The sequence below is a fragment of the Pseudomonas paeninsulae genome (assembly GCF_035621475.1).
GTDB classification, from domain to species: domain Bacteria; phylum Pseudomonadota; class Gammaproteobacteria; order Pseudomonadales; family Pseudomonadaceae; genus Aquipseudomonas; species Aquipseudomonas paeninsulae.
This window is the reverse complement of the sequence record NZ_CP141799.1, coordinates 912,432-970,102: the sequence shown is the minus strand read 5'-3', so window position 1 is coordinate 970,102 and position 57,671 is coordinate 912,432. Positions and strand designations below refer to the sequence as shown.

Sequence of the window (57,671 nt, the reverse complement as noted above, 5' to 3'; positions counted from 1 at the left end):
GCCCTACGCCTGCCCGACGGCCGTGCCTTGCCGGACCTGCTCGCCGCCTGCCCCTTCGAAGGCCTGGAACGCCTGCCCGAGTAGGCTGCGCCGTGCGCAGCCTTGGCCGGTTTCGGCGCGCGGATAAACACTGACGCAATTCGGGGTAGTGACGACCCCGGATTGCGTTGCGCGGGTCCGGACCAGGGGATAGCACAGAGACATCGACTTACCCAACGCAGGCCGATGCCTGCGACCCCGCACTGGATCACCCCCACAGCAAACCCCCAGGCGGGCATATCGGCGGTAACGCCAGTAACAGATCGGTAACACCTGCAATTGACTTCGCGCCCCCCCATCAGGACTATAGGCGTCCCGTTGCCCCGCACCGGTGCAAACCGAGGCCAATGCAGGCCACTTTGAAGCAGCCTGACTGCTTGCTGAACGCCTGAGTGAGGACGATTGTTATGCCTGACATTACCCTGACCACCCTGCAAAGCCTCAAGCAGAGCGGCGCGAAAATCGCCATGCTGACCTGTTATGACGCCACCTTCGCCCAGGCTGCCTGCCAGGCAGGGGTCGAGGTGCTGCTGGTCGGCGACTCCCTCGGTATGGTGTTGCAAGGTCACGACAGCACCTTACCGGTCGATGTCGCCGACATGGCCTACCACACCGCCAGCGTGAAACGCGGCAACCAGGGCGCCCTGATCCTCGTCGACCTGCCCTTCATGGCCTACGCCACCACCGAGCAGGCGCTGCACAACTGCGCAACACTGATGCAAGCCGGCGCGCACATGGTCAAGCTCGAGGGCGCGGCCTGGCTGGCCGAGCCGATCCGCCTACTCGCAGAGCGCGGCGTGCCGGTCTGCGCGCACCTGGGCCTTACCCCGCAAGCGGTGAATATCCTCGGTGGTTATAAAGTCCAGGGCCGCCAGGAAGCCCAGGCGCGCCAGATGCGCGCCGACGCCATGGCCCTGGAACAAGCCGGCGCGGCCATGCTGCTGCTCGAATGCGTACCCAGCGAGTTGGCTGCGGAAATCAGCCAGGCAGTGAAGATCCCGGTCATCGGCATCGGTGCCGGCGGCGCCACCGACGGCCAAGTGCTAGTCCTGCACGACATGCTTGGTCTGTCCTTGAGCGGTCGCATGCCTAAATTCGTGAAGAACTTCATGGCCGGGCAGAGCAACATCCAGGACGCCCTCAGCGCCTACGTCAAAGCAGTCAAGGACTGCAGTTTCCCAGCTACCGAACACGGATTCTCTGCATGACCACGGTTAAGACCATCCGCGAACTGCGTGCTGCGGTTGCCTTGGCTCGCGCCGAAGGCAAACAGATCGGTTTCGTCCCGACCATGGGCAACTTGCACGCCGGGCATATTGCCCTGATCGAGAAAGCCGTCCAGCGTGCCGATTTCGTGGTCGCCAGCATCTTCGTCAATCCGTTGCAATTCGGCCCCAGCGAAGACCTGAGCAGCTATCCGCGGACCTTGGCCGCCGACCAGGAAAAACTCCTCAATGCCGGCTGTCACCTGCTGTTCAATCCGGAAGTGGACGAGATGTACCCCAACTGCATGGCCAGCCAGACCCGGGTCAGCGTGCAAGGTGTCTCCGAGGGGCTGTGCGGCGCCAGTCGCCCCGGCCATTTCGACGGCGTCTCCACCGTAGTGACCAAACTGTTCAACCTGGTGCAACCTGACCTGGCAATTTTCGGGCAGAAGGACTTCCAGCAACTGGCGGTGATTCGCGCCCTGGTGCGCGACCTGAATATGCCGGTGCAGATTATCGGCGAACCGACCACCCGGGCCGAAGATGGCCTGGCGCTATCCTCGCGCAATGGCTACCTGAACGCCGAACAACGCGCCGCCGCGCCAACCCTGTATCGCAGCCTGCAACAGATCGCCAATGCACTTGGCGCCGGTGAGCACAACTTCACCAGCCTGGTCGCAGCGGCACGCCAGCAACAGTTGGCCGCCGGTTTGCGCCCGGACTACCTGGAAATTCGCGAAGCGAACAGCCTGCGCCCGGCAACCGCCACGGATCGCCAGCTGGTGATTCTGAGCGCAGCCTTTCTCGGCAGCACCCGCCTGATCGATAACCTGACGCTCGACCTCGACCCCACGGTTTGATCGACGCCCGCGTGAGCCTGCGCCGGAGTTGATGACGCAGACGCGTGCGTTAGCATGCAGCCTGACTCACCAACGGCGAGCCTCCGCGCTAGTGCGATTGCGCTGCCGCTTGCCTTATCCAGGCTCACGCCAGTTACACTGAGGCCCGGTCTTGCCGGGCTTTTCGGCTTTTTTGTTGGCCATGCCCCAGTCACCTATTACCTGGACTGCTGCGGCACGCCGCCCCGCCGCCCCTACAGGCGGCGTATTTTGACTATTAAGCTACGGCAACCGCCAATAGGGACATAGCCTTTTCGTTACCCTGGCGGCGCTTCACCCAAGATTGCTCAAGCACAAGGAAGCCACCGCACATGGCGTACTACCAGCACCCCCTCGATGTCACCGCCCTGCCCACCTGGAAGGCCCTCCAGCAACACCGAGCCAGCTTGCAGAGCTTCAGCATGCGCGAGGCGTTCAACATGGACGCGCAGCGTTTCGAGCACCTCTCACTGAGTAGCTGCGGCCTGTTTCTCGACTACTCGAAAAACCTGATCACCCTTGAAACCCGAGACCTGTTGGTCAGCCTGGCCAAGGAATGCGGGCTGGAGCAGGCCATTCGGGCGCAATTCGACGGTGAACCGATCAACGCCTCGGAAGCACGTCCGGCCTTGCACACCGCGCTGCGCCGACCGATCGGCGACAAGGTGCTGGTCGATGGCGCCGACGTGATGCCCGAGGTGCAGCGTGTACTGCACCAGATGACCGAATTGGTCGGACGGGTGCACGATGGGCTGTGGCGTGGCTACAGTGAGAAGCCGATCACCGACGTGGTCAACATCGGCATCGGCGGCTCCTTCCTCGGCCCGCAACTGGTCTCCGAGGCCCTACTGCCATTCGCCCAGCGCGGTGTGCGCTGCCACTACCTGGCCAATATCGACGGCAGCTCGTTCCACGAACTGGCCGCCAAACTGCGCGCCGAAACCACCCTGTTCATCGTCTCGTCGAAATCCTTCAGCACCCTGGAAACTCTGAAAAACGCCCAGGCCGCACGCAGCTGGTACCTGGCCCAGGGGGGCTCAGAGGCCGAGCTGTATCGGCACTTTATTGCAGTGTCGAGCAACACCCAGGCAGCGGTGGCCTTCGGCATCCACGAAGAGAACGTGTTCCCGATGTGGGACTGGGTCGGCGGGCGTTATTCGCTGTGGTCGGCCATCGGCCTGCCCATCGCCATGTCGATCGGCATGTCCAACTTCAAGGAACTGCTGTCCGGTGCCTACAGCATGGATCAGCACTTCCTGACCGCCCCCTTCGAAAGCAACATGCCGGTGCTGCTGGCCCTGCTGGGCATCTGGTACGGCAACTTCTGGGGCGCGCAGAGCCAGGCGATCCTGCCGTACGACCATTACCTGCGCAATATCACCAAACACCTGCAGCAACTGGACATGGAATCCAACGGCAAGAGCGTGCTGCAGGACGGCCAACCGGTACCTTGCGCCACCGGCCCGGTAATCTGGGGCGGGGTCGGCTGCAACGGCCAGCATGCCTATCACCAGTTGCTGCACCAGGGCACCCAATTGATTCCGGCGGACTTCATCGTCCCAGTGGTCAGCTACAACCCGGTTGCCGACCACCACCAGTGGCTGTACGCCAACTGCCTGTCGCAGAGCCAGGCGCTGATGCTCGGCAAGACCCGCGAAGAAGCCGAGAGCGAACTGCGCGGCCAGGGCCTGAGCGAAGCCGAAGTGCAGCGCCTGGCGCCACACAAGGTCATCCCCGGTAACCGGCCGAGCAACACCCTGGTGCTCGAACGCATCAGCCCGCGCCGCCTCGGCGCCCTGGTGGCGATGTATGAGCACAAGGTGTTCGCCCAGAGTGCGATCTGGGGCATCAACGCCTTCGATCAGTGGGGTGTCGAACTGGGCAAGGAGCTGGGCAAGAGCGTCTATTCACGCCTGGTCGGTAGCGAGGAAAAGCCAGCCGAGGATGCCTCGACCCAGGGTCTGATCGAGTTCTTCCGCGGCCGCCACCGCGGCTGAAGCACCGCCTCCCCACAACCCGGCCCTGGCCGGGTTGTGGCTTTCTACGGGTCGGTTTAGCCAGCAGCCAGCACAGCGCAGGCCGCCGGCCCCGGATTCGCAGTCAAGGCCATGCGCTGCACTTGAACCCGACGACAGCTCGGGTGCTAACCTTAGGCCATCGAGGCCAGACAACAATAAGGACCAGCCATGTTCGAGATCACCCGCCACCCCGTCAGCAAGGCCGTGCGAGCGCGCGCGCACCTCAACGACGACGACTACCAGCGCCTGTATCGGCACTCCATCGAGCAACCGGAAACCTTCTGGGCCGAACAGGCCAAAGCCTTTCTCGACTGGTCGAAGCCCTGGGACAAGGTCTATAGCGGCGACCTGAAAAAGGGCCAGGCCAGCTGGTTCAAGGGCGGGCAACTGAACGTCAGCTACAACTGCATCGACCGGCACCTGGAGCAGCGCGGCGAGCAGATCGCCCTGATTTGGGAAGGCGACAACCCCGCCGAATCCGCCAACATCACCTATAACAAGCTGCACCACCACGTCTGCCGCCTGGCCAATGTGCTGAAGAGCCGCGGCGTGGGAAAAGGTGATCGGGTGTGCATCTATATGCCGATGATCCCGGAGGCGACCTACGCCATGCTCGCCTGCACGCGCATCGGTGCGGTGCATTCGGTGGTGTTCGGCGGCTTCTCCCCGGATGCTCTGCGCGACCGCATCCTCGACGCCGATTGCCACACGGTGATCACCGCCGACGAGGGTGTGCGCGGCGGCAAGTACGTGCCGCTCAAGGCCAACGTCGACAAGGCGCTGCAGAGCTGCCCGGACGTCGCCACGGTGGTGGTGGTCGAGCGCACCCAGGGCCCGATCGACTGGGTGCAGGACCGCGACATCTGGTACCACGAGGCGCTGCAGGCCGCCAGCAGCGACTGCCCAGCGGAACCGATGGACGCCGAAGACCCGCTGTTCATCCTCTACACGTCCGGTAGCACCGGCAAACCCAAGGGCGTGCTACACAGCACCGGCGGCTACCTGTTGATGGCCGCCATGACCCACAAGTACGTGTTCGACTACCACGAAGGCGATATCTACTGGTGTACCGCCGATGTCGGCTGGGTCACCGGCCACAGTTACATCGTCTACGGCCCGCTGGCCAACGGCGCCACCAGCCTGGTGTTCGAGGGGGTGCCCAACTACCCGGACGCCTCACGCTTCTGGCAGGTGATCGACAAGCATCAGGTGAACATTTTTTACACCGCGCCGACCGCCCTGCGCGCGCTGATGCGCGAAGGTGAAGAGCCGGTGAAGAAAACCTCGCGTTCGAGTCTGCGCCTACTCGGCAGTGTCGGTGAGCCGATCAACCCGGAGGCCTGGGAGTGGTACTTCAATGTGGTCGGCGACAGGCGCTGCCCGATCGTCGACACCTGGTGGCAGACCGAAACCGGCGCCATCCTGATCACCCCGCTGCCCGGCGCCACCGACCTCAAGCCCGGCTCGGCGACCCGTCCGTTCTTCGGTGTGCAACCGGCGCTGCTGGACGAGCAGGGCAAGGAGATCGACGGTCCGGGCAGCGGCGTGCTGGCGATCAAGGCCAGCTGGCCGAGCCAGATCCGCAGCATCTACGGCGATCATCAGCGCATGGTCGACACCTACTTCAAACCCTACCCCGGCTACTACTTCACCGGCGACGGCGCACGCCGCGACGAGGACGGCTACTACTGGATCACCGGCCGGGTCGACGACGTGATCAACGTCTCCGGTCATCGCATCGGCACCGCCGAGGTGGAAAGCGCCCTGGTCCTGCACGATGCGGTCGCCGAGGCGGCGGTGGTCGGCTACCCGCACGACATCAAGGGCCAGGGCATCTACGCCTTCGTCACGCCGATGAGCGGCGTAGAGCCCAGCGATGATCTGAAAAAACAGCTGCTCGACATGGTCGGCAAAGAAATTGGCAGCTTCGCCAAGCCCGAAATGATCCAGTGGGCACCCGGCCTGCCAAAAACCCGCTCGGGCAAGATCATGCGCCGCATTCTGCGCAAGATCGCCTGCAACGAACTGGACACCCTCGGCGACACCTCGACCCTGGCCGACCCCAGCGTGGTGGACAGCCTGATCGAGCAGCGCCTGAACCGCTAAAACCTATGGCGGTCCAGCGGCGGCCGCTCAGGGCCGGAGCGAACAGTCCGCCGCCGTGGCGTTTTCTGCTGCCTCGGCTGGCATACTGCTTGGCGAATACGCCCTACCCTGTAACCTCGCGGGAGGAGCCGGCAAGCTGGCTCCTCCATGTCCCTGCAACCCGAGCATTAGCTGTTGATGGAATTCCTCCGCCGCCACATCGAAACCCAGGTATTCAGCCTCAGCGGCATCGCCTTGGGTCAGATTGACTTTGAACACCCCAAGGGCGACCCCGGCCTGTTCGGCCCCGACTCGGTGAGCTGGCAGGTGCATGGCGACTTCACCAGCATGCTGGTCGGCGGCATCAGCGCCCTGCTCCTGCAGGCGCTGCACCCACTGGCGCTGGCCGGGGTCTGGGATCACTCGAATTTTCGCAGCGACCTGCTCGGCCGCCTGCGCCGCACTGGCCAGTTCATCTCCGGCACCACCTTCGGCGCCCGCGCCGATGCCGACTGGCTAATCGACAAGGTCACACGCATCCACCTGCAGGTAACCGGCACGGCGCCGGATGGCCGCCCCTATGCGGCCAGCGACCCCGCCCTGCTGACCTGGGTGCACGTGGCCGAGGTGCACAGCTTTCTCCAGGCGCACCTGCGCTACCGCAATCCCCGACTGAGCGAGGCCGACCAGGATCGCTACTACGCCGAGATCGCCCTGATCGCCGAGCGCCTCGGCGCCAGCCAGGTGCCGCGCTCGCGCAACGAAGTCAGCGCCTACCTGGCAGCCATCCGCCCGCAGTTGCGCTGCGAACAACGCTCCCAAGAGATTCTGCGCATCCTGCTCAACGCTCCGGCGCCCAGCGCCCTCGCCGTCCCAGTGGGCAAACTGCTGACCCAGGCCGGCATCGACCTGCTGCCGGCCTGGGCGCAGAACATCCTCGAACAACCCATCGGCCCAGTGCGCAGCCGAGTGATTCACGCCGGCGTACACAGCCTGGCCCCCGTGTTGCGCTGGGCCGTGCGCAACGGTGCCATCCACCGCGCGCGCAAACGCCTGGGCCTGCCGCCCGCTTGATGCGGCGCCAGGCCGGTGTCTATCACGCCTGCGCCTGACCGGCCGGTTCCCCCACTGGCCCAAAACCAAGCCCCTGTGCAACCATAGCGCCCTTGCTGCAACTCACCGCCCCCACGTTCTTGAGGAACCCCATCATGCAAGAAGTCGTCATCGTCGCCGCCACCCGCACCGCCGTCGGCAGCTTCCAGGGTTCGCTGGCGGGCATCGCCGCCCCCGAACTGGGCGCTGCGGTGATCCGCCGCTTGCTGGAACAAACCGGCCTGAATGGCGCCGAGGTCGACGAAGTGATCCTCGGCCAGGTGCTCACCGCAGGCAGCGGACAAAACCCGGCACGCCAGGCGGCGATCCTCGCCGGTTTGCCCCATGCGGTACCGGCGCTGACCCTGAACAAGGTCTGCGGTTCGGGCCTGAAAGCCCTGCACCTGGGCGCCCAGGCGATTCGCTGCGGCGATGCCGAGGTGATCATCGCCGGCGGCATGGAGAACATGAGCCTGGCCCCCTACGTCATGCCCGGCGCACGTACCGGTCTGCGCATGGGCCACGCCCAGCTGGTCGACAGCATGATCACAGACGGCCTGTGGGACGCCTTCAACGACTACCACATGGGCATCACCGCCGAGAACCTGGTGGATAAGTACGCCATCAGCCGCGAGGAGCAGGATGCCTTCGCCGCCGAGTCGCAGCGCAAGGCCTGCGCCGCCATCGAGGCCGGCCGCTTCACGGATGAAATTACCCCGATTCTGATTCCCCAGCGCAAAGGCGAGCCGCTCAGCTTCGCCACCGACGAACAGCCGCGCGCCAGCAGCACCGCCGAATCATTGGCCAAGCTCAAGCCGGCGTTCAAGAAAGACGGCAGCGTCACCGCCGGCAATGCCTCCAGCCTCAACGACGGCGCCGCCGCGGTGCTGCTGATGAGCGCAGGCAAAGCCCAGGCCCTCGGTCTGCCGGTGCTGGCGCGCATCGCCGGCTACGCCAACGCCGGCGTCGATCCGGCAATCATGGGCATCGGCCCGGTCTCCGCCACCCAGCGCTGCTTGGCCAAGGCCGGTTGGAGCCTGGAGCAGCTGGACCTGATCGAGGCCAACGAAGCCTTCGCCGCCCAGGCCCTGGCCGTTGGCAAGGAATTGCAGTGGGATGCGAGCAAGGTCAACGTCAACGGTGGTGCCATCGCCATCGGCCACCCGATCGGTGGTTCCGGCTGCCGGATTTTGGTGACCCTGCTGCACGAGATGATCAAGCGCGATGCCCACAAGGGCCTGGCCACTCTGTGTATCGGTGGCGGTCAGGGCGTGGCTTTGGCGATTGAACGCGGATAAATAACGCTCCCCGTGCAGGGCGGGTGCAACCCGCAGCCATCGGCGGGTTGCACCCGCCCTACTGGCTGGCATAGCAGGCTCCAGCGCTTTTCTTGATAAACTGCGCGCCCCCATTTCCGAGTCGCAGCGTATGCCTACTCTCGAACAGGCGCTGCGCGCCGCACTAGCCCATCGCCAGCCATTGCTCGCTGAACTGCACCAGCAAGGCACCGACTGTTATCGGCTGTTCCACGGCAGCCAGGAAGGCGCCAGCGGTCTGACCATCGACCGCTACGGCCCGCAGTTATTGGTGCAAAGCTTTCATCAGAGCCTCAGTCATGACGAGCTGCTGCAACTGGCTGAGCAGTGCAAGCAGGCCCTCGATACGCCGCTATTGCTGGTCTACAACGACCGCTGCCAGGGCAATTCGCGGATCGATCGCAGCGACCCGGTCTACCAGGCCCAACCGGCGGCCCTGGAAGACCAGATCGGTCACGAGTGGGGCCTCAACTATCGTGTGCGCGGTCGCCATGCCGGACAAGATCCGCTGCTGTTTCTCGACCTGCGCAACACCCGTGGCTGGATCAAGGCGCACAGTGCCGGAAAATCCGTGCTCAACCTGTTCGCCTATACCTGCGGCGTCGGCCTCAGCGCGGCGGCTGGCGGCGCCCGTGAAGTGATCAACCTGGATTTTGCCGAAGGCAACCTGGCGGTCGGTCGCGAAAACGCCGCGCTCAATCCAGAACTGGCGCCCATGCAATTTATCCAGTCCGACTATTTTCCGGCGATTCGCCAATTGGCCGGACTGCCAATCAGCGCGCGGCGCGGGCATAAGCTGCCCGATTACCCACGCCTGCAGCCGCGCCAGTTCGACCGGGTCTTGCTCGACCCGCCAGCCTGGGCCAAGAGTGCCTTCGGCACCGTCGACCTGCTGCGCGACTACCAAAGCCTGCTCAAACCGGCGATTCTCGCCACCGCCGAGGACGGCATGCTGATCTGCTGCAACAACTTGGCAAAGGTCGCCCTCAGCGACTGGCGCACGCACGTGCTGCGCTGCGCGGAAAAGCTGGGCCGCCCGGTACGCGACTGTCAGGTGCTGGCGCCAGCACCGGACTTTCCTTCACTTGACGGCCAACCACCGCTGAAAACCCTGATCCTGCAGTTCTAAGCCAACCCGAGCCCGCACAGAAAACACCGCCCGCCTTACCTCTGGAACTACCCACGCGTGCCATACTCCAAAGCATTTCTCGTCGGGATTGATGGCGTTTTTATGCTTAAAGGAATAAAGCGCGCCGCTGGCGCCCTGCTGATTGCCATTGCACTCTATAGCCTGCTGGGCTTTCTGATCCTGCCCGGCATCGGTCTGCGTATCGCCAACCAGCAATTTGCGCAATACGCCAACGCGCCCGCCACGCTGGAACGCGTGCAACTCAACCCCTTCAGCCTGGAAGCCAGTCTCTGGGGTTTGCGCATTGGCGAACCCGGCCAGGAACAAGTGGCCTTCGAGCGCCTCTATGCCAACCTGCAACTCGATAGCCTGTGGCGTGGCGTTCTGCACCTGAGTACTGTCGAGCTGGATAAGCCACATACCCAGGTGCAGTTCGCCAAGGACGGAACACTCAACCTGACCCAGCTGTTCAAGCTACCAGCCAGTGCCGAGCCGGCCACCGAGGAGCCGCCAAGCGAGCCATTCCCGCTACGCATCGCCCACATCAAACTGGCCGGCGGCAACCTGCACTTCCTGGATCTGCGGCCGAGCGAGCCCATCGAGTTGCTCTACGACGACCTTAGCGTCGAGCTGTACAACCTCAGCACCCTGCCCGACGACAATGCCGAAATGACCCTGGTCGCCACCGGGCAAAATGGGGGTCGAATCGACTGGAACGGACAGATCAGTCTGGTACCGCTCAGCTCCAGTGGCAGCCTGAAAATCAGCGATGGCAAGATCAAAGCCCTCTGGCCCTATGTACGCGATGCCGTGCCCCTGGTACTAGAGGAAGGGGGTATCGACCTGGCCACCGACTACACGCTGAGCCTGGCCGATAACACGCAACTGCTGCTGCACAACATCCAGGTCAAGATCGCCCCGTTCGCCATCAAAGCGCCGGACGGCCGCCATTTGGTCAAACTGGCTAACCTGGAAATCAGCGACAGCAGCCTGGATCTGGTCAAACAACGGGTGGTGGTCGGCAAGTTACGCAGCCAGCAACTGGAAACCTGGGCCGCCCGTGAAGCCGACGGCCAACTGGACTGGCAGAAACTGTTCGCCAGCGCGGGGCCCGACACCGCACAGCAGAACCGTACGCCGCAGAAAAACACAGCCGCGGCGCCAGGGAAACCCTGGCAAGTGCTGCTGCGCGATGTGCAACTGCGTAACTACCAAGTGCACCTGGTCGACCGCATGCCAGAGCAGGATGTTGCACTCGAACTGGGCCCGCTCGACCTCGACCTGCAGAACTTCGACAGCCTGGGTACCTCGCCCTTCACGCTCAAACTGGATACCGGCCTGGGCAAACAGGGCAAGTTGCAAGCCGAAGGTCAGGCACAACTGAACCCGACCACCGCTAGCCTGCAAGTCGCTACTCGTGCGATCGACCTGCGCGTGGCCCAGGCCTACCTCAGCCCCTTTGTGCGAATCGAGCTACGCAGCGGCCTGCTCGATAGCGACCTAGATCTCGCCCTGAGCGCTACCGAACCGCTGGCCTTTAGCGTCACAGGAAAGGCCCAGATCAACCAGTTGCATACCCTCGACACCCTCAAGGAGCGCGACTTCGTGCGCTGGCAGCAGCTCGACCTACTCGGCCTGAACTACCAGCACGGCGACAGCCTGAATATCGACAAAGTGCAGCTCAGCCAGCCCTATGCACGCTTTATCATCAATGAAGACCTGACTACCAACGCCAGCGAACTGGTAATCGCCCCAGCGGCCAGCCCCGCAGAATCCGCTGCCCCTGCTGCCAAGTCCGAGCCGGCCAGCAAACCGCTGAATATCCATATCGGCGAAGTCACCCTCGCCGACGGTTCGGTCAATTTCGCAGACTTCAGCCTGACCCCAAATTTTGCCACCGCCATCCAGCAGCTCAACGGCAGCATCGGTACCCTCGACAGCCGCACGCAAGCGCCGGCCAACGTCGATATCGTCGGCAAGATCGACCGCTACGCACCGGTCAGCATCAAGGGCAGCCTTAACCCCTTCGACCCGCTGGACAGTCTGGACATCATCACTCAGTTCAAACAGGTCGAACTAACCACTCTGACGCCCTATTCTGGAAAATTCGCCGGTTATCGCATCCGCAAGGGACGACTCAATCTGGACCTGCATTACCGCATCAGCAAGGGCAAGCTGAATGCCGAGAACAGCGTGGTGGTCGAACAATTGCAGCTGGGTGAAAAAGTCGATAGCCCCAGCGCGGTCGACTTGCCGATTCGCCTAGCGGTCGCCCTGCTCAAGGATAGCGACGGCAAGATTGCCCTTAGCCTGCCGGTGCAGGGCGATCTCAACAACCCCCAATTCAGCGTGATGCCAATTGTCTGGAAAACCCTGCGCAATCTGATCCTGCGCGCGGCTCAAGCGCCGTTCAAGTTTATTGGTGGCTTGGTCAGCGGCGGCTCTAAGATGGACTTGAGCACGGTGCACTTCAACCCGGGCAGCAGCGAACTCGACAGCAGCGCCCAATCCGCCTTGGACCTACTCGCCAGAGCCCTGAAGGAGCGCCCGGCGTTGAGCTTGGAGGTCGAAGGCACCAGCGCACAAAGCAGCGACGGCCTGCCGCTGGCCGAGCAGCGCCTAGAGCGCGAATACCAGAATACTTATTACAAGATTCTCCAGCGCCGCGGCGACTCAGTCCCGGTCGATGCCAGCCAACTACAGGTCGCGGACGACGAAAAAGGCCCGCTGCTCGAAGCCATCTACCGCCGCCGCCTGAAACAGCAGCCACCCGCTGCATGGAACGAATTGGACAAGCAACAGCGGGTCGTCAATTTACGCAATGCCGTCCTCCAGTTCTGGAGCAAAAGCCAATTACTGCAACGCCAGCTGGCCCAGACCCGCGCCTCCAACATCAAGGATTATCTGGTCGAGCGTGGCGGCCTGACTGACGAACGCATCTATCTGCTGGATGTCGGCTTCGGCCAGGCGCAAGCGGACGGCCGAGTAGCGACGTCGCTGAGCCTCGATAGCCGATGAGACGGAGTCCACAATGAGACTGTTTAGCCCCATTTTCCTAGCCTTGGCGCTCAGTTGCTGCGCCGCTACGGCCCGGGCCGATACCCTGCGCTGCGGCAGCCAACTGGTCAGCGTCGGTGATCGCTCCTTTGAAGTGGAGCAGAAATGCGGTGAGCCGGCCTTCCGTGATCTGGTTGGCTACACCCTCGGGTCATACGAACGGCGCGAGTTCAAGATCGAGGAATGGGTCTACGGACCCCGCAACGGCATGCTCACCATCCTGACCTTCGAGGGCAACCGCCTGACCCGCATCGAACGCCGACGCGGCCACTGACAAACACCTGCCCGCGCGGTAGCCTGAGGCATATTCTTGTCGAACTGGTTAACCCCGTGAAAGTGCTCCTCACTGCCCTGCTCATTCTGTTGGCCGGTAGCGTCCAGGCCTCGACCTTGCGCTGCGGCAGCGCCTTGATCAGCACCGACGACGCCAGCAGCGAAGTGCTCGGCAAATGCGGCGAACCGAAGAGCCGTGACTTTATCGGCTACCGCGAAGTGATCGACATCTACGGTTTTCGTCGCGAAGTGTCGGTGGAAGAATGGACCTACGGCCCGCGCAATGGCATGTACCATTTCCTGCGATTCGAGGGTAACCGCCTGCGCACTATCGACAGCAAGCGCGGCAACTGAGGCAGACCAACCTCGTCGGCGATGCCATCCACATCTGCAGGCCTGAGAGCCGCCGCGGTCAATCCCATAACTGCTGCGCATCTGGGCCGCGATACCACCTGTGCGATAGAGGACACATCGTCTCGATTGCCCAGTCCTGACAAGAAGCCAAGCCTGACAACGGTATTGAGCACAGACCAGATTAAACACAAAAGCCCCGCAAGGCTTTGGTCTAGCGATTGCGCTTACAGCTTGCTGCTGAAGTCGCGCAACTCATCCTGGGCCTTTTCCTTGGTCCAGCCGTAACGCTCTTGCAGCTTGCCGGCCAGGTATTCGCTATGGCCCTCTAGCACATCCAGATCATCGTCGGTCAGATTGCCCCAACGCTCCTTGATACGACCATTGATTTGCTTCCACTTACCTTTGATTACATCGGCATTCATGCGGTTGTCCCGTTCGTTGGCGAGGCCCGGCTCGACTGGCATGAGCCGGGCGATTTCCCACATGATTTAGTCGGCAGATTTCAGGCCGTCGGCAGACACTGCAGTAACACCTTTGATTTCCTTGGTTTTAGCAATCGCCAGGTCACGCTCGGCATCACTGGCAACCACCCCGGAAAGGGAAACCACCCCCTTGTTGGTTTCAACTTTTATATCCAGACCGCTGAGGCTGTCATCGGCAAGGAAGGTCGACTTCACCTTGCTGGTAATCCAGGTATCGGAAACAGCCTCTTCAGCCTTGTCCATGGTGGCGCTTGCAGCCAGCATGATCGGCTGCGCGGCAGTGCGGCTATCGGCGAAGGCGGTACCTGCAAGCGACAGGCTCAAAACCGTAGCGGTGATAGCGGCAAAAGCGAACGTATTGATTGGCTTTTTCATGGGTATTGACTCCTGTACGTTGCAAACAATCTGCAAGCCATTCCAAGCTGCAGTCTCCCCTGTACGGTTGCAAGCCATGCGCCAACTCTAAAACCCAGTTATAGTTTTATTTATCAAGCACTTAACGAAAAAATAAAAAACCTGAACCATGCAGGCTGCATGCTCAGGCCAATATTCTCGGGCAAATTGCACGACACTAAACTCAAACACACCCGCTCGACCTACCTGCAAAGCCGCCGACTTAGAGGGCCTTCGCCTCCAAGTGAGTGCCCCCTGCCGGGCGCACAAAAAAACAGCGCCCGAAGGCAAGCCGCTCACTTAAGGTGTTGATGCCGAGTAGTTAAGCCCAACTAGCACCGGATCTAGTGGCTTGCACGGTTGGATGGTTAACTCAAATTCGCCGGTTTGAGTCTTATCTGTGGGAGGCCCGACCTCGGTGTGCCCTGCACCGCGCCAGCACAACCTGGCAGCCCAGCGGGCTGCATTCGCGGGGCCTTCTTCTACACGGTTATGGACCGGCTTGAGCCCATGGCTAAACGGATTAACCGATCAGGCCACTAGAAACAAAAAACCCCCGGAGAAATTATCTTCCGAGGGTTTTTCATTTCCGGCCCAGGCGGGGCAAGTCTTTCAGCTCAGTTCATCAACACGGTTACTGAACGGCTTGACCTAAGGGGCGTTCTTTTAACGCGTAAAGCTCGCGGGTAATTAAGCGCCCGATGCTTCAGCGGCTGCCACATCTTTGATCGACAGCTTGATGCGGCCGCGGTTGTCCACGTCCAGTACCAATACCTTCACTTCCTGACCTTCTTTAAGAATGTCGGTGACCTTCTCGACGCGCTGATCGCTCAGCATCGAGATGTGCACCAGACCGTCCTTGCCCGGCAGGATGTTGACGAAGGCGCCGAAGTCGACGATGCGCTCGACCTTGCCGACGTAGATCTTGCCGATCTCGGCTTCCGCGGTGATGCCGAGAACGCGCTGACGCGCAGCCTCTGCCGCTTCCTTGGTTTCGCCGAAGATCTTGATGGTGCCGTCGTCTTCGATGTCGATCGAGGCCTTGGTCTCCTCGCAGATGGCACGGATGGTCGCGCCACCCTTGCCGATCACGTCGCGGATTTTGTCGGTGTCGATTTTCATCGCGATCATGGTCGGCGCATTAGCCGACAGTTCGTTACGCGAGCTGGCGAGGATCTGGTTCATCTGGCCGAGAATGTTCAGGCGCGCTTCCAGGGCTTGGCCCAGGGCGATTTCCATGATTTCTTCGGTGATGCCCTTGATCTTGATGTCCATCTGCAGCGCGGTCACACCCTTGGCGGTACCGGCTACTTTGAAGTCCATGTCGCCCAGGTGATCTTCGTCGCCGAGGATGTCAGTCAGAATGGCGAACTTCTCGCCGTCCTTGACCAGGCCCATGGCGATACCGGCAACCGGTGCCTTCATCGGCACACCGGCATCCATCAGCGCCAGGGAAGCACCGCAGACCGAAGCCATGGAGCTGGAACCGTTTGACTCGGTGATTTCCGATACCACACGAATGGTATACGGAAACTCGTCGGCACTCGGCAGCATCGCCGAGATGCTGCGGCGGGCCAGGCGGCCGTGGCCGATTTCGCGACGACCGGTAAAGCCGACACGACCGCACTCGCCGACCGAATAGGGCGGGAAGTTGTAGTGCAGCATGAAGGGGTCTTTGCGCTCGCCTTCGAGGGTGTCGAGCAGCTGTGCATCACGCGCAGTACCCAGGGTAGCGACGACCAGGGCCTGGGTTTCGCCACGGGTGAACAATGCCGAACCATGGGTCTTCGGCAGTACGCCGACTTCGATGGCCAGCGGACGTACGGTGCGGGTATCGCGGCCGTCGATACGCGGCTGACCATTGACGATGTTCTCGCGCACGGTGCGGTATTCGACTTCACCGAAGGCTGCTTTCACCTCGGTGGCAGTCGGTTGACCTTCTTCGCCAGACAGCTTGGCGACGATCTGCTCACGCAGCTCGCCCAGACGAGCATAACGCTCGTGCTTGACGGTGATGGCGTAGGCTTTGGAGATTTCCGCACCGAACTCGCTGCGAATGGCAGCCAGCAGCTGGGTGTTTTCCGGCTTAGGCTGCCAATCCCAGGTCGGTTTGGCGGCTTCGGCAGCCAGCTCTTTAATTGCCTGGATCGCGCACTGGAAGCCTTCCTGGGCGAACAGCACGGCGCCCAGCATCTGGTCTTCGGTCAGCTCTTTGGCTTCCGACTCGACCATCAGCACGGCATCAGCGGTACCGGCCACGACCATGTCCAGGCTGGAAGCTTTCTGCTGCTCATAAGTCGGGTTCAACAGGTAGCCGGAGTCCGGGTGGAAGGCTACGCGTGCAGCACCGATAGGGCCATCGAACGGGATGCCGGAGATCGCCAGGGCCGCCGAGGTACCGATCATTGCAGCGATGTCCGGATCGGTCTTCTTGCTAGTGGAAACCACGGTGCAGAGAACCTGCACTTCGTTCTGGAAACCTTCCGGGAACAGCGGACGGATCGGCCGATCGATCAGGCGCGAGGTCAGGGTCTCTTTCTCGGACGGACGGGCTTCACGCTTGAAGAAGCCGCCGGGGATCTTGCCGGCAGCGTAGGTTTTTTCCTGGTAGTGCACAGCCAGGGGAAAAAAGCCCTTGCTTGGGTCGGCAGTCTTGGCGCCGACCACCGTCACCAATACGCTGACGTCGTCGTCAACGCTGACCAGTACTGCACCAGTGGCTTGACGGGCGATACGGCCAGTCTCGAGGGTAACGGTCGATTGACCGAACTGAAATTTCTTGATTACCGGGTTCACGGTGTTTTCCTTCTCTTTTTTGCCTTTGGGGAAAGCGGTTTCTTGCAGAATTCGTGGGCAGTTGCAGGAGTCGAACCCGACACTGTCCTAACAGGCGGTTAAATGCGTACGACTGAAACGCAAAAGCTGGAAGCAGGGACGCACCCCACTTCCAGCTTCGGCAGTCAGCTACGCATAAGCATTGCTTAGCGACGCAGACCCAGGCGACCGATCAAGGCGCTGTAACGACCAAGATCCTTACCCTTCAGGTAATCCAGCAGCTTGCGACGCTGGTTAACCATACGGATCAGGCCACGACGCGAGTGGTGGTCTTTACCGTTGATTTTGAAGTGACCTTGCAGCTTGTTGATGTTGAAGGTCAACAGTGCAACTTGCACTTCCGGGCTACCGGTGTCGCCTTCAGCTTGCTTGTAGTCGTTAACGATCTGGGCTTTATCTTCAACGCTGAGTGCCATGTGGGCGTCCTCTCAGTTAGGCAACCGCCGAAACAGTTGCAATAGGCCGGGAATCGCTTCCCGTGATTTTAAAGTGAGGAATGACCGTGCCTATTAACAGCCACCCTCGATACGCTGGCGAGAACCGAAGCTCTCCACCAACGCCACGGTCATACCGACCGAATCAAACGACGCGGCGCAATGCGCCCGTCTTCGCTCACTTCACCGATCCCGATGAAGCAACCATTGTGATCTTGCACCCGTACCATGCCGAACTTCGGCGCTTCCGGTGCGCGTACCGGCTGCCCTTGCAGCCAGTAGAACGAACTGTGCTCGGAAAACTGCAACAACGGCCAATGCAGCAGGCCACTGTCCACCGGCAGCAGAAACTGATCGACAGCCTCATGACCACCCTCGGCATGGGCCTGTTCCAGCGCCTCCAGGCTCACCGTTTGGTCCAGCCCGAAAGGGCCCGCCTTGGTACGCCTTAGCTGCGCAACATGGGCGCCGCAACCGAGCAAGTGGCCGATATCCTCGACCAGAGTGCGTATATAGGTGCCTTTCGTGCAGTCGACCGCCAGGCACGCTTGCTCCGCCTCGCAGCTCAGTAATTCCAAGCGCGCAATAGTAACAGAACGCGGCTCGCGCTCCACTACCTCACCGGCACGGGCGAGCTTGTACAGCGGCTGGCCATCACGCTTGAGCGCCGAATACATCGGCGGTATCTGGCTGATTTCACCGCGAAAACGCGGCAACAAGGCCTCGATATCGGCACGACCAACGGTCACCGGGCGACGCTCCAGCACTTCGCCTTCGGCATCGGCGGTGGTGGTGGTGACGCCCAGTTGCATCAGGGTCTCATAGCCTTTATCGGCGTCCAGCAAATACTGCGAGAACTTGGTCGCCTCGCCGAAGCACAACGGCAACACGCCAGTAGCCAAGGGATCGAGACTCCCGGTATGCCCGGCTTTTTCGGCGTTGAGCAACCAGCGGACTTTTTGCAGCGCAGCGTTGGAACTGAAGCCGCGCGGCTTATCCAGCAAGATGATGCCATTGACCGGACGACGAATACGTTTCACCTGAGCCACGCGCTTACTCCTTGGCCTCGGTTGTTTCGTCGCCATGCGAATTGTCTTCACTGACAGCGCGCTCGATCAACGCGGACAATTGCGCACCCCGCACCACACTTTCATCGTAGTGGAAGCGCAAGTTGGGCACGCTGCGCAGCTTCATCGCCTTACCCAACTGCATGCGCAGGAAACCGCTGGCGTCGTTGAGGACCTTGACACTTTGCGCCACGCGATCGACGCCTTCCTCTGGCTCAGCGCCCATCACGGTGACGAAAACCTTGGCATGACTGGCGTCGCGGCTGACTTCCACCGCGGTAATGGTCACCAGCCCGCCCAGGCGCGGATCTTTGATTTCCAGACGAATCAATTGCGCCAGCTCACGCTGCATCTGGTCGCCGATGCGTTGGGCACGGCTATATTCTTTGGCCATTTCTACTACCTTCCACTCGCCACGACGTCCTGAAAAACGCCGGACCTAAAAGCGGCAAACGCCCGGCCGCGCAAAAACGGGGCCGGGCGCTGCATATTGCAACTCGCTGCTACATGCCTGTTACAGGCTGCGAGCCACTTGGACTTTTTCGTACACTTCGATCTTGTCGCCAGGCTTGACGTCGTTGTAGCTCTTCACGCCAATACCGCACTCCATGCCGGCACGCACCTCGGACATGTCGTCCTTGAAGCGGCGCAGGGATTCCAGTTCGCCTTCGAAGATAACCACGTCTTCGCGCAGGACGCGGATCGGACGGTTACGGTGCACGATACCCTCGAGCACCATGCAACCGGCGATCGCGCCAAATTTCGGCGAACGGAACACGTCACGCACTTCGGCGATACCCAGGATATTCTCGCGAACATCGCTGCCGAGCATACCGGTCAGAGCTTTCTTGACGTCTTCGATGATGTCGTAGATCACGTTGTAGTAACGCATATCCAGACCTTCCTGCTCGACGATCTTGCGCGCGCCAGCATCGGCCCGCACGTTGAAGCCGAACAGTACAGCATTGGAGGCCAGCGCCAGGTTGGCATCGGATTCGGTGATACCACCGACGCCGCCACCGACCACACGCACTTGCACTTCATCGTTACCCAGGCCGCCGAGCGAGCCTTGCAAGGCTTCCAGCGAACCACGGACGTCGGATTTGAGGACGATATTGAGCGTCTTCTTCTCTTCCTGGCCCATGTTCTCGAAGATGTTCTCGAGCTTGCCGGCGTGAGCACGGGCCAGCTTGACTTCGCGGAACTTGCCTTGACGGAACATGGCCACTTCACGGGCCTTCTTCTCGTCGGTCAGCACGCTCATCTCGTCGCCCGCTTCCGGAGTGCCATCCAGACCGAGGATCTCGACCGGAATCGACGGACCTGCTTCCTTGATGGCCTTGCCGTTTTCATCGAGCATGGCGCGAATACGGCCGTAGTTCGAGCCGACCAGAATCATGTCGCCCTGGCGCAGCGTACCGTCCTGAACCAACACGGTGGCAACCGGGCCACGACCCTTGTCGAGACGCGACTCAACCACGACGCCACGACCAGGAGCGGACGGGGTCGCTTTAAGCTCGAGTACTTCGGCTTGCAGCAGGACCGCTTCCAGCAAATCGTCAACACCAGTACCGACTTTCGCCGATACCGAAACGAACGGCGTATCACCGCCCCACTCTTCGGACGTAACACCGTGAACGGACAGCTCGCTTCTGATGCGATCGAGATCGGCACCCGGCTTGTCGATCTTGTTCACGGCAACGACCAGCGGCACACCGGCGGCCTTGGCATGCTGAACCGCTTCAATGGTTTGCGGCATCACACCATCGTCCGCCGCTACAACCAGGATCACGATATCGGTCGCCTGGGCACCACGGGCACGCATGGCGGTAAACGCCGCGTGGCCCGGAGTATCAAGGAAGGTGACCATGCCGCGATCGGTTTCGACGTGGTAAGCGCCGATATGCTGAGTGATGCCGCCGGCTTCGCCTGCAGCCACTTTGGCGCGACGGATATAGTCGAGCAGCGAGGTCTTACCGTGGTCAACGTGACCCATTACGGTCACAACCGGCGCACGGGAGAAGGTCTCGCCTTCAAACTTCAGCGACTCGGCCAGCTGATCTTCCAGGGCGTTGTCGCTGACCAGTTTGACCTTATGGCCCAACTCTTCGGCGATCAACTGGGCAGTTTCCTGATCCAGTACCTGGTTGATGGTCACCGGAGTGCCCAGCTTGAACATGAACTTGATGACTTCAGCCGCTTTAACCGACATCTGCTGAGCCAACTCACCGACGGTGATGGTTTCGCCAATGGCGACATCACGTACGACCGGACCAGTCGGGCTGTGGAAGCCATGCTGATTGCGCTTCTTCAGCTTGGACTTGCCACGCCCACCACGACGATGGCTGTCGCTTTCTTCGTCGACGCTGCGCGGCGCCACACGGGGTGCCGGAGCCTTTTCCTTGACCGCAGGACGATGCTGGGTGGTCTTGCGATCACCACGACGATCGGCATCTTCATTACGCGGTTTGTCGGGACGGCGCGGTTCGTCTTTCTTGCGCTCTTCAACCACTGCAGCGACCACCGGCAACTCGACCGGCGCAACCGCTACAGCTGCAGTCGTCTCGTCAGCTTTGGCGCCAGGTACTTGAGCCTGCGCGCCATCCGCGGCGCGACGCTTGGCTTCTTCTTCTACCTTCACCCGTGCCGCTTCGGCGACCGCACGCTGTTCAGCCAGCTCACGCTGCTTCTCGGCCTCGATCTCTTCAGGGCTGCGCTTGACGAAGGTTTTCTTCTTGCGCACTTCAACGCTGATGGTCTTGCTACCTGCCACCCGAAGGGTGCTGGTGGTTTTACGCTGCAAGGTAATCTTGCGCGGCTCTTCAACCTTCACGCCGTGGCTGCTTTTGAGATGGGCAAGCAAAGCCTGCTTCTCGTTATCGGTAACAACTTGCTCGGCACTGCTGTGCGGCAAACCCGCCTCACGCATCTGCTGCAGCAGGCGCTCTACCGGTGTGTCGACCACTTGGGCCAGTTCTTTCACCGTGACTTGCGTCATGCACTTCTCTCCTCAGGCCGTAAAACTTACTCGAACCAATGGGCTCGGGCGGCCATGATCAGCTTGCCGGCACGCTCTGCGTCGATGCCGTCGATGTCGAGCAGGTCGTCAATCGACTGCTCGGCCAGGTCTTCGCGGGTAACCACACCGCGTACTGCCAGTTCTTGCGCCAAGCCTTTGTCCATACCCTCAAGTGAGAGCAGGTCTTCGGCCGGGTGGGCGTCTGCCAGTTTTTCTTCTGTGGCGATGGCCTTGGTCAACAGGCGATCTTTTGCCCGTGACCGTAGCTCGCTGACGATTTCTTCATCAAAACCATCGATGCTGAGCATCTCTTCCATCGGCACATAAGCGATTTCTTCCAGGCTGGTGAAGCCTTCTTCGACCAACACCTGGGCCAGCTCTTCGTCGACTTCCAGCTCGTCGATGAAGTGCTGCAGGATGTCGCCGGTTTCTGCTTGCTGCTTCGCCTGGATGTCCGCTTCGGTCATCACGTTCAGCGTCCAGCCAGTCAGTTGACTGGCCAAACGAACGTTCTGACCACCACGGCCAATAGCCTGCGCCAGGTTGTCTTCGCCGACGGCGATGTCCATGGCATGGGCATCCTCATCGACAATGATTGCAGCAACTTCCGCTGGCGACATGGCGTTGATCACAAACTGCGCGGGATTGTCATCCCACAGCACGATATCCACACGTTCGCCGGCCAACTCGCCGGATACTGCTTGCACGCGCGACCCACGCATGCCGATACAGGCACCTTGCGGGTCGATACGCTTGTCTTTGGAGCGCACGGCCAATTTGGCACGCGAACCAGGATCGCGCGCAGCAGCCATGACTTCGATCAGCTCTTCGGCGATCTCCGGCACTTCGATGCGGAACAATTCGATCAGCATTTCCGGCGCGGTACGCGAGAGGATCAACTGCGGACCGCGGTTCTCGGTGCGAATTTCCCTGAGCAAGGCACGAACCCGGGCACCGACGCGGAAAGTTTCCCGCGAGATGATGTCCTCGCGCGCCAGCAGCGCCTCGGCATTGTTACCCAGATCGATGATCACATTATCGCGAGTCACCTTCTTCACAGTGCCGGAGATGATTTCGCCCAAACGCCCACGGTAGGCTTCAACCACCTGGGCACGCTCGGCTTCGCGAACTTTCTGCACGATGACTTGCTTGGCGGTTTGCGCAGCAATACGACCGAACTCGATGGAGTCGATCTTTTCATCGAGCACATCACCGACTGCCGCATTGGCTTCAATCGCCCGCGGCATATCAACGGTAACTTGATGCGCAGGGTCATCGAAATCGGCTTCTTCAACCACTGTCCAGCAACGGAAAGTTTCATAGTTGCCAGTTTGGCGATTGATCGCCACACGCAACTCGACTTCGTCTTCAAAACGCTTTTTGGTGGCAGTGGCCAGGGCCAATTCCAGCGCCTCGAATATAACGCTAGCCGGTACGCCCTTTTCGTTGGACACCGACTCAACAACCAGCAGTACTTCTTTGCTCATCGTACGCCTCGCCTTTCGCAATCCATTGGATCCGCGGGATCCGCGTCTCAATCAAACCTGGGGATAATATTGGCCTTGTCGATCATGTCGATCGGCAACAGGAACTCATGGTCATCCACCTGCACCACCACGTCCTGTTCCTCCACGCCACGGAGGAGACCTTGAAAGTTACGGCGCCCCTCGAAAGGCGAACGCAGCTTGATTTTCACCTGCTCGCCGGCATGGCTGGCGAACTGTTGCAACGTGAACAGCGGCCGATCCATACCGGGCGAAGACACCTCCAGGGTGTATTCCGCGCTGATCGGATCCTCAACATCGAGGACACCACTGATCTGCCGACTGACCTTCTCGCAATCTTCGATAAGAACGCCATCGGCATGATCGATATAAATTCGCAGCAAAGAATGCCGCCCTTGCGACAGGAACTCGAGACCCCAGCATTCATAGCCGAGTGCTTCGACTACCGGGGCCACCAAGGCCTGCAACTGTTCTAGCTTGCTCGACACCTGAGCCCCTCGCGCATGCTGTGCAAATGAAAAATGGGCGAAACGCCCATCCCTTTAACCGACCTCTAAAGACCGGCAAATCTGTCTCCCAGCTAGCAAAAAGCCCCTGAAAAGGGGCTTTGCTGCTGGTCGCGGGAGGACTCTGGCTGAACCAACGACCTTCGGATTATGAGTCCGACGAGCCACCAGACCGCCCCATCCCACGTCAAAGCTGGGGCCGAAGTATACGACCGAACCCTCGCAAGGGTCAACCAGCGCTTCAGCAACAAGAAAGCCCGCATGCTGCGGGCTTTCTTGTAAATTGGTACCGAGGAGGGGACTCGAACCCCTACAGCCTATGGCCACTACCACCTCAAGGTAGCGTGTCTACCAATTCCACCACCTCGGCAAAATCACATATTACGCATTGCTTGTTACTGCTCTGAAGCCTGAGGTACGTCAGCCGCTTCAACAGCCGGCTTTTGCTCTTCGAGCACGGGCACATCTTCTACAGCTGGCTTGACCTGCTGCACTTCCAACACCGCTGGATCAGGCAAACCAACCTGAGTCAGCGCATCAGCCTTTTCTTTAGCAAAGAACGCTAAGCCCAAGCTAGTTAAGAAAAAAGCGGTGGCGAGTATAGCAGTAACGCGACTCAAAAAGGTAGAGGTACCTTGGCCACCGAAAACGGTACCTGAGGCACCAGAACCAAAAGACGCACCTGCATCCGCACCCTTGCCCTGCTGCAATAAAACCAGCGCAACCACACCGATCGCACCCAGCAGATGAATAACTACTACGCCTGTTTCCAGCATTATGTCAGCTTCCTGCGGCGCGACAAATCGCACCGAACTCATCCGCATTCAGAGAGGCCCCACCAACAAGCCCCCCATCGATATCTGGCATACCGAACAACTCGGCTGCATTGGCGGCCTTCACGCTGCCGCCATATAGAATTCTTACCGCACACGCCACTTCAGCACTCTGCGCGGCCAACTGCGCGCGGATAGCGGCATGTACCTGCTGCGCCTGCTCGGGTGACGCCGTCAGACCCGAACCAATAGCCCAGACCGGCTCATAGGCAACGACTGCCCGAGCAAAAGCCTCAATACCCAGGGCTTCGACAACGCTGGCCAACTGCGCACCAACAACATCGAGGGTCTTGCCCGCCTCTCGCTGCGCAAGGGTCTCACCCACGCACAACAACGGCGTCAAACCACAAGACTGCGCAGCAGCAAATTTGCGCGCCACCTCGGCATCGGTCTCACCAAGCAGCAAACGCCGCTCCGAATGACCAACCAACACCAGGGCACAGCCGACATCCTGCAACTGGCTGGCCGCGACCTCACCCGTAAGAGCGCCTTGTTCAGGATCGACCGCACAATCTTGCGCACCGACCGTAACACCCGTACCCACCAGACCACCGAAAACCTCAGCGACATGCAAAGAGCACGGAAAGACAGCCATCTCGACGTCAGCAGGTAACACCTGCTGACGCAAACCGTTGATCAGCTCTGCGACGCTGGCGCGGGTACCGTGCATTTTCCAGTTACCAGCTACCAAGGGGCGACGCATGCTTTACCTCATCGATCAAAGAGGGCGCAGATGTTACCCAACGGCACCGGGACTGGCAAGCGATCAAACACAGACCTCAGCAACAACCTTAGCCAATTCATCGGCATAGCCGCGCACCAGGGCCTCATCGTCGCCCTCGACCATCACCCGCAGCAACGGCTCGGTACCGGATTTGCGCAGCAGAACGCGACCGCGGCCCGCCATTTGCTCGGTCACCCGCGCACTGGCATCCCGCACAGCAGGGTGCTCGAGCGGGTCGACCCCACCGGAATAACGCACGTTGATCAGCACTTGCGGACACTTGCGCAAACCCTGCCGCGCCTCTGCCAAGCTCTGCCCGCGACGCCTTAGCGCCAGCAGCACCTGTAGCGCAGCGATGATCGCATCCCCCGTCGTGGTGTGCTGAAAACACACCAGGTGCCCCGAGTTCTCCCCACCCATCTGCCAGTTGCGCGCCAGCAGCTCGGCAACCACGTAGCGATCGCCGACCTTGGCCCGCACGAAGGGAATCCCCAGGTCGGCCAGCGCCAGCTCCAGGCCAAGATTGCTCATCAGGGTGCCGACCACACCGCCTTGCAACTTGCCGCGCTCCTGCAGATCACGCGCAATGATGAACAACAGCTCATCGCCATCAACCAAAGCGCCCGTGTGATCGACCATCAGCACACGATCCGCGTCGCCATCGAAGGCGATGCCCAGATCGGCCTGCTGCGCCACCACCGCGGCCTGCAAGGCTTCGACGTGGGTCGAACCGCAGTCATCATTGATATTCAGGCCGTCAGGCTGGGCCGAGAGCACTAAAACCTCGGCACCGAGTTCGCGAAACACGCTAGGCGCCACTTTGTAGGCCGCACCATTGGCGCAATCGATCACGATTTTCAGCCCGGCGAAATCGGTACTGCTCGGCACACTGCTCTTACAGAACTCGATATAGCGCCCCGCTGCATCGTTGATCCGCGACACCTTGCCCAACTGCCCGGACTCGACCACGGTCATCGGCGCATCGAGCAACTCCTCGATCATCAGCTCGATCTCGTCAGGCAGTTTGGTGCCCTGCCCCGAGAAAAACTTGATGCCGTTATCGTGATGCGGATTGTGCGAGGCACTGATGACGATACCGGCCTCGGCATGAAAGGTACGAGTCAGGTAGGCGATTGCCGGTGTCGGCATCGGCCCCAGCAACATGACATCGGCACCCGCCGCGGACAAGCCGGCCTCCAGCGCCGACTCGAACATGTAACCGGAAATCCGCGTGTCCTTGCCGATCAGAATTCGGCACTTACCTTGCTTGCGAAATGCCATGCCGGCGGCCCAGCCGAGCTTGAGCATAAAATCCGGGGTGATGGGAAACTCGCCGACACGCCCACGAATACCGTCGGTACCAAAATATTTTCTAGCCATGACCACGATTCCTTGATTACTTATTCAGCTGCTTCGACTGCAGCCAGCATACGCACCACATCGACGGTTTCCGCCACATCATGAACCCGCAGGATGTGCGCCCCCTTGGTTACCGCCAAGGCCGCCAGGGCAAGACTGCCGTATAGACGCCCACCAACCTCATGACCGAGCACCCGGCCGATCATGCTCTTGCGTGAAACGCCGACCAGCAGCGGCCGACCCAACTCATGCAGCGACTGCAAATCCTTGAACAAGCTGAGATTGTGCTCCTGAGTCTTGGCGAAGCCAAAGCCCGGATCGAGAATCAGCCGTTCGCGCGCAATCCCCGCCGCCGCACAGGCCGCCATGCGCTCGAGCAGAAAGTCGCGCACCTCGACCAGTACATCGGAATATTGAGGACTCTGCTGCATGGTGGTCGGCTCGCCGCGCATATGCATCAGGCACACCGGCAAACCGCTATCGGCGGCGGCATCCAGCGCCCCATCACGCTGCAACGAACGTACATCATTGAGCAAGCCAGCCCCGAGACGTGCAGTTTCACGCATCACCGCGGGCGTCGAGGTATCCACCGAGATGATCACATCCAGCTCGGCAGCAATGGCCTCGACAATTGGCGCAACGCGCTCCAGCTCTTCAACCGGCGACACCGCTCGCGCCCCGGGACGCGTGGACTCGCCACCGACATCGATCAGGCTGGCGCCAGCCCGCACCATCGCTTCGGCATGGCGCAAGGCCGCGTCGCGCTGGCCGAAACGACCGCCATCGGAAAAGGAATCGGGAGTGACATTGAGGATACCCATCACCTGTGGACGGGTTAAATCAAGAAACCGGCTGCCACAAGGCAGCCGGTTCAGATGGCACACTTCAGACATCGTGATCCTTAATGCTCGGCAGCAGGGCCACCGATAGGCTTCTCTGGACGATCCGTTTCGTCGGGACTGGCCGCTGGCGTACCGGCATCACCACCACCGCTCCAGTCGCGCGGCTCACGTGGAACACGGCCATTCATGATTTCTTCGATCTGCTCGGCATCGATGGTTTCGTACTTCATCAAGGCCTCAGCCATGGCATCGAGCTTGTCGCGATTCTCTTCCAGCAGACGCTTGGCAGTGCCGTAGCACTGATCGATGATGCTGCGCACTTCCTGATCGATCACCTTGGCCGTCTCGGCCGAGACATTGGTGTGCTGACTGCCCATGCTACGGCCCAGGAAGACTTCACCTTCCTCTTCGGCATACATCAGCGGACCGAGCTTCTCGGACAAGCCCCACTTGGTCACCATGTTGCGCGCCAGCTGGGTGGCACGCATGATGTCGTTCGATGCGCCAGTGGTCACGCCATCGAAGCCCAGGGTCATTTCTTCGGCAATACGACCACCGAACAGCGAGCAGATCTGACTGGTCAGGGCGCGCTTGCTCAGGCTGTAGCGATCCTCTTCCGGCAGGAACATGGTCACGCCCAAGGCACGACCGCGCGGGATGATCGACACCTTGTAGACCGGGTCATGCTCGGGCACCAGGCGCCCGACAATGGCATGGCCGGCTTCATGGAACGCCGTATTGAGCTTTTCCTTGTCCGACATGACCATGGATTTGCGCTCGGCGCCCATCATGATCTTGTCCTTGGCTAGCTCGAACTCTTTCATCTCAACCACGCGCTTGCCGGAACGTGCGGCAAACAACGAGGCCTCATTGACCAGGTTAGCTAGGTCGGCACCGGAGAACCCCGGAGTCCCACGAGCAATCATCGCAGGCTCGACATTTTCGCCCATAGGCACTTTGCGCATGTGCACTTTGAGAATCTGCTCGCGGCCACGAATATCCGGCAGACTGACCACCACCTGGCGATCGAAGCGACCGGGACGCAACAGCGCAGGATCGAGCACATCAGGACGGTTAGTGGCGGCAATGACGATGACACCATCGTTCGCCTCGAAGCCGTCCATCTCCACCAGCAACTGGTTGAGGGTCTGCTCACGCTCGTCATGACCGCCGCCCATACCGGCGCCACGATGGCGACCGACGGCATCGATTTCGTCGATAAAGATGATGCATGGCGCATGTTTCTTCGCTTGCTCGAACATATCGCGCACGCGGGACGCACCCACCCCGACGAACATCTCGACGAAATCCGAGCCGGAAATGGTGAAGAACGGCACTTTCGCTTCACCGGCAACCGCCTTGGCCAGCAAGGTCTTGCCGGTACCGGGCGAACCGACCATCAGTACGCCACGCGGAATACGCCCGCCGAGGCGCTGGAATTTGCCCGGATCACGCAGGAACTCGACCAATTCGCTGACTTCTTCCTTGGCCTCGTCGCAACCGGCGACGTCAGCGAAGGTGGTCTTGACCTGATCTTCCGAGAGCAGGCGCGCCTTGCTCTTGCCGAAGCTCATGGGCCCGCCCTTGCCGCCCGCACCGCCCTGCATTTGGCGCATGAAGAACATGAACACCGCAATGATCACCAAAATCGGAAAGCTGGCCACCAGCAACTGAGTCCAGATGCTTTGCTGCTCAGGTTGCTTACCGATTACCTGCACATTGTTGTCGATCAGATCTTTGATCAGGCCATTGTCCTGAATTGCCGGACGTACGGTCTCAAAAGAGGAACCATCGCCACGCACGCCGCTGATAATGAAACCATCAACAGTGACCCGCTGAACCGCGCCATCTTGAACCTGCTGGATAAACTCCGAGTAATTGAGCTTAGTGGACTCGTTCGGACTGGAGAAATTGTTCATCACCGTCACAAGGACTGCCGCGATGATCAGCCACAGGATCAGATTCTTTGCCATGTCGTTCAATTAGCTACCCTCTGAAGCAGGCCCCGTGCCGAAGCGCACTTCGCATGACGACCAGTTATGTACCGATCTAACTTACTACACTACGCCCGCACCTGGCAGGCGCCGTCTGTAACCCTTTATTTTAGGCGCCCATTAGGTCGCAGCACCCATATGACATAGGACTGGCACGCCAGCCCTTGGTTGCATCCATCTAGCCGCCACGAAAGCCACGTCCGAGCATGTATTGCTCACGCGAGCGATCACGCGAAGACAAGGGCTTGCGCATTTGTACCTTGTCGAACATTTCGCGCACCTGCTTATGGTAATGGTCGAAACCTTCGCCCTGGAAAATCTTGATCAGGAAATCCCCACCCGGACGCAGTACCCGCCCTGCCAAGTCCAGCGCCAATTCGCACAGGTACATGGCACGTGCCTGATCGGCAGTCCTTACTCCACTCATATTGGGGGCCATATCGGAAATCACAAGGTCTACCGGATTACCGCCAATCGCGTCGAGGATCTGCGCGAACACCGCATCGTCCGTGAAATCGCCCTGAATGAAGGTGACATCAGGGATGCTGTCCATTTCTAGAATATCGGAGGCGATCAGGGTTCCCTTGTCGCCAATCAGCCGACTGGTGACCTGCGACCAGCCTCCTGGCGCAGCCCCCAGATCAACCACCGTGATACCCGGGCGCAGGATACGATCCTTTTCCTGAATCTCCAGCAGCTTATAGCTGGCGCGCGAGCGATAGCCATCCTTTTGCGCCATTTTGACGTAAGGGTCATCGAAATGTTCTTTCAGCCAACGCTGGCTGGTCTTGGAACGGGCCACGCAATACCTCGAATTGTGCAGAGCATGAATATCTGGGCGGCGACCAAGGCGCTCGGGTAAACTGATCGCCGTTTTTTACCAGATTAAATGCAGGAATCAGATTATGCCGCTCACTCAAGAGCAGAAGAAACAATTCAAATCTATCGGCCACCACCTGAAGCCCGTATTGATCGTGGCTGACAATGGCTTGACCGAAGGCGTGCTGGCCGAACTGGAGCGTGCCCTGAGTGACCATGAACTGATTAAAGTGCAATTGCGCGTCGTCGAGCGCGAAAGCCGCCTTACCGCCATTAACCAGCTGTGCAAAGCCGGCCATGCCGACCTGGTGCAGGTCATCGGCAAGATGGCGCTGATCTACCGCAAGAACCCCAAGGTCAATAAAAACCTCTCCAACGTCCATCGCCATCACGGCTGATAGCCTCAAGCTGCACGCTTCTTGCCTTACTTGAAGCCTGCAGCTTATCGCTTGCCGCTGCCGGGCACCGACTGCAGCACCAGCAGCAAACCGCAAAACGCCATCACCAGATAGCTGAACATCAGCCAGAGCCCGCCACCAGACCAGAAATGGCGCACGCCAAAGTAACTGACTGCCATCACCAGCACCGTCAATAGCAATTGCCCGCGAATATCGCGCCACAGGCTGGCCAAACGCTCGGCACGGATCAGCACCAGAATCTGCAACCCCGCACAAAACCCCGCCAGACCCACCAATAGCGGACGAACGACGTTGGCGATTTCCTCGACCAGCAACGGCGCCAAGCCCAGCTTGGCGATCGCCGGCAACAGCAAAAAATGCAACAACCACAGACCGCCGACCCAGAGGGTCTGGGCCAGCAGCCAGCTTATCGCCCCAGCATTGAACGTGCCGGACCTAGATATGGCGAACCTCGACAATCTCGTACTCAACGATGCCATTGGGGGTCTTGACCACCACCACATCGCCTTCTTCCTTGCCGACCAGCGCGCGTGCGATAGGCGAACCCACCGACAGCTTGCCGAGCCGGATATCGGCCTCGTCTGCACCAACGATCTGATAGGTCACGCTTTCGTCGGTTTCGACGTTGGCGATCTCCACGGTGGTGCCGAATATCACTTTGCCGGTGTGCGCAATGCTGGTGACATCAATGACCACGGCGTTCTGCATGCGGCCTTCGATATCACGAATACGCGCCTCGACCATGCCCTGCTGCTCGCGGGCGGCATGGTATTCGGCGTTTTCCTTGAGGTCACCCAGCTCACGCGCGGTGCCGATGTCCTGACTGAGCTTGGGCCGCATCACCTTGGTCAGGTGAGCCAGCTCCTCTTCCAAGGCGCGTGCGCCCTGGACGGTCATTGGGTATTTAGTCATGCCTTGATTCCTGCATGGAGATCTTGCAAACGACGCACAGTCCTCTCGGGACCGAACTTGAGCGCCTCACAAATCGCCTCACCGGCGGCCAATGTGGTGGTGCAGCAGATTCGATGCTGCAGCGCATTACGCCGAATGGAATAGGAGTCAGCGATCGACTGACGACCTTCGGTGGTGTTGATGATCAACGTGACTTCGTCATTCTTGATCATGTCGACCACATGGGGACGCCCCTCGGTTACCTTGTTCACCCGGCGTACCGGCAAGCCAGCCGCCTCGATCACCTTGGCGGTCCCCGACGTGGCAACCACGTCAAACCCCAGCTCGACCAGGCTACGCGCCAACTCTGCCACCAGCGGCTTGTCGTCATCGCGCACGCTGATAAAGGCGCAGCCACTATTGGGCAGGATTTCACTGGCGCCCAACTGGGCCTTGGCAAATGCCTCACCGAAGGTATCGCCGACGCCCATCACTTCACCGGTCGACTTCATTTCCGGGCCGAGGATAGGGTCGACACCAGGAAACTTGGAGAAGGGGAATACTGCTTCCTTGACGCTGTAGAAGTTCGGAATGATTTCGTCGGTGAAGCCGACTTCCGCCAGGGTCTTGCCGGCCATCACCCGAGCACCCAACATCGCCAGGGAGATGCCGATGCACTTGGAGACGAACGGCACGGTCCGCGAGGCGCGCGGATTGACTTCGATTACGAAGATATCCTCGCCCTGCACCGCCATCTGCACGTTCATCAGGCCGATCACGCCGAGCTCCAGGGCCATTTTCTTGACCTGGTCGCGGATTTCGTCCTGGATATGCGCCGGCAGCGAATACGGCGGCAACGAACAAGCCGAGTCACCGGAGTGCACGCCTGCCTGCTCGATATGCTGCATGATCGCGCCGATCACCACGGTTTCACCGTCGCTAATGGCATCGATATCGACTTCGATGGCGCAGTTGAGGAAGTGATCGAGCAGCACCGGGCTGTCATTCGACACTTTCACCGCTTCGCGCATGTAGCGCTTGAGCTCTTCTTCCTGGTAGACGATTTCCATCGCCCGGCCGCCCAGCACATAGGACGGACGCACCACCAGCGGATAACCAATGACCTTGGACGCTGCCAGGGCCTCGTCTTCACTGCGCGCCGTGGCATTGGCCGGCTGACGCAAGCCCAGACGCTGAACCATCTGCTGGAAACGCTCACGGTCTTCGGCGCGATCAATGGCCTCAGGGCTGGTGCCGATAATCGGCACGCCAGCTTCTTCCAGTGCGCGACAGATTTTCAGCGGGGTCTGCCCGCCGTACTGCACGATCACGCCTTTTGGCTGCTCGACACGGACGATTTCCAGCACGTCCTCCAGGGTGACCGGCTCGAAATACAGGCGGTCGGAAGTGTCGTAGTCGGTGGAGACGGTTTCCGGGTTGCAGTTGACCATGATGGTCTCGTAACCGTCTTCACGCAGCGCCAATGCGGCATGCACGCAGCAGTAGTCGAACTCGATGCCCTGGCCGATACGGTTCGGTCCGCCACCGAGAATCATGATTTTGTCGCGGCTCGACGGCGCCGCCTCGCACTCTTCCTCGTAGGTCGAATACATGTAGGCGGTGTCGCTGGCGAACTCGGCGGCGCAGGTGTCGACGCGCTTATACACCGGCAGTACTTTCAGCTTGTGGCGGTGGCTGCGCAGGCTCTTTTCGGAGACGCCGAGCAGCTTGGCCAGACGGATGTCGGAGAAACCCTTGCGCTTGAGCTTGTACATCAGGTCGCGATCGATGCTGGCCAGCCCCAGGGTCTTGATCTTTTCCTCGTCCTTGACCAGGTCCTCGATCTGCACCAGGAACCACTCGTCGATGCGGGTCAGCTCGAACACTTCGGCAACGGTCTTGCCGGCACGGAAGGCGTCAGCCAGATACCAGATGCGGTCGGCACCCGGCACGGTCAGCTCGCGCTTGAGGGTACTTTCTGCATCCGGGTCGTTCGGATCGAGCATCGGATCGAAGCCGGAAACCCCGACTTCCAGGCCGCGCAAGGCTTTCTGCATGGATTCCTGGAAGGTGCGGCCGATGGCCATGACTTCACCGACCGACTTCATCTGGGTGGTCAGGCGGGCATCGGCCTTGGGGAATTTCTCGAAGGCGAAACGCGGGATCTTGGTCACGACATAGTCGATGGCCGGCTCGAAGGACGCCGGGGTACGGCCGCCGGTGATGTCGTTGGACAGCTCGTCGAGGGTGTAACCCACCGCCAACTTGGCGGCGATCTTGGCGATCGGAAAACCGGTAGCCTTGGAGGCCAGCGCCGAGGAACGCGATACCCGCGGGTTCATCTCGATCACCACCATGCGCCCGGTGTCTGGGCAGATGCCGAACTGCACGTTGGAGCCGCCGGTTTCCACGCCGATCTCACGCAGCACCGCCAGCGAAGCGTTACGCAGGATCTGGTATTCCTTGTCGGTCAGGGTTTGTGCCGGAGCCACGGTGATCGAGTCACCGGTGTGCACACCCATCGGATCGAAGTTCTCGATGGCGCAGACGATGATGCAGTTGTCCTTCTTGTCGCGGACCACCTCCATCTCGTATTCCTTCCAGCCGATCAGCGACTCGTCGATCAGCAGTTCGCTGGTCGGTGACAAATCGATACCGCGGGCGCAGATTTCCTCGAACTCTTCCCGGTTGTAGGCGATGCCGCCGCCAGTGCCGCCCATGGTGAAGGACGGACGAATGATGCAGGGGAAGCCGACCTTCTCGAGTACGACGTAGGCTTCTTCCATGTTATGGGCGATGCCGGAAATCGGGCAGGCCAGACCGATGTCTTTCATCGCCTTGTCGAAACGCGAACGGTCTTCGGCCTTGTCGATGGTGTCGGCGTTGGCACCGATCATTTCCACACCGAATTTTTCCAGAATGCCGTGTTTTTCCAGATCCAGCGCGCAGTTCAGCGCGGTCTGCCCGCCCATGGTCGGCAGCAGGGCGTCCGGACGCTCCTTCTCGATAATCTTGGCCACGGTCGACCATTTGATCGGTTCGATGTAGGTGGCGTCGGCCATGGCCGGGTCGGTCATGATGGTGGCGGGGTTGGAGTTCACCAGGATGACGCGGTAGCCCTCTTCTCTCAAGGCCTTGCAGGCCTGGGCACCGGAATAGTCGAACTCGCAGGCCTGGCCGATAACGATCGGGCCAGCACCGAGGATCAGGATGCTTTTAATGTCTGTACGTTTTGGCATGTTATCTACTCGAATCCTTGGGTCAGTCGGCGAGTCATCTTGAGGGTTACCGCGCGCCGCCTGGGCGGCGTTGCGCGGCACTCACTGTCTCGCCGTACTGCATGTACTGTCTCGTCGTTGCGTTCCGGACGCTTAGCCCAGACGCCGCTCGCTACACGCTCCAGACGACTCGTCTATTGCCGCTTGGCCATCGCCTCAATGAAGCGGTCAAACAGCGGCGCCACATCGGCTGGGCCGGGACTCGCTTCGGGGTGACCCTGGAAACTGAAGGCGTCCTTGTCGGTACGCTCGATGCCCTGCAGGGAGCCGTCGAACAACGACTTGTGAATCGCCCGGACGTTACTCGGCAGGCTGGTTTCATCCACGGCAAAACCGTGGTTCTGGCTGGTGATCATCACCACGCCGCTGTCCAAGTCCTGCACCGGGTGGTTGGCACCATGGTGACCATGACCCATTTTCAGAGTCCTGGCACCGGAGGCCAAAGCCAGCAACTGGTGACCGAGGCAGATACCGAATAGCGGAATATCGGTTTCCAGCACGTCCTGGATCGCCTGGATCGCGTAGTCGCAAGGCTCGGGATCGCCCGGGCCGTTGGACAGGAACACGCCATCGGGATTCAGCGCCAACACCTCGGCAGCGGACGTCTGCGCCGGCACCACGGTCAGGCGACAGCCGCGCTCGACCAGCATGCGCAGGATGTTCCATTTGACCCCGTAGTCATAGGCCACCACGTGGTACTTCAGCTCGCTGGCGGGGATCTCCAGGTGGTTGTCACCTTGCAAATTCCACACGGTGGAGCGCCACTCGTAGGGTTCGGTACAGCTGACCACCTTGGCCAGATCCATGCCCTTGAGGCCGGGGAAACTGCGCGCCAGTTCCACGGCTTTCTCTGCGGTGGCGTCGTCGCCGACCAGAATGCAGCCGTTCTGCGAACCCTTCTCACGGAGGATGCGGGTCAGGCGACGGGTATCGATGCCGGCGATGGCGACCGTACCGTTTTCCTTCAGGTACTCATCCAACGGTTGTTTGCTGCGCCAGTTACTGGCGATCAGCGGCAGATCGCGAATGATCAAACCGGCAGCCCAGACTCGATTGGACTCGGCGTCTTCCGGCGTGGTGCCGGTGTTGCCGATGTGCGGATAGGTCAGGGTAACGATTTGCTGGGCATAGGAAGGATCGGTGAGGATTTCCTGATAGCCAGTCATGGCGGTGTTGAAAACCACCTCTCCAATAGTTTGGCCATCGGCGCCGATGGCCTCGCCGCGAAAAATGCTGCCATCGGCAAGGGCCAAGATGGCAGGTTTAAGGGCTGGCTTACTCAAGAAAACCTCCGTAGATCAAAGCTTGAAGCAAACGCAGATTGTAAAAAAGCGGGATGACGTACCGACCGTCATCCCGCTTTCTTATATGATTCATTCTGCGCAACTTTTAGTGGACACACTAAAGCGGGCAGCCTACAGGAAAGTGCCTTTTTGGTCCACTGGCAGATGCGATTTACTCCTAGCCTGACCAGCAACCCCGACGAACTGCATCAATTCAAGCCCAGCACATCCTGCATGTCGTACAACGCAGGCTCGCGCCCCTGCAGCCAGGACGCCGAACGAACTGCGCCTTTGGCGAAGGTCATGCGGCTTGAGGCTTTATGGGTGATTTCCACGCGCTCGCCATCGGCGGCGAACAGTACCGTGTGATCGCCAACCACATCGCCAGCCCTTACCGTGGCAAAACCGATGGTTTCGCGGGCGCGGGCGCCGGTTTGTCCTTCACGGCCGTAGACCGCGACCTTTTGCAGGTCACGCCCCAGGGCATTGGCCACCACTTCACCCATGCGCAAAGCGGTGCCAGATGGCGCATCGACCTTGTGCCGGTGATGGGCCTCGATGATCTCGATGTCCACCTCGTCCCCGAGCACCCGTGCCGCGGTATCCAGCAACTTCAGGCACAGGTTGACCCCGACGCTGAAGTTGGCGGCAAAGACGATGGGGATCTGCTTGCCAGCATCGGCCAACAGCTGTTTTTCCTCGACACTGAAGCCGGTGGTGCCAATCACCATGGCCTTGCCTGCCTGCCGGCAGATTTCCAGGTTGTTCAGGGTCACCGACGGGTGAGTGAAATCGATCAGCACATCGAACTGATCCAGCACCTCACTCAAACTGCCCGATAGCCTGACGCCGATCTTGCCCAACGCCGCCAACTCGCCAGCATCGGCACCCACCAGGCTGCTGTCGGCACGATCAATCGCCGCAGTCAGGCTGACGCCATCGGCCTGCTGCACGGCCTCGATCAGGGTCTTGCCCATGCGCCCAGCGGCGCCCATCACTGCTATTCGTTGCATGACATTCGCTCCACGCTATAAGCCTCAAGCCGCGAGCCGGAGCGCAAGCCCTCTTGCAGCTTGTCACTTAGCGCCTGCGGCTGTTGGCCGTTTATTCACACATCGCCGAAGAAACGCTTCACACCCTCGAACCAGCCACTGGCCTTCGGCGAATGCCGGGTATCGCCCTGCAGCGTCTTGCGAAACTCGTCGAGCAGTTCGCGCTGACGCCGATCCAGACTGATTGGCGTTTCTACCGCCACCCGGCACATCAGGTCACCGGCACCGCCACCGCGCACCGGCGCCACGCCCTTACCGCGCAGACGGAACAGCTTGCCGGTCTGAGTGCCTTCTGGAATCTTCAGCTTGACCCGACCATCCAGGGTCGGCACTTCCAGCTCACCGCCCAGCGCCGCATCGGCGAAGCTGATTGGCACCTCGCAGTACAGATGCTTGCCATCGCGCTGGAAGATCGAGTGCTCGCGCACATTGACCACCACATACAGGTCGCCTGCCGGGCCACCCATCGCGCCCGCCTCGCCTTCGCCGGACAGGCGAATGCGATCACCGGTATCGACACCCGGTGGAACTTTCACCGACAGGGTCTTGTGCTCTTCCACCCGACCATGACCATGGCAGGAGCCGCACGGATCGGTAATCATCTTGCCGTTGCCATGGCAGCGCGGACAGGTCTGCTGCACCGAGAAGAATCCCTGCTGCATGCGCACCTGGCCGATACCGCCGCAGGTGGTACAGGTCACCGGAGAAGTGCCCTTCTTCGCCCCGGAGCCTTCGCAGATCTTGCAATTGACCAGAGTCGGCACACGGATGTTGACCGAGGTACCGCGCACCGCCTCTTCCAGATCCAGTTCCAGGGTGTAGCGCAGGTCGCTGCCACGCTGGGCGCCGCCACGCTGGCCGCCACGACCGCCAGCACCACCAAAGAAGTCGCTGAACACATCGCCGAAGATATCGGAAAAGTTTGCCCCGCCCGGACCACCGCCGCCGCCCATCTGCGGATCGACACCGGCATGACCGTACTGGTCGTAGGCCGCGCGCTTGCCGGCATCGGACAATACTTCGTAGGCCTCGTTGGCATCCTTGAACATATCTTCCGACGCTTTATCGTCGGGATTGCGGTCCGGGTGATGCTTCATCGCCAGGCGCCGGTAGGCCTTTTTCAGCTCCGCTTCGCTGGCGCCGCGCTCGACACCGAGCACCTCGTAATAGTCACGTTTAGCCATAAGTCTTCAACACCTTTAAATCGTCTACTCCAGACACGCCAACGCGGGAGCAAGCTCCCGCGCGACGAATCATGCCGGGCGCGACTCGCGTCACGCCCGGCCAGAGCGGCATAAGCTCGCGCTTATTTGTTTTCCTTGACCTCTTCAAACTCCGCGTCGACCACATCGTCGCCCGCGCTTTGAGTGTCATCTGCCTGCTGAGCATCAGCACCAGGCTGTGGCTGCTCGGCATACATCTTCTGCGCCAACGGAGTAGTGGCTTCGGAGAGGGCATTGATCTTGGCTTCGATAGCGGCCTTGTCATCACCCTTGATCGCTACTTCCAGTTCGCCCAGCGCTTTTTCGATAGCGGCCTTCTCGTCCGCGGTGGCTTTATCGCCTGCCTCGGTGACCATCTTGCGCGAGGCGTGCACCAGCTGATCGCCTTGGTTACGGGCAGTGGCCAGCTCTTCGAACTTGCGATCTTCCTCGGCGTTGGCCTCGGCGTCACGCACCATCTGCTCGATTTCTTCCTCGGACAGACCGGAGTTGGCCTTGATCACAATGGACTGCGTCTTACCGGTGGCCTTGTCTTTCGCGCCGACATGCAGAATGCCGTTGGCGTCGATGTCGAAGGTCACTTCGATCTGCGGCACACCACGTGGTGCTGGTGGAATCTCGGCCAGATCGAACTTGCCCAGGGACTTGTTCTGCGAAGCTTGCTTACGCTCGCCCTGCAGCACGTGAATAGTCACCGCGCCCTGGTTGTCGTCGGCAGTGGAGAACACCTGGGATTTCTTGGTCGGAATAGTAGTGTTCTTCTCGATCAACGCAGTCATCACGCCACCCATGGTTTCGATACCCAGGGTCAGCGGCGATACGTCGAGCAGCAGCACGTCTTTCACGTCGCCGGCCAGCACAGCGCCCTGGATAGCAGCACCCATGGCTACGGCTTCGTCCGGATTGACGTCCTTGCGCGCTTCCTTGCCGAAGAAATCGGTTACCAGCTTCTGCACCAGCGGCATACGGGTCTGACCACCGACCAGAATCACGTCGTTGATCTTGGCCACGTCGATACCGGCGTCTTTCAAGGCGATACGGCACGGCTCGATGGTGCGCTGCACCAGGTCTTCAACCAGCGACTCCAGCTTGGCGCGCGAAATCTTCACGTTCAAGTGCTTGGGGCCGGTGGCATCTGCAGTGATATACGGCAGATTGACGTCAGTCTGCTGGCTGGACGACAGCTCGATCTTGGCTTTCTCAGAGGCTTCTTTCAGGCGCTGCATGGCCAACGGGTCACCCTTGAGGTTCATCCCGCTTTCTTTCTTGAATTCGTCGACCAGGTAATCGATCAGACGGATGTCGAAGTCTTCACCGCCGAGGAAGGTGTCGCCGTTGGTGGCCAACACTTCGAACTGGTGCTCGCCATCGACTTCAGCGATCTCGATCACGGAAACGTCGAAAGTACCGCCGCCCAGGTCATAAACGATCACGGTGTGATCGCCCTTGGCCTTGTCCATGCCGTAGGCCAGTGCAGCCGCGGTCGGCTCGTTGATGATGCGCTTGACGTCCAGACCGGCGATGCGACCGGCGTCCTTGGTGGCCTGACGCTGGCTGTCGTTGAAGTAGGCCGGTACGGTGATCACCGCCTCGGTAACTGGCTCGCCGAGGTAGTCTTCGGCGGTCTTCTTCATCTTCTTGAGGATTTCCGCGGATATCTGTGGCGGCGCCATCTTCTGGCCGTTCACTTCAACCCAGGCGTCACCGTTGTCAGCCTTGACGATCTTGTACGGCACCATCTGGATGTCTTTCTGCACGACGTCTTCTTCGAAACGACGACCGATCAGGCGCTTCACCGCGTACAGGGTGTTGTGCGGATTGGTCACAGCCTGGCGCTTGGCCGACTGACCGACGAGAATTTCACCGTCGTTGGCATACGCAACGATCGACGGCGTGGTGCGAGTGCCTTCGGCGTTCTCGATGACCTTGACGTTGCCGTTTTCCAGAATGGAGACGCACGAGTTGGTGGTCCCCAGGTCGATACCGATAATTCTGCCCATCATCATTCTCCTGAAACTTTGATAATTCCGCCGCTGCGCCGTGTCAGCCGCGGTAGCACTAAAACGCTTGACTCATAAATGGGGGCTGATCGCCGAATTTCAAGCCTGCTCATCGATGGACGGCGGTGCTTCGGCCGGCGCCTTGCTGACCACCACCATCGCCGGACGCAACAGTCGACCGTTGAGCAGATAGCCCTTCTGAAACACCTTGAGCACGCTGTTCGGCTCTACATGGGTGCTGTCCTGCATGGCCATGGCCTGGTGGTGCTCCGGATTGAACGGCGCACCGTGCGGGTCGATGGCTTCCAACTGATAGCGCTTGAGGGTGTCGTGGAACAGCTTCAGCGTCAGCTCCATGCCCTCGCGCACCGCCTTGATCGCCTCGTCATCCGGGCTCGACAACTCGAGACCGCGCTCCAGACTGTCGACGACCGGCAGCAGGTCATTGGCGAATTTTTCCAAGGCGAACTTGTGCGCCTTCTCTACATCCTGCTCGGCGCGACGACGTACGTTCTGCAGGTCCGCCGACATGCGTAGGGTCTGATCCTGAGCGGCAGCCAGCTCTTCCTCCAGCACCTGGATGCGCGCGTCCAACTGATCGCTCGAGTCCATTTCGGCACCAGGTGCAGCTTCTGGCAGCTGGGTATCGCGGGTCTGTTCGTCAGCCATGCGTTTCTCCTCTAAAAATTCGACGCAAGCCTAAACTTGCGCGTCTGCCGCCTATATGGGGACAAATTCTGCAGCTTCAAGTGCTGCACAAGGATTGCCAGCCAAGAAACAAACACTGTATAAATATACACACCTAAGCCTTGGGAGGCCTCGCCATGCTGGTGCACCTGTCCGTACACAACTACGCCATCGTTGAACATCTCGACCTGGAGCTGGATAGCGGCATGAGCGTAATCAGCGGCGAAACCGGCGCTGGCAAATCGATCATGCTCGACGCCCTCGGCCTGTGCCTGGGGGATCGCGCCGACAGCGGCGTGGTGCGTCCCGGCGCCGACAAGGCGGACATCCTGGCCAGTTTCGACCTTGGCGACATCCCCGAAGCCCGCACCTGGCTGGCCGAACGCGACCTGGATAGCGACGGCCCGTGCATCCTGCGTCGCGTGATCACCGCCGAAGGCCGCTCGCGCGGCTACATTAATGGCTCGCCCTGCCCCCAGGGCGACCTCAAGGCCATCGGCGAGCTACTGATCGACATCCACAGCCAGCACGAACACCAATCCCTGCTCAAGGCCGAAACCCACCGCCGCCTGCTCGACGAATACGCCGGCAGCCAGGAACTGGCGCGCCAGGTGCAACTGGCGGCGCAGCGCTGGAAACAGACCAAGAATGAGCTGCAGCGCCTGTCCAGCCTCGGCGACGAGCAGCGTTCACGCCATCAGCTGCTCAGCTACCAACTGGAAGAACTGGATAGCCTGGCTCTGGGTGAAAATGAACTGGTACAGCTGGAACAGGAACACAAGAACCTGACCAATGCCGAAAGCCTGCTCAGCGCCTGCCGCCTGGTGATCGAACAGTGCAGTGAGAATGATGCCAGCAACGTGCTCTCGGCACTGTCCGGTAGCCTCAACCGCCTGGGCGCCTTCCAGGGCCAGCCGAGCGCCTTGAGCGAAGCGACCAACCTGCTGGCCAGTGCACAGATCCAGGTGGAGGAAGCGGTCGGCGAGCTCAATCGTTTCCTCGACCATTTCGACGCCGACCCCGAGCGCCTGCAGCAGATGGAAGAACGACTGGATGCAATCTATACCCTGGCGCGCAAGCACCGGATTCAGCCCGGCGAGCTGATTGCCATGCAGCAGCAACTATTCGATGAGCTGGAAAGCCTTAACGCCGACGACCAGGCCGCCGAACGCCTGAACGATGAACTGGCCGCCTTCGAGCGCCACTACCAGGAAAAGGCCGGCGAGCTCAGCGCCCTGCGCCACCGAGCGGCCAGCGAACTGGCCACAGCGGTAGAACTGGAAATGCAGAATCTGGGCATGCCGGGAGGGCGTTTCAGCATCACGCTGAGCGCTAATAACAGCGGCGAACCACAGCCCAACGGCCTCGAACAGCTGGAGTTCCTGGTCAGTGCCAACCCCGGCCAACCGCTCAAGACCCTGGCCAAAGTCGCGTCTGGCGGCGAGTTGTCACGCATCAGCCTGGCGATCCAGGTGATCACCGCGCAAACCTCTCGGGTGCCAACCCTGGTGTTCGACGAAGTCGACGTCGGCATTGGCGGCCCTACCGCCGAAGTGGTCGGGCAACTGTTGCGCCGTCTCGGCGAGCGCGGCCAAGTGCTGGCCGTCACTCACCTGCCACAAGTGGCCGCCCAGGGCCATCAGCACCTGTTCGTACACAAGGTGCGCGGCAGCGATGCAACCCACACGGCCGTGAGCAAGCTGGATAAAAATCAGCGCGTCGAAGAAATCGCCCGCATGCTGGGCGGCGTCGACCTGACCGAGGAATCCTTGGCCCATGCCCGGCAGATGGTCGGCAGCGCCGAGGCTTAACGGGTTTCTGAAACAACAAAGGCGACCCGAGGGTCGCCTTTGTGCATGACGCGCTTGTGCGCTTACTTCTTTTTGCGCACGTAGAGCACCAGGTTGTGATCGACCATCTCGAAGCCGTGCTCTTGCACGATCTCCCTCTGGCGCTTCTCGATTTCAGCATCGAAGAACTCGATCACCTCACCCGAATCGACACAGACCATGTGGTCGTGATGACCACCATCGGCCAACTCGAACACGGCATGACCACCATCGAAGTTATGGCGCACCACCAATCCTGCAGCCTCGAACTGGGTCAGAACGCGGTACACGGTGGCCAGGCCGACGTCTTCGCCCGCCTCCATCAGGGCCTTGTAAACATCCTCTGCACTCATGTGACGCTGCTCGGCGGAATCGAGCATCTGCAGAATCTTGACCCGCGGCAGGGTCACTTTCAGGCCAGCTTTGCGTAGTTCGCTATTTTCAACCATGGTCTGCTTTCTCGCGGAAGCGGCTTCGCAGCTTCCTTTATTGCGGGTATGATCGGGGTTTACGTTGCCCAGCCAAGATAGTGGAAGTCACCCGCCGATGCAAAAAACCAAGTTCCTGCTGACCAGTCTCACCTTCGTGGGACTCCTCGCGCTCGCCGGTTGTTCTTTCCCCGGGGTTTATAAAATCGACGTCCAACAGGGCAATGTCGTTAGCCAAGACATGATAGATCAGTTGCGCCCCGGAATGACCCGCAGCCAAGTGCGGTTTATCATGGGCAACCCGCTGTTGACCGATACCTTCCATGCCAACCGCTGGGACTACCTGTACAGCATTCAACCAGGCGGTGGTAAACGCCTGCAAGAGCGCGTCAGCGTGATCTTCAATGGCAATGATCAACTGGCCGGCCTGTCGGGCGACTTCATGCCGGGCGTCAGTCGCGATGAGGCCATTCTTGGCCAGGATGGCGCCAGCACGGCGGCACCAACCACTGCACAACCGCAAACTGAAGAGCGACCGGCGCCAGGCTCGCTGCTCGAGCAGATCCAGCGCGAAGTTGACGAGGTACAAAGCGTACCGGTGCCGACCCCCGAACCGCTGGACAGCTCGCCGCAGTAAGCAGGCAGGCAGACGCAAAAAAGCCCGGATATTTCCGGGCTTTTTCATGCGCGCCGATCTGACGTCAAACGCCCTCTTCATCAGCCTTGGCTTTTGCCGCCTTGGCCGCACGCTGCTTGCGCACCTCTTTCGGGTCGGCGATCAGCGGCCGATAGATCTCCACCCGCTCGCCATCCTCCAGCACCCGCTCTTGTGGCCTGGCTACCGCCTTGCCGAAGATCCCCAGCGGAATGCTCGCCAGTTCAAGGTCAGGAAAATGCACCTGCATGCCCGACTGCTCGGCTGCCTGGCGCACCGTAGTACCGTAAGGCAGACTCAGACGCAGCAGCTTCTGCTTATCCGCCAAGGCATAAACCACTTCGACCACGATCATCTTGCTATCCATATAGCTGCTTCGCCCTTTGACAGAATGCGTCCACCAGGGTGTTTGCCGCCTGGTTGAACAGTGGTCCAAGCGTGACCCGCACCAAGGGACCAGCATATTCGAAGGTCAGGTCCAGACTCATTTTGCAGGCCCTGTCGCCCAATGCCTTGAACACCCACTGGCCATGCAGCTGACTGAACGGCCCTTCCTCCAGAGTCAGCTCGATCGACTGCCCCCAGACCAGCACATTACGGGTAATGAAACGCTGGCTAACCCCACCCTTGGCCACTGCCAGACTGGCGCGCATGTGGGTTTGACTGGCGTCCAGAACCTCACTGGCCGCACACCAGGGCAGGAACTCGGGGTAACGCGCCACGTCATTAACCAGTTCGAAAAGGGCGGAAGCCGGGTACGGCAGCAACGCCGAGCGCTGAATATGGGTACTCATAAGCCTGCAACTTCATTCAATAGGGTGACTGCACTCATTTCGTCAACTCTGCGACAAACACGATCAATATACCCAATGGCGCCACCACACGAATCAACCAATAGACCACGCCGAACAACAGCGGATTGTTGATCGCCAACTCCTCGCGCACCGCTTCGCGCTTGAGCACCCAGCCGGCGAACAGCACGAAGGCCAGGCCACCTGCCGGTAAGAGAATGCGACTGGTCAGGTAGTCGATGCTGTCGAAGAAGTTTCGCCCGCCTTCGGCGCCCCACTGAAACAGGTGAAAACCGTCGCCAGCGAAGACGAAGAACTTGGCCTCGGCAGCGACATTGAAGGACAACACCGTGCCCATGCCCACCACCCAGCACACCAGCACCAACCCGCTGGTAATCTGCCCCCGGCTGCGCTCGGTACGCTCGACCAGGTAAGCAACGGCGGGCTCCAGCATGGAAATAGACGAGGTCCAGGCCGCGATCAGCACCAATACGAAAAACAGCGTACCCATGACCTGACCGAACGCAATACTACCGAAGGCCACCGGCAAGGTGACGAACATCAACCCGGGGCCGGCGCCCGGCTCCATGCCGGCGGCAAACACGATAGGAAATAGCGCCAAACCAGCCGTCAAGGCCACCAGGGTGTCGAGAATGCCGACCGCCAACACCGTCGAGCCGATCGAGGCGCGCTTGGGCATATAGGCGCCGTAGACCATGATCGAACCGACGCCAACGCTGAGGGTGAAGAAGGCATGCCCCATGGCTGCTAGCACGCCGTCGAGCAACTTGTCGGGCTGAAAATCGAAGAGGAAGTGAAAGCCCTGCATAAAGTGTCCGGTGGTCATGCTGTAACCCAGCAGCACCAGCAGCAAGATGAACAGCAGCGGCATCATGATGCGCAAACTGCGCTCCAGGCCGGCCACGACACCACGGGCGATAACGAAGCCGGTCAACAGCATGAACAGCGTGTGCCACAGGGTTAGACGCCAAGGGTCGGCCGTCAGCGCGCCGAACGTAGCGCCCGCCCCCTCTGCACTGATGCCCTCGAACTGACCGCCACCCATGCCGATGATGTAGTCCAGCGACCAGCCTGCGATGACACTGTAGAAGGACAGGATCAGCAGCGCGGCGATCATGCCCATCAGCGCGGCCCACGACCACCGTGGCGAAGCGCCTGACTCTAGCGCCAGCGCTCGCAGAGAATTCACCGGACTCTGCCGGCCGCGGCGCCCGATCAGGGTTTCTGCCAGCATGATCGGCAAGCCGACCAGGAAAATGCACACCAGGTACATGATGACAAAGGCCCCACCGCCATACATGCCGGCCATGTAGGGAAACTTCCAGATATTGCCGAGACCCACTGCGGAACCGGTTGCTGCCAGGATAAACACCCAACGACTGGCCCAGGCGCCGTGAATCGAAACCTTGTCACTCACCATGAATACGCCCGAAATATATGCAAAAGATGCGCATTGTCCGGGATTAGCCCACCTCTCTCAAGATCAGGCTGTCGCCAGCAGGCCAACGACTCCCTATAATGCGCGCCCTATGGCTAAACAAAAGAAACACCCTCAAGGCACCATTGCCCAGAACAAAAAGGCGATGCACGACTTTTTCGTCGAATCCAGATTCGAGGCGGGCCTGGTCCTGGCCGGCTGGGAAGTGAAAAGCCTGCGCGCTGGCAAGGCCCAGCTGGTCGACAGCTATGTATTGCTGAAGGACAACGAAGCCTGGCTGATGGGCTTCCACATCACCCCGCTGAAGACTGCCAGCACCCACGTGATTGCCGACCCGACCCGCACGCGCAAACTGCTGCTGAACAAGCGCGAGCTGGAAAAACTGTTCGGCGCCGTACAGCAGAAGGGTCACACCTGCGTGGCACTGGCGGTTTACTGGAAGGCGCATTTGATCAAATGCGAGATCGCCCTGGCCAAGGGCAAGAAGGACTTCGACAAGCGCCACACCGAAAAAGAGCGTGACGCCGACCGTGAAGTCCAGCGCGCCATGCGCACCAAGGGCAAGGACGATTGATCGGCGGAGGAAGGAGGCGTCAACTTCATTGCTCCTCCTCGCTCATGTGAGCAGCACTTCAGTTGACCACGCCGCGCCAGCAGACTCATCGCCATGCTGGGTTACGCCGCCCGGTGACACCGGACTTGATCGGAAATCTTGTCGGCGACCAACCTACCCCTCTACGGCTTAGTGATTGCGGCTGATCCGCGCCGCTGCGCCCGCGCCACGCGCTGCGCTTGCTGCTGCACTTCGGCGAGCACTTCCTGCACATAATCGATATGCCGATTGGACAACTGCCGCGCGTCTTCGGCACGCCCCTCGATGATCGCCTCATAAAGTGCCCGATGCTGATCGATCAGCATGTCGCGGGTCTCGTCGCGCTGGGCGTACATGCCGCCGATATTGGTCACCACGTTGCGCTTGAGCAGGTCGAACAAGCCGCGAATGGTGTGCAGCAGCACGGCATTATGGCTGGCTTCGGCAATGGCCAGGTGAAAGCTCGCATCAGCCGCCCCCTCTTCAGCGCGGGTCACCTTGCCGCTACGGCTGTAACAGTCCTGCAGCGCGGCAAATGCCTCCCTCAGGCGCTGACGGTCCAGCTCGGTGGCGCGCTGGGCTGCATAAAACGCACAGGAACCTTCCAGGGTGTGGCGAAACTCCAGCAGGTCGCGCTGGGCTTCCGGGTTGCTCTCCAGCAGCTGCAACAGCGGATCACTGAAGGTCGAGCCGAGCGAGTCGGCGACATAGTTACCGCCGCCCTGACGGCTGACTAGCAAGCCCCTGGCCGCCAGTTTCTGAATTGCCTCGCGCAACGACGGTCGCGACACGCCGAACCGTTCGGCCAGCGCACGCTCGGCGGGCAGTCGCTCGCCCGCCTTCAACGTACCTTCCAAGATCATGGTTTCCAGCTGACTGACAATATCGTCCGACAAACGGCGCTGGCGCACCTGCCCTACTTCCATAGCCCGAACCTCACTGGTTTTACCACCTGCAACGCCCTCCCCGGGCATCTGTAGAGCAAGCCTATAGCGGCGCCGGAGCCCTTACAAGACAAGGACACTCGACCAAAGTAGTAAGCCTGCTAATTGACAGTAGCAAGCATCCACTTTTACTCTGGCCGCGCCACATTGTAAATTGGTATTACCAATTTACCCAAACCTAGAACAATTCCAAGAAGCTTATGAGGTCTGCCATGCCGGTCATCGCCAAACCACTTGCCGCACCGCTGCATCCGCATTCACCCATGCGCATCGCGCGCCGCTAAGGAGAGACCAACATGTCATCTGGTCTTCTGGCTCTACTCGCTTTTTCCCCGATCCTGCTCGCAGCCATCCTGCTGGTCGGCCTGCGCTGGCCGGCCAAGCACGCCATGCCGCTGGTCTACTTGGTAACCGCCGCCATTGGTCTGTTCGCCTGGGAGATGAGCGTCAACCGCGTACTCGCCTCGACCCTGCAAGGCCTGCTGATTACCCTCGGTCTGCTGTGGATCATCTTCGGCGCCATTCTGCTACTCAACACCCTCAAGCACTCCGGCGGCATCACCGCGATCCGCGCTGGCTTCGCCACCATCAGCCCTGATCGGCGCATTCAGGCGATCATCATTGCCTGGTTGTTCGGCTGCTTTATCGAAGGCGCCTCCGGCTTCGGTACGCCAGCGGCGATTGCCGCACCGCTGCTGGTGGCCATCGGCTTCCCGGCCATGGCCGCGGTACTGATGGGTATGCTGGTACAGAGCACACCGGTGTCTTTCGGTGCTGTGGGCACGCCCATCATAGTCGGGGTCAATACCGGCCTGGATTCGGCCACCCTCGGCGCGCAACTGCTTGAGCAAGGCTCTTCCTGGGCGCAGTTCCTACAGTTGATCACCAGTGAAGTGGCGATCATTCACGCCATCGTCGGCACTGTGATGCCGCTGATCATGGTGCTGATGCTGACACGCTTCTTCGGCACCGAAAAAAGCTGGAAAGCCGGCTTCGAAGTCCTGCCGTTCGCAATTTTCGCCGGCTTGGCCTTCACCATCCCCTACGCCCTCACCGGGGTATTCCTCGGTCCGGAATTTCCATCGCTGGCCGGCGGCCTGATCGGTCTGGCGATTGTCACCAGCGCAGCGCGCCTGGGCTTTCTGCTGCCAAAAACCACCTGGGACTTTGCCCCGGCGGACAAGTGGCCGAGCGAATGGCTGGGCACCATAGAAATGAAGCTGGACCAACTGACCGCCAAGCCAATGAGCTCCCTGCGCGCCTGGCTGCCCTATGTGCTGGTCGGTGCCCTGCTGGTGATCAGCCGGGTCGTGCCGCAAGTCAGTGCTGCACTAAAGGCTGTGGTGGTGAACTTCCCCGACCTGCTTGGTGAGACCGGGGTCAGCGCCAACTTCATGCCGCTGTATTTGCCCGGCGGCATCTTGGTTGCGGTCGTCATCGCCACCTTCTTCTTCCACGGCATGAAGCTGCGCGATCTGGGCTCGGCGGTCAAGGAATCCTCCGGCGTGCTGCTCAGCGCCGGTTTCGTCCTGCTGTTCACCGTGCCGATGGTGCGCATCCTGATCAACTCGGGCGTCAACGGCGCCGACCTGGCCAGCATGCCGATCCTCATGGCGCGCTGGGTGGCTGACAGCGTCGGTGGCATCTACCCGCTGCTGGCACCGAGCATTGGCGCCCTGGGGGCCTTTATCGCCGGCTCCAACACGGTCAGCAATATGATGTTCAGCCAGTTCCAGTTCGGCGTGGCCACTAACCTGGGCATCTCCGGCGCATTGGTTGTCGCGGCACAGGCCATTGGTGCCGCCGCAGGGAATATGGTCGCCATCCACAACGTGGTCGCCGCCTCTGCCACGGTCGGTCTGCTGGGTCGCGAAGGCAGCATCCTGCGCAAAACCATATGGCCTACGCTGTACTACGTGCTCTTCACCGGCGCGATCGCCATGATCGCGATCTATGTATTGGGCGTTAGCGACCCCCTGGCCGCTGGCTGACAGGCTCCATTTACGACTCCCGTATAACCCAGACAGGTCGGCCCCGCAGCACTTATGGGGCCGCGTCCTGGGCAAGAACAGCCTACTCCTGGCACTAGGGTGAAACCGATGATCATTTCTGCTTCTACCGACTACCGCGCAGCGGCGCAACGCAAGCTACCGCCGTTCCTGTTCCACTACCTCGACGGCGGCGCCTACGCCGAACACACGTTGCGGCGCAACGTCGAGGATCTGGCCGACATCGCCCTGCGTCAGCGGGTTCTGCGCAACATGTCCGAGTTGAGTCTGGAAACCCGCCTGTTCAATGAAACCCTGGCGATGCCCGTGGCGCTGGCCCCCGTCGGCCTGACGGGGATGTACGCCCGCCGCGGCGAAGTGCAAGCGGCCCAGGCAGCTGCAGCCAAGGGCATTCCCTTCACCCTGTCCACGGTGTCGGTGTGCCCGATCGAAGAAGTGGCGCCGGCGATCGACCGACCGATGTGGTTCCAGCTCTACGTGCTCAAGGATCGCGGCTTCATGAAGAATGCGCTGGAGCGCGCCAAGGCCGCCGGCGTCACCACCCTGGTGTTCACCGTCGACATGCCGGTACCGGGCGCCCGCTACCGTGACGCCCACTCCGGCATGAGCGGACCGAACGCGCCGCTACGGCGCATGCTGCAGGCCATGACTCACCCTAGCTGGGCTTGGGACGTCGGCCTGTTCGGCCGCCCCCATGACCTGGGCAATATCTCCGCCTACCGCGGCAGCCGCACCGGCCTGGCGGACTATATCGGCTGGCTCGGCGCCAACTTCGACCCGTCGATTTCGTGGAAGGACCTGGAGTGGATCCGCGAATTCTGGGACGGCCCGATGGTGATCAAGGGCATCCTCGATCCGCAGGACGCCAAGGACGCGGTGAGTTTTGGCGCCGACGGCATCGTCGTCTCCAACCACGGTGGCCGCCAGCTCGACGGCGTGCTGTCGAGCGCGCGCGCACTGCCGGCCATCGCCGATGCGGTCAAGGGCGAGCTGGCAATCCTGGCCGACTCGGGCATTCGCACCGGCCTGGATGTAGTACGGATGATCGCCTTGGGGGCCGACACAGTACTGCTCGGGCGCGCCTTCATCTACGCGCTGGCCGTAGCCGGCGGCGCGGGCGTGAGCAACCTGCTCGAGCTGATCGAGAAAGAGATGCGCGTGGCCATGGTCCTGACCGGCGCCAAGTCGATCAGCGAAATCAGCGCCGAGTCGCTGGTGCGCGAACTGGGCCGCTGAGCAGCAGCCCCTCTTTTGTAGGAGCGGATTTATCCGCGATTTTCGCGGCGGAGCGGAATGCTACCCGGCCACTCCCACAACAGCGCCGCGGCACCAGCAATCCCGACGCGCCGCCCAACGTACTGAAAATAATCCGGAGCGCCCATGAGCCTGTCCACTGCCTTCCTCGCCGCCGTCGAGCGCCTGATCCCTCGCGAACGCCGCTTCGACGACCCGCTGTCAACCCTGGCCTTCGGCACCGATGCCAGCTTTTACCGGCTGATTCCCCAGTTGGTGATTAGGGTCGAGGCGGAACTGGAAGTGGTCGACCTGCTCAAACTGGCCGGCATGTACCAGGTACCGGTGACCTTCCGCGCCGCGGGCACCAGCCTATCCGGCCAGGCCATCAGCGACTCGGTACTGATCGTACTGGGCGATAACTGGAACGGCCGGGAAATCCGTAACCAGGGTCGACAAATCCGCCTGCAACCGGGGGTGATCGGCGCCCAGGCCAACGCCGTGCTGGCGCCCTTCCAGCGCAAGATCGGCCCAGATCCGGCCTCGATCAATGCTTGCAAGATCGGCGGCATCGTCGCCAATAACGCCAGCGGCATGTGCTGCGGCACCGCACACAACACCTATCACACCCTGGCCGGCATACGCCTGGTGTTGGCCGACGGCACGGTGCTGGATAACGAAGACCCGCTAAGCGTGACACGCTTTGCCGCCAGCCACGCCGGCTTGCTCGAACAGCTGGCCGAACTGGGCCGGCTGACCCGCGCCAATAGCACGCTGGCCGCCAGGATCCGGCATAAATACCGACTGAAGAACACCACAGGTCTGTCGCTCAACGCCCTGGTCGACTTCGACCAGCCGCTGGATATCCTCAGTCACCTGATGGTCGGCTCAGAAGGCACTCTGGGCTTTATCAGTGCGGTGACCTACGACACCGTGCCCGACCACCCGCACAAGGCCAGCGCCCTGCTGGTGTTCCCCGATGTGGAGAGCTGCTGCCGCGCAGTCACCGTGCTGAAAAGCCAGCCAGTCTCCGCCGTCGAACTGCTGGACCGGCGCAGCCTGCGTTCGGTAGAGAACAAACCAGGCATGCCGGACTGGGTAAAGGGCCTCTCCACCAACGCCTGCGCCCTGCTGATCGAGTCCCGCGCCGCCAGCCAGAGCCTGCTGCATGAGCAGCTTGGGCAGGTGATGGCATCGATCGCCGAATTCCAGCTGGAAAAACAGGTCGACTTCAGCGAAGACCCAGCGGTGTACAACTTGCTGTGGAAGATCCGCAAGGACACCTTTCCTGCCGTCGGCGCGGTGCGCCAGACCGGCACCACGGTCATCATCGAGGACGTCACCTTCCCCATCGAGCGGCTCGCCGAAGGAGTCAATCGCCTGCTCGCGCTGCTCGACAAGCATCACTACGACGAAGCGATCATTTTCGGCCACGCCCTGGAAGGCAATTTGCACTTCGTCTTCACCCAGGCCTTCGAAACGCCCGAGCAAATCGCCCGCTACTCGGCATTCATGGATGAGGTGACGCAGTTGGTGGCGGTGGAGTTCGGCGGTTCGCTCAAGGCTGAGCACGGCACCGGGCGCAACATGGCGCCCTTCGTCGAACTGGAATGGGGCGCGGACGCCTACCAGCTGATGTGGCAGCTCAAGCGCCTGCTCGACCCGCAAGGCATCCTCAACCCGGACGTGGTGCTCAGCGAAGATCCAGACATCCACCTGAAAAACCTCAAGCCGCTGCCCGCCGCCGACGAAATCGTCGACAAGTGCATCGAATGTGGCTTCTGCGAGCCGGTTTGCCCGTCCAAGGGGCTGACCCTGAGCCCGCGCCAACGCATCGTGATCTGGCGCGATATCCAGGCGAAACAACGCGCAGGCATCGATACCACCGCACTGGAGCGCGATTACCGCTATCAGGGCATCGACACCTGCGCCGCCACCGGCCTATGCGCCCAGCGTTGCCCCGTGGGGATCAACACCGGCGACCTGGTGCGCAAGCTGCGCGCCCGCGACGCCAACCATCAACGCAGCGCCGACTGGCTGGCGAACAATTTTCGCCGCGCCATGCAAGGCACCCGCGTCATGCTGCACGTGGCCAACGGCGCACGCCTGCTCATGGGCGCCCCACTGCTCAGCCGCACCTCTGCCGCCCTGAGCAAGGCCAGCCAGGGTCGCGTGCCGCAGTGGACGCCGGCGCTGCCGCAGCCGGTCCAGCGACTGCAACTGCCCGTGGCCACTGGCGATGAGCGTCCGCAGGTGGTTTACCTCGCGGCCTGCGTATCCCGCGCCATGGGTCCGGCAGCCAGCGATGCCGAACAGATGCCGCTGCTCGACAAGACTCGCGCGCTATTGGAGAAGGGCGGCTTCCAGGTGGTGTTCCCGGACCATCTGGACAATCTCTGCTGCGGCCAGCCATTCGCCTCCAAGGGTTATGCCGCGCAAGCCGAGCGCAAGCGCCAGGAACTCATAGACGCGTTGCTCAAGGCCAGTCGCGGCGGTCTCGACCCGATCTACTGCGACACCAGCCCCTGCACCCTGCGCCTGCTACAGGACGGACTCGACCCTCGCCTGAAACTGCATGACCCGGTGAAATTCATCCGCGAGCAACTACTCGATCGTCTGGAGTTCCAGCCGCAGGACACGCCTGTGGCCGTACATGTCACCTGCAGCACCCAGCATCTGGGCGAAGCCCAGGGGCTGATCGATATCGTCCGTCACTGCACCAGCCAAGTGGTGATCCCCGAGGGCATTCACTGCTGCGGTTTTGCCGGCGACAAGGGCTTCACCACCCCGGAACTCAACGCCCACGCGTTACGCAGCCTGCAATCAGCCGTGCAGTACTGCGCGGAAGGCATTAGCACCAGCCGCACCTGCGAGATCGGTTTGAGCCAACATGGTGGTATCGACTACCACGGCCTGGTCTATCTGGTGGATCGGGTTTCCCGCGCCAAGCACTGAGTACTTTGCCCCGCCCTGCGGGACTTTTATCCCGGAGGCAAATCAGACCAACGGCCTCAGGGCCGCCAGGGGTGCTTTCTATACTGAGATCTCCAGCCGTTTAAAGGAGCACCTCCATGCGCCGTCTAGCCGTCTTTTTCATCACAGCACTACTCAGCACTTCGCTCTGGGCCTCACAGTGCCCAGCGGATATGGCGAAAATCGACGCCATGCTGCAAAGCAATCCGCCCAGCGACGCGACCGTACTGGCACAAGTACAAAAGCTCCGAGCCGAAGGCGAAGAGCTGCACAAGGCTGGCAACCACAGCCAGTCCGTGCAAGTGCTCGACGAAGCCCTGTTGTTGCTCGAGGCCAGCGAATAGCCCCGTATCAGTGGCCTTGTCCCAACAGGGTCAGGACTAATCGGCGCACCTGAGCCAAATCGATAGGTTTGGCCAGGCACGCCTGTGCGCCGCGCTGACGCGCCTCGCTAAACACCGTCTCATCGGCCGTAGCACTGATTACCAATACAGGCACCGCGCGCAGACGCGGATTGCGGCGCATGGCATCCAGCACCTGCAAACCGTCACCGTCGGGCAAGTCCAGATCAAGCAATAGCAAGGTCGGCGTGCGGTTCTCCAGTTCGGCCAACGCCCCCTGCACCGAACCGACCCCGCGCACATCGGCGAACTCGCGTAGCGCTTCCTGCACCACCTTCACCGATGCGGGGTGATCCTCGACGCACAGCACTTCGGCTTTACGCTTCGGCTCTGCCACCTCGACCGGCGGCGCAGTGGTGACGGCTATCTCGGGTGCCGCGGCGCTGGGCAAGTCGACCCAGAAACGGCTACCTCCGCCGAGCGTGCTGCAAAAACCCATTTCGCCGCTCATCAGGCTGGCCAGTTCGCGACACAACACCAAGCCGATACCGGTTCCAGGAATGCTCGAGTTCTCTCGACCCAGACGCTGGAACGGCTGAAACAACTGGGCCTGCTGCTCGGGGGTCAAACCTGGACCGCTGTCCTCGACCCACAAGCGTACGCAGTTCGAGCGTACGTCATAGCCCAGACTGATCAGCCCTTGCGGGCTGTTGTATTTGATCGCATTGGACAGCAGATTGAGTATCACCTGGCGCAAACGGCGCATATCGGCCTGCACGTACAAGCCGGCATCGACTTCCGCCAGTACCTGCAACTGCAGACGCCGCTGTTGGACTTCCGGGAGTACCAGTTCGGCGCAACCATTGAGCAGCGCGCCGACTTCCACCGCCTGCAATTGCAACTGCTGGCGGCGGCTCTCGATGCTCGACAGATCGAGGATGTCATCGACCAACGACGTCAGGTGGCGACTGGCGTTCACGATCTCGCGGGCATAATCTGCTTCCTGCTGGACCTCCGGCTTGCCTTGCGTCTCCAGTTCGATCAACTGGCCAAAGCCATAAATGGCATTCAGCGGCGTGCGCAGCTCATGGCTCATGCTCGACAGGAAACGGCTCTTGGCCTGGCTGGCAGCCTGGGCTTGCAAGCTGGCGCGGCGCAACTCCTCCTGCACCTGCTTGAGCCGGGTAATGTCGACATGCGTACCGGCGATGCACAGGGCGCCGCCGTTGCTATCGCGCTCGAGTACCTTGCCGCGGCTGAGCAACCAAATATATTCGCCACTGGCATCGGCATAGCGATACTCCGCCTCGAACTGATCCTCACCGCTGACCACGAAGAGCTGCCGCAGATGGCGGATGCGCTCCAGGTCATCCGGGTGCACACGCAGGTTGAACTCGCTGAAACTCATGCTCTCGGCTCGCAGGCCGAAACGTTTGACGAAGTGGTCACTGACCTTGATCGCCATGTTCGGCGCATCCACCTCCCACAGACTCTCCGTAGTACTCTCCAGCACCAGTTGCAGAATCCGCTGCGCCTCATGCCGCTCGCTGTCGCTGGCCTGCAACTGCTCGCCGGTCTGCTGCACGGCCTGGGCCATGCTGACCAACTCATCGATCTGACTGGACGGCGCACTGGGGTGGTAATCGCCCTGACCGAGCCGACGCATCATGCCGACGATACCGGCAATCGGCTGAGCCAGTTGATCACTCAAGCGCCGCGAGCGCAGCCACATCCAGGCAAAAAATAACAGGTAGAACAAGCCCAGACCGACGATCAACAGGTAGCCGATCTGCAAGTAGCGCTCGGCCAGGCGGTTAGTCTCGCGGTAGATGTTTTCCTCATCAACCACCAGCATCAGACGCCAGCCTGTTTGTGGGATCTCGCTCCAGGCCACCAGTTGCTTGCGCCCACCGAGCATCACCTCCTGCACACGGCCCTGACCCGATGCCATAGCCTGCAACAGCGGCTGCATGCTAGAACGCGACTCAAGGCTGAAATCCGCAGGCTTGAGCACCTCACGACGTACCGCCTCGGCGTAGGAATACTCGGTAAGCTCGTGCAACGCGAAGTCCTCCTCGCCGGCCTGCGGCAACACCATGATGTTGTTGTCACGGCTGACCAACATGGCATAGCCCTGCCAAGGCACATCCAGCTCACCTATCTCGCTGAGCATCTGGCCCGCCGTTATATCCAGGCCGACCACGCCCTCGAGAAAGTCACCGCGGTATACCGGGGCCACCGCCGACATCATCCAGCCTTGCCCTGCCGGATCGAGATAGACATCGGTCCACACCACATCGCGTGCCGGGTTGTGGCGTGCGTCGGCCAAGTAATAGAAGTTGTAATCGGGTATCACCATGTCATGGGGATACTGCTCGGGGGTCATGAAGAATGGGTAAATCCGGTTATAGCTGTCCCAGCTGTTGAAATAGAGCGCGCTGACCAACGGGTTGGCGTCTCGAATCGAACGCATCAGTGGGTCGATTTGCGACAAGCGCAAGGCCTTGACGTGATCCTGCAGCGCCGGTGGCGTGCTGTTGGCGTAGAAAGACGCTGCGCGGCCATCGTCGCTACGGCTGTAAAACACCCCATTGCTGGTCGAAACATGCCGCTTGAGTTCCAGTGCATCGGGCTGGAAGCCGGTACTTTGCAGCGCATGACTCGCTGTATCACGAAAAATCCGCACCTGCGCCTCGACCGAGCGTAACCGACTGTCGATCACCTGACCCTCACGCGCCACCGCCGTGGACAAATCCTCCAGGGCACTCTGCTGCAAATGACCGATTTGCGCATCGCGAATGGCTGCATTGCTCAGCAAATACACGGTGATCAACACCGTCTCCACCAGGATCAGCGGAATCAAGGCACTCTGCACAAAGGCGCGCCAAATCCACTGGCGCACGGGGTAACGCGATACTCGCGGCATAATCAGGTCTCTTCCCAAAGACATTGCACCCACTTCAAGCAGCAAGCATAGCTGCACATGACTGGCAGCGTCCGCCTGGATATTGCCTGGTCGACGCTACGCAACCTTTGCCGTACACTACGCGTGAAGCTTGCGAGAGCTTCATCCAAGACAGTTTTGGGGCCGATTAGGATTCGACGCCGGTTGCAAAACTCGAGGGGCATGCCGAGTTGGTAACAGAACTCGTAAATAAACTGTTGCAAAAATCCATAATTGCCAATGATGACAATTACGGTGCTCAACTAGCTGCGTAAGCAGCCTAGTCGCACTTCTGGTAGCTTCGGCTCCAGCAATCATTAGGGGATGTCTGTAAACCCGAAATGATTGTCATATAGAACAGAATCGCCGCGTAGTACGTTGT

48 protein-coding genes, 1 tRNA gene and 1 other RNA gene (2 of these 50 cut by a window edge) are annotated in these 57,671 nt (G+C 60.7%); 20 read left to right on the top strand and 30 right to left on the bottom strand.

Features of this window, described 5'->3' with window-relative positions; translation table 11 throughout:
• The 11 genes from folK to VCJ09_RS04310 form a co-directional block, all read left to right on the top strand.
• On the top strand, nt 1–84 hold the 3' portion of the coding sequence (gene folK, locus VCJ09_RS04360) for a 2-amino-4-hydroxy-6-hydroxymethyldihydropteridine diphosphokinase (RefSeq protein ID WP_079204794.1). 402 nt of this gene lie to the left of the window's left edge; the window shows 84 of its 486 coding nt (coding positions 403–486); its start codon lies beyond the left edge, outside the window; it ends in the stop codon at nt 82–84.
• A gap of 362 nt (nt 85–446) precedes the next feature.
• Entirely contained in the window at nt 447–1,247 is an 801-nt protein-coding gene (gene panB / locus VCJ09_RS04355; RefSeq protein WP_324733283.1) for a 3-methyl-2-oxobutanoate hydroxymethyltransferase, read from the top strand.
• A complete protein-coding gene (gene panC, locus VCJ09_RS04350; RefSeq protein ID WP_324733282.1) occupies nt 1,244–2,104 on the top strand; it encodes a pantoate--beta-alanine ligase in 861 nt (286 codons plus the stop codon). Before panB ends, panC begins: the two co-directional genes overlap by 4 nt.
• A gap of 350 nt (nt 2,105–2,454) precedes the next feature.
• Nucleotides 2,455–4,119, top strand: a complete 1,665-nt coding sequence (pgi, locus tag VCJ09_RS04345; RefSeq protein WP_324733281.1) for a glucose-6-phosphate isomerase — start codon at nt 2,455–2,457, stop codon at nt 4,117–4,119.
• Nucleotides 4,120–4,308: 189 nt separating this feature from the next.
• Nucleotides 4,309–6,246: an acetate--CoA ligase gene (acs, locus tag VCJ09_RS04340; RefSeq protein WP_324733280.1), complete on the top strand. Its 1,938-nt coding sequence runs from the start codon at nt 4,309–4,311 to the stop codon at nt 6,244–6,246.
• 177 nt (nt 6,247–6,423) lie between these two features.
• Complete coding sequence (locus VCJ09_RS04335) at nt 6,424–7,299, top strand: oxygenase MpaB family protein (RefSeq protein WP_324733279.1); 876 nt, start codon at nt 6,424–6,426, stop codon at nt 7,297–7,299.
• Between the two features lie 134 nt (nt 7,300–7,433).
• A complete protein-coding gene (locus VCJ09_RS04330) occupies nt 7,434–8,615 on the top strand; it encodes an acetyl-CoA C-acetyltransferase (RefSeq protein WP_324733278.1) in 1,182 nt (393 codons plus the stop codon).
• Between the two features lie 130 nt (nt 8,616–8,745).
• On the top strand, nt 8,746–9,762 hold the full coding sequence (locus VCJ09_RS04325; RefSeq protein WP_324733277.1) for a class I SAM-dependent rRNA methyltransferase: 1,017 nt from the start codon (nt 8,746–8,748) through the stop codon (nt 9,760–9,762).
• A 102-nt stretch (nt 9,763–9,864) separates the two neighbouring features.
• A complete protein-coding gene (locus VCJ09_RS04320; protein ID WP_324733276.1) occupies nt 9,865–12,780 on the top strand; it encodes a DUF748 domain-containing protein in 2,916 nt (971 codons plus the stop codon).
• Between the two features lie 13 nt (nt 12,781–12,793).
• Nucleotides 12,794–13,093 (top strand): DUF2845 domain-containing protein, encoded by a 300-nt coding sequence (locus VCJ09_RS04315; RefSeq protein ID WP_324733275.1) that lies wholly within the window; start codon nt 12,794–12,796, stop codon nt 13,091–13,093.
• A gap of 56 nt (nt 13,094–13,149) precedes the next feature.
• Nucleotides 13,150–13,446: a DUF2845 domain-containing protein gene (locus VCJ09_RS04310; RefSeq protein ID WP_324733274.1), complete on the top strand. Its 297-nt coding sequence runs from the start codon at nt 13,150–13,152 to the stop codon at nt 13,444–13,446.
• A gap of 224 nt (nt 13,447–13,670) precedes the next feature.
• Here VCJ09_RS04310 and VCJ09_RS04305 read toward each other — a convergent pair whose 3' ends face one another.
• The 16 genes from VCJ09_RS04305 to rlmE all read right to left on the bottom strand — a co-directional run bounded on the left by VCJ09_RS04305 (nt 13,671) and on the right by rlmE (nt 30,241).
• Complete coding sequence (locus VCJ09_RS04305; RefSeq protein WP_324733273.1) at nt 13,671–13,868, bottom strand: CsbD family protein; 198 nt, start codon at nt 13,866–13,868, stop codon at nt 13,671–13,673.
• 66 nt (nt 13,869–13,934) lie between these two features.
• On the bottom strand, nt 13,935–14,303 hold the full coding sequence (locus VCJ09_RS04300; protein ID WP_079204783.1) for a BON domain-containing protein: 369 nt from the start codon (nt 14,301–14,303) through the stop codon (nt 13,935–13,937).
• A 708-nt stretch (nt 14,304–15,011) separates the two neighbouring features.
• Nucleotides 15,012–17,117 (bottom strand): polyribonucleotide nucleotidyltransferase, encoded by a 2,106-nt coding sequence (gene pnp, locus VCJ09_RS04295; RefSeq protein WP_324733272.1) that lies wholly within the window; start codon nt 17,115–17,117, stop codon nt 15,012–15,014.
• A 185-nt stretch (nt 17,118–17,302) separates the two neighbouring features.
• Nucleotides 17,303–17,572 (bottom strand): 30S ribosomal protein S15, encoded by a 270-nt coding sequence (rpsO, locus tag VCJ09_RS04290; protein WP_324733271.1) that lies wholly within the window; start codon nt 17,570–17,572, stop codon nt 17,303–17,305.
• 149 nt (nt 17,573–17,721) lie between these two features.
• Complete coding sequence (gene truB, locus VCJ09_RS04285) at nt 17,722–18,639, bottom strand: tRNA pseudouridine(55) synthase TruB (protein WP_079204780.1); 918 nt, start codon at nt 18,637–18,639, stop codon at nt 17,722–17,724.
• A gap of 4 nt (nt 18,640–18,643) precedes the next feature.
• On the bottom strand, nt 18,644–19,051 hold the full coding sequence (gene rbfA / locus VCJ09_RS04280; protein ID WP_079204779.1) for a 30S ribosome-binding factor RbfA: 408 nt from the start codon (nt 19,049–19,051) through the stop codon (nt 18,644–18,646).
• 120 nt (nt 19,052–19,171) lie between these two features.
• Nucleotides 19,172–21,655 (bottom strand): translation initiation factor IF-2, encoded by a 2,484-nt coding sequence (gene infB, locus VCJ09_RS04275; protein WP_324733270.1) that lies wholly within the window; start codon nt 21,653–21,655, stop codon nt 19,172–19,174.
• Between the two features lie 26 nt (nt 21,656–21,681).
• A complete protein-coding gene (gene nusA / locus VCJ09_RS04270; RefSeq protein ID WP_324733269.1) occupies nt 21,682–23,163 on the bottom strand; it encodes a transcription termination factor NusA in 1,482 nt (493 codons plus the stop codon).
• Nucleotides 23,164–23,210: 47 nt separating this feature from the next.
• Complete coding sequence (gene rimP / locus VCJ09_RS04265; RefSeq protein WP_079204776.1) at nt 23,211–23,669, bottom strand: ribosome maturation factor RimP; 459 nt, start codon at nt 23,667–23,669, stop codon at nt 23,211–23,213.
• A gap of 302 nt (nt 23,670–23,971) precedes the next feature.
• Nucleotides 23,972–24,057: transfer RNA gene (locus tag VCJ09_RS04260), tRNA-Leu, on the bottom strand.
• 25 nt (nt 24,058–24,082) lie between these two features.
• Nucleotides 24,083–24,463: a preprotein translocase subunit SecG gene (gene secG, locus VCJ09_RS04255; protein ID WP_324733268.1), complete on the bottom strand. Its 381-nt coding sequence runs from the start codon at nt 24,461–24,463 to the stop codon at nt 24,083–24,085.
• Between the two features lie 4 nt (nt 24,464–24,467).
• The gene (tpiA, locus tag VCJ09_RS04250) at nt 24,468–25,223 is read right to left on the bottom strand and encodes a triose-phosphate isomerase (RefSeq protein ID WP_324733267.1); all 756 of its coding nucleotides are present in this window, start codon (nt 25,221–25,223) and stop codon (nt 24,468–24,470) included.
• Nucleotides 25,224–25,286: 63 nt separating this feature from the next.
• Entirely contained in the window at nt 25,287–26,624 is a 1,338-nt protein-coding gene (glmM, locus tag VCJ09_RS04245; protein WP_324733266.1) for a phosphoglucosamine mutase, read from the bottom strand.
• Nucleotides 26,625–26,644: 20 nt separating this feature from the next.
• The gene (gene folP / locus VCJ09_RS04240) at nt 26,645–27,496 is read right to left on the bottom strand and encodes a dihydropteroate synthase (protein WP_324733265.1); all 852 of its coding nucleotides are present in this window, start codon (nt 27,494–27,496) and stop codon (nt 26,645–26,647) included.
• Between the two features lie 8 nt (nt 27,497–27,504).
• A complete protein-coding gene (ftsH, locus tag VCJ09_RS04235) occupies nt 27,505–29,418 on the bottom strand; it encodes an ATP-dependent zinc metalloprotease FtsH (protein ID WP_324733264.1) in 1,914 nt (637 codons plus the stop codon).
• 199 nt (nt 29,419–29,617) lie between these two features.
• Nucleotides 29,618–30,241 (bottom strand): 23S rRNA (uridine(2552)-2'-O)-methyltransferase RlmE, encoded by a 624-nt coding sequence (rlmE, locus tag VCJ09_RS04230; RefSeq protein WP_324733263.1) that lies wholly within the window; start codon nt 30,239–30,241, stop codon nt 29,618–29,620.
• 103 nt (nt 30,242–30,344) lie between these two features.
• On the opposite strand from rlmE, the gene yhbY reads away from it, so the two are divergent.
• A complete protein-coding gene (yhbY, locus tag VCJ09_RS04225; RefSeq protein ID WP_324733262.1) occupies nt 30,345–30,656 on the top strand; it encodes a ribosome assembly RNA-binding protein YhbY in 312 nt (103 codons plus the stop codon).
• 44 nt (nt 30,657–30,700) lie between these two features.
• On the opposite strand, the gene VCJ09_RS04220 is transcribed toward yhbY, so the two are convergent.
• From VCJ09_RS04220 to grpE, 8 genes are all read right to left on the bottom strand, one after another.
• Entirely contained in the window at nt 30,701–31,156 is a 456-nt protein-coding gene (locus VCJ09_RS04220) for a DUF4149 domain-containing protein (RefSeq protein ID WP_324733261.1), read from the bottom strand.
• Nucleotides 31,113–31,589, bottom strand: a complete 477-nt coding sequence (greA, locus tag VCJ09_RS04215) for a transcription elongation factor GreA (protein WP_324733260.1) — start codon at nt 31,587–31,589, stop codon at nt 31,113–31,115. The genes VCJ09_RS04220 and greA overlap by 44 nt, the downstream gene beginning before the upstream one ends.
• Nucleotides 31,586–34,807: a carbamoyl-phosphate synthase large subunit gene (gene carB, locus VCJ09_RS04210; RefSeq protein ID WP_324733259.1), complete on the bottom strand. Its 3,222-nt coding sequence runs from the start codon at nt 34,805–34,807 to the stop codon at nt 31,586–31,588. The genes greA and carB overlap by 4 nt, the downstream gene beginning before the upstream one ends.
• Before the next feature lie 173 nt (nt 34,808–34,980).
• Nucleotides 34,981–36,129 (bottom strand): glutamine-hydrolyzing carbamoyl-phosphate synthase small subunit, encoded by a 1,149-nt coding sequence (gene carA, locus VCJ09_RS04205; RefSeq protein ID WP_324733258.1) that lies wholly within the window; start codon nt 36,127–36,129, stop codon nt 34,981–34,983.
• Between the two features lie 209 nt (nt 36,130–36,338).
• On the bottom strand, nt 36,339–37,142 hold the full coding sequence (gene dapB / locus VCJ09_RS04200; RefSeq protein ID WP_324733257.1) for a 4-hydroxy-tetrahydrodipicolinate reductase: 804 nt from the start codon (nt 37,140–37,142) through the stop codon (nt 36,339–36,341).
• Nucleotides 37,143–37,237: 95 nt separating this feature from the next.
• Complete coding sequence (gene dnaJ, locus VCJ09_RS04195; RefSeq protein ID WP_079204764.1) at nt 37,238–38,365, bottom strand: molecular chaperone DnaJ; 1,128 nt, start codon at nt 38,363–38,365, stop codon at nt 37,238–37,240.
• A gap of 122 nt (nt 38,366–38,487) precedes the next feature.
• Nucleotides 38,488–40,404: a molecular chaperone DnaK gene (dnaK, locus tag VCJ09_RS04190; RefSeq protein WP_324733256.1), complete on the bottom strand. Its 1,917-nt coding sequence runs from the start codon at nt 40,402–40,404 to the stop codon at nt 38,488–38,490.
• 99 nt (nt 40,405–40,503) lie between these two features.
• Complete coding sequence (grpE, locus tag VCJ09_RS04185) at nt 40,504–41,073, bottom strand: nucleotide exchange factor GrpE (RefSeq protein WP_324733255.1); 570 nt, start codon at nt 41,071–41,073, stop codon at nt 40,504–40,506.
• A 155-nt stretch (nt 41,074–41,228) separates the two neighbouring features.
• Between grpE and recN the strand changes: the two genes are divergently transcribed.
• Nucleotides 41,229–42,902, top strand: a complete 1,674-nt coding sequence (recN, locus tag VCJ09_RS04180; RefSeq protein WP_324733254.1) for a DNA repair protein RecN — start codon at nt 41,229–41,231, stop codon at nt 42,900–42,902.
• 62 nt (nt 42,903–42,964) lie between these two features.
• On the opposite strand, the gene fur is transcribed toward recN, so the two are convergent.
• Complete coding sequence (gene fur / locus VCJ09_RS04175; protein ID WP_324733253.1) at nt 42,965–43,369, bottom strand: ferric iron uptake transcriptional regulator; 405 nt, start codon at nt 43,367–43,369, stop codon at nt 42,965–42,967.
• A 97-nt stretch (nt 43,370–43,466) separates the two neighbouring features.
• Here fur and VCJ09_RS04170 point away from each other — a divergent pair, with 97 nt between their 5' ends.
• Nucleotides 43,467–43,985, top strand: a complete 519-nt coding sequence (locus tag VCJ09_RS04170; RefSeq protein WP_324733252.1) for an outer membrane protein assembly factor BamE — start codon at nt 43,467–43,469, stop codon at nt 43,983–43,985.
• 64 nt (nt 43,986–44,049) lie between these two features.
• Here the strand turns inward: VCJ09_RS04170 and VCJ09_RS04165 are convergent, their stop codons facing one another.
• The 3 genes from VCJ09_RS04165 to VCJ09_RS04155 are packed head-to-tail and all read right to left on the bottom strand — an operon-like array spanning nt 44,050 to nt 46,235.
• Nucleotides 44,050–44,370 (bottom strand): RnfH family protein, encoded by a 321-nt coding sequence (locus VCJ09_RS04165; protein ID WP_324733251.1) that lies wholly within the window; start codon nt 44,368–44,370, stop codon nt 44,050–44,052.
• Complete coding sequence (locus tag VCJ09_RS04160; protein WP_324733250.1) at nt 44,363–44,797, bottom strand: type II toxin-antitoxin system RatA family toxin; 435 nt, start codon at nt 44,795–44,797, stop codon at nt 44,363–44,365. The genes VCJ09_RS04165 and VCJ09_RS04160 overlap by 8 nt, the downstream gene beginning before the upstream one ends.
• Nucleotides 44,798–44,831: 34 nt before the next feature.
• Nucleotides 44,832–46,235: a sodium-dependent transporter gene (locus tag VCJ09_RS04155; protein WP_324733249.1), complete on the bottom strand. Its 1,404-nt coding sequence runs from the start codon at nt 46,233–46,235 to the stop codon at nt 44,832–44,834.
• Nucleotides 46,236–46,344: 109 nt separating this feature from the next.
• Between VCJ09_RS04155 and smpB the strand changes: the two genes are divergently transcribed.
• Entirely contained in the window at nt 46,345–46,827 is a 483-nt protein-coding gene (gene smpB / locus VCJ09_RS04150; RefSeq protein ID WP_079204756.1) for an SsrA-binding protein SmpB, read from the top strand.
• 161 nt (nt 46,828–46,988) lie between these two features.
• Here the strand turns inward: smpB and VCJ09_RS04145 are convergent, their stop codons facing one another.
• On the bottom strand, nt 46,989–47,771 hold the full coding sequence (locus VCJ09_RS04145; protein ID WP_324733248.1) for an FCD domain-containing protein: 783 nt from the start codon (nt 47,769–47,771) through the stop codon (nt 46,989–46,991).
• A 314-nt stretch (nt 47,772–48,085) separates the two neighbouring features.
• Here VCJ09_RS04145 and VCJ09_RS04140 point away from each other — a divergent pair, with 314 nt between their 5' ends.
• The 4 genes from VCJ09_RS04140 to VCJ09_RS04125 all read left to right on the top strand — a co-directional run bounded on the left by VCJ09_RS04140 (nt 48,086) and on the right by VCJ09_RS04125 (nt 54,348).
• Entirely contained in the window at nt 48,086–49,780 is a 1,695-nt protein-coding gene (locus VCJ09_RS04140) for an L-lactate permease (protein ID WP_324733247.1), read from the top strand.
• Between the two features lie 108 nt (nt 49,781–49,888).
• Complete coding sequence (gene lldD, locus VCJ09_RS04135) at nt 49,889–51,034, top strand: FMN-dependent L-lactate dehydrogenase LldD (RefSeq protein ID WP_324733246.1); 1,146 nt, start codon at nt 49,889–49,891, stop codon at nt 51,032–51,034.
• A 144-nt stretch (nt 51,035–51,178) separates the two neighbouring features.
• Nucleotides 51,179–53,986 (top strand): FAD-binding and (Fe-S)-binding domain-containing protein, encoded by a 2,808-nt coding sequence (locus VCJ09_RS04130; protein ID WP_324733245.1) that lies wholly within the window; start codon nt 51,179–51,181, stop codon nt 53,984–53,986.
• A gap of 116 nt (nt 53,987–54,102) precedes the next feature.
• Nucleotides 54,103–54,348, top strand: coding sequence for a hypothetical protein (locus tag VCJ09_RS04125; protein ID WP_324733244.1), 246 nt, complete (start codon nt 54,103–54,105; stop codon nt 54,346–54,348).
• A 7-nt stretch (nt 54,349–54,355) separates the two neighbouring features.
• On the opposite strand, the gene VCJ09_RS04120 is transcribed toward VCJ09_RS04125, so the two are convergent.
• A complete protein-coding gene (locus tag VCJ09_RS04120; protein WP_324733243.1) occupies nt 54,356–57,271 on the bottom strand; it encodes a hybrid sensor histidine kinase/response regulator in 2,916 nt (971 codons plus the stop codon).
• A 158-nt stretch (nt 57,272–57,429) separates the two neighbouring features.
• On the opposite strand from VCJ09_RS04120, the gene ssrA reads away from it, so the two are divergent.
• Nucleotides 57,430–57,671, top strand: a transfer-messenger RNA (tmRNA) gene (ssrA, locus tag VCJ09_RS04115); it runs 146 nt beyond the window's last position.

Coding starts and splice junctions, on each gene's coding strand:
- VCJ09_RS04315 (WP_324733275.1), top strand. CDS start 12,794: ATGAGACTGTTTAGCCCCATTTTCCTAGCCTTGGCGCTCAGTTGCTGC.
- VCJ09_RS04170 (WP_324733252.1), top strand. CDS start 43,467: ATGCAAAAAACCAAGTTCCTGCTGACCAGTCTCACCTTCGTGGGACTC.
- nusA (WP_324733269.1), bottom strand. CDS start 23,163: ATGAGCAAAGAAGTACTGCTGGTTGTTGAGTCGGTGTCCAACGAAAAG.
- grpE (WP_324733255.1), bottom strand. CDS start 41,073: ATGGCTGACGAACAGACCCGCGATACCCAGCTGCCAGAAGCTGCACCT.
- smpB (WP_079204756.1), top strand. CDS start 46,345: ATGGCTAAACAAAAGAAACACCCTCAAGGCACCATTGCCCAGAACAAA.
- VCJ09_RS04125 (WP_324733244.1), top strand. CDS start 54,103: ATGCGCCGTCTAGCCGTCTTTTTCATCACAGCACTACTCAGCACTTCG.
- VCJ09_RS04305 (WP_324733273.1), bottom strand. CDS start 13,868: ATGAATGCCGATGTAATCAAAGGTAAGTGGAAGCAAATCAATGGTCGT.
- VCJ09_RS04130 (WP_324733245.1), top strand. CDS start 51,179: ATGAGCCTGTCCACTGCCTTCCTCGCCGCCGTCGAGCGCCTGATCCCT.
- panC (WP_324733282.1), top strand. CDS start 1,244: ATGACCACGGTTAAGACCATCCGCGAACTGCGTGCTGCGGTTGCCTTG.
- secG (WP_324733268.1), bottom strand. CDS start 24,463: ATGCTGGAAACAGGCGTAGTAGTTATTCATCTGCTGGGTGCGATCGGT.
- VCJ09_RS04325 (WP_324733277.1), top strand. CDS start 8,746: ATGCCTACTCTCGAACAGGCGCTGCGCGCCGCACTAGCCCATCGCCAG.
- lldD (WP_324733246.1), top strand. CDS start 49,889: ATGATCATTTCTGCTTCTACCGACTACCGCGCAGCGGCGCAACGCAAG.
- rbfA (WP_079204779.1), bottom strand. CDS start 19,051: ATGGCCAAAGAATATAGCCGTGCCCAACGCATCGGCGACCAGATGCAG.
- carB (WP_324733259.1), bottom strand. CDS start 34,807: ATGCCAAAACGTACAGACATTAAAAGCATCCTGATCCTCGGTGCTGGC.
- VCJ09_RS04300 (WP_079204783.1), bottom strand. CDS start 14,303: ATGAAAAAGCCAATCAATACGTTCGCTTTTGCCGCTATCACCGCTACG.
- VCJ09_RS04220 (WP_324733261.1), bottom strand. CDS start 31,156: ATGGCATCGTTGAGTACGAGATTGTCGAGGTTCGCCATATCTAGGTCC.
- folP (WP_324733265.1), bottom strand. CDS start 27,496: ATGTCTGAAGTGTGCCATCTGAACCGGCTGCCTTGTGGCAGCCGGTTT.
- yhbY (WP_324733262.1), top strand. CDS start 30,345: ATGCCGCTCACTCAAGAGCAGAAGAAACAATTCAAATCTATCGGCCAC.
- VCJ09_RS04165 (WP_324733251.1), bottom strand. CDS start 44,370: ATGGATAGCAAGATGATCGTGGTCGAAGTGGTTTATGCCTTGGCGGAT.
- greA (WP_324733260.1), bottom strand. CDS start 31,589: ATGACTAAATACCCAATGACCGTCCAGGGCGCACGCGCCTTGGAAGAG.
- VCJ09_RS04160 (WP_324733250.1), bottom strand. CDS start 44,797: ATGAGTACCCATATTCAGCGCTCGGCGTTGCTGCCGTACCCGGCTTCC.
- ftsH (WP_324733264.1), bottom strand. CDS start 29,418: ATGGCAAAGAATCTGATCCTGTGGCTGATCATCGCGGCAGTCCTTGTG.
- acs (WP_324733280.1), top strand. CDS start 4,309: ATGTTCGAGATCACCCGCCACCCCGTCAGCAAGGCCGTGCGAGCGCGC.
- fur (WP_324733253.1), bottom strand. CDS start 43,369: ATGGTTGAAAATAGCGAACTACGCAAAGCTGGCCTGAAAGTGACCCTG.
- dnaJ (WP_079204764.1), bottom strand. CDS start 38,365: ATGGCTAAACGTGACTATTACGAGGTGCTCGGTGTCGAGCGCGGCGCC.
- VCJ09_RS04120 (WP_324733243.1), bottom strand. CDS start 57,271: ATGCCGCGAGTATCGCGTTACCCCGTGCGCCAGTGGATTTGGCGCGCC.
- glmM (WP_324733266.1), bottom strand. CDS start 26,624: ATGGCTAGAAAATATTTTGGTACCGACGGTATTCGTGGGCGTGTCGGC.
- pgi (WP_324733281.1), top strand. CDS start 2,455: ATGGCGTACTACCAGCACCCCCTCGATGTCACCGCCCTGCCCACCTGG.
- VCJ09_RS04330 (WP_324733278.1), top strand. CDS start 7,434: ATGCAAGAAGTCGTCATCGTCGCCGCCACCCGCACCGCCGTCGGCAGC.
- VCJ09_RS04140 (WP_324733247.1), top strand. CDS start 48,086: ATGTCATCTGGTCTTCTGGCTCTACTCGCTTTTTCCCCGATCCTGCTC.
- VCJ09_RS04145 (WP_324733248.1), bottom strand. CDS start 47,771: ATGGAAGTAGGGCAGGTGCGCCAGCGCCGTTTGTCGGACGATATTGTC.
- rpsO (WP_324733271.1), bottom strand. CDS start 17,572: ATGGCACTCAGCGTTGAAGATAAAGCCCAGATCGTTAACGACTACAAG.
- dnaK (WP_324733256.1), bottom strand. CDS start 40,404: ATGGGCAGAATTATCGGTATCGACCTGGGGACCACCAACTCGTGCGTC.
- recN (WP_324733254.1), top strand. CDS start 41,229: ATGCTGGTGCACCTGTCCGTACACAACTACGCCATCGTTGAACATCTC.
- panB (WP_324733283.1), top strand. CDS start 447: ATGCCTGACATTACCCTGACCACCCTGCAAAGCCTCAAGCAGAGCGGC.
- VCJ09_RS04155 (WP_324733249.1), bottom strand. CDS start 46,235: ATGGTGAGTGACAAGGTTTCGATTCACGGCGCCTGGGCCAGTCGTTGG.
- tpiA (WP_324733267.1), bottom strand. CDS start 25,223: ATGCGTCGCCCCTTGGTAGCTGGTAACTGGAAAATGCACGGTACCCGC.
- infB (WP_324733270.1), bottom strand. CDS start 21,655: ATGACGCAAGTCACGGTGAAAGAACTGGCCCAAGTGGTCGACACACCG.
- dapB (WP_324733257.1), bottom strand. CDS start 37,142: ATGCAACGAATAGCAGTGATGGGCGCCGCTGGGCGCATGGGCAAGACC.
- VCJ09_RS04335 (WP_324733279.1), top strand. CDS start 6,424: ATGGAATTCCTCCGCCGCCACATCGAAACCCAGGTATTCAGCCTCAGC.
- VCJ09_RS04320 (WP_324733276.1), top strand. CDS start 9,865: ATGCTTAAAGGAATAAAGCGCGCCGCTGGCGCCCTGCTGATTGCCATT.